The following is a 56,335-nucleotide window of genomic DNA, read 5'->3' on the forward strand; positions in this document are numbered from 1 at the left end:
CCCCGACGCCACCCTCACCCCGGTCACCCCGGCCCGTACCCAACCCACCTACGTCGCCACCAACGACGACGATCACCGGCTGACCGCCCAACGCCCGGCACCAGCCGAAGACACACGAGCCGACGACGACAACGGTGGCGCCACAACTCGATCGGACAGTGAGCCCGGCGACACCACCGCATCAGTAGCAGTGGTTTACCCGGCAACCCATCCTGGCAACGGGTACCGGCCCACCGCGTCGTGCGCTGATCTGGTGCGGGTGCGGGACGGCTATTGCACCGAACCCGGTTGTACCCGTTCGGCATTCGCATGCGATCTCGACCACGTCACCGAGTACGACCACACCAACCCTGGCCGGGGTGGGGCGACGTCGAGTGAGAACCTCAACGCCAAGTGCCGACCCAGTCACCTCCTCAAGACCCACGGCGACTGGGTCGACGTGCAATACCGCGACGAAGACGGCCGCCTGGTCACCGAATACGAGACCCCTGAAGGGGTCACCCTGCCCGGGGATGCCGAAACCCTCGAAGACACCTTCCCCAACCTGCGGCGAATCCGGTTCGAACAGGCCGCTCAAGCCCCACCCACCCCACACATCATCGCCTCCGCCGACAACTCGGAGCGCACCACCAGCCGACTGGACGCCAAACTGGCCCGCCGGCGACAAGAGCGCGCCCGGAACAAGAAGGCCCGCGAAGAGCTCGACCGCCTCGACCCACCACCCTTCTGAAGATCTCATCCCTCGCGGGACGGGCAGCGGAGCTGGATCGGGGCAGTGCAGTCCTCGTGTGCGCTAGGTGGTTTCGACACGCTCGACCAGCAGGGGGCGCTCAATGGACAGGGGACGTAGCGGGTCTAGATCTGGCCGAAGCGCCGGAGCGCCTCTTCACGCTCGGCCTTGTGATCGACCATCGGCTCGGGATAGTCGTCGGCGTCGGTGTCGCCCACCCAGCGTCGGATGTACTCGCCGTCGGGATCGAACTTCTTCGCCTGCGCCTCCGGGTTGAACACCCGGAAGTACGGGGCCGCATCGGTTCCCGTTCCGGCGGCCCACTGCCAGCCGTGGTTGTTCGACGCCATGTCCCCGTCGATCAACTGCTCGAGGAACCACTCCGCTCCCCACCACCACGGCAGGTGCAGATCCTTGACGAGGAAGGACGCGGTGACCATGCGCACCCGGTTGTGCATGTACCCGGTCTCGGCGAGCTGACGCATCCCGGCGTCGACGAGCGGGAAGCCGGTACGCCCGGCCTTCCAGGCGTCGAACCGCTCGTGGGCCTTCTTGTCGGTGTCCAGATCGATGCCGTCGAACTGGCGATTCCAGTTGTGCCACAAGCTGTGTGGCCAGTGATAGAGCACGTCGGCGTAGAAGTCGCGGAATGCGAGCTCGCGGAGATAGGCCTGCGCCCCCGTCGAACTGCGAGACGCGGATCGACCCAGATCCGCGGCGAGAGTACGGGGATGGATGTTGCCGTACTTGAGGTAGGCCGACATCCGGCTGGTGGAGTCGCCCGCGGGATCGTTGCGACCGGAGTCGTAGTCAGCGAGGTCGGCGTCGACGAACTCCGCCCAACGCGCCAACGCGGCGTCCTCCCCCGCCGGTATCGACAGCGTCGTCGGCGCCGGCGGTATCTCGATCCGGCCGGCTTTCGTCAGATCCGACGGGTCGATGATCCTCTTCGCCGGCACCGACGAGTCGGCGGGTGCGCGCCACCCGTGGTCACGCCACCGTTTCGAATACGGGGTGAACACCTTGTACGGCGAACCGTCGTCTTTGGTGACGCGACCGGGCGACACGAGGTACGGCGACCCGGTCGCCTCCAGCTCGATGTCGCCGAGTGCTGCTGCGACGGCCTCGTCGCGTCGCCGGCCGAACGGCGCGAAATCTTCGGAGATGTGGACTCGTTCGGCGTCGACCGCCCGGGCCAGCCTCGGGATCTCGTCCTCAGGCCGTCCCCGAGCGACGAGCAGCTTGCCGTGGAGTTTGTCGTCGATGTCGCGCAGCGAATCGAACAGGAACGCCAGGCGCCGCTCACCCGAGGACTTCTCCAGCCGCGGGTCCACGACAAAACACACGAGGACCGACGAATCGGTCCCCGAGGCGGCCGCGGCGAGCGGCGGGAGGTCGCTCAGGCGAAGATCACGCCTGAGCCAGACCAGAGAGGTGGCGGACGTCAGCCCACTCCGAGCAGGTCGATGACGAACACGAGCGTCCGTCCCGAGAGTCGATGACCCGCACCGGCGGAGCCATAGGCGAGCTCGGGCGGAACGGTCAGTTGACGGCGTCCGCCGACCTTCATGCCCGGGATGCCCTCCTGCCAGCCCGGGATCAACCGGTCCAGCGGGAAGTTGGCCGACTGGCCGCGGTCCCACGACGAATCGAACTCTTCGCCCGTCTCGTAGTCGACCCCGACGTAGTGAACGTCGACGACGCCGCCGCGAGCGGCTTCGGCACCCTCGCCGACGATGAGGTCGGAGATGGTCAGGTCGGCCGGCGGGGGGCCCGCCTGGAACTCGACCGTGGGCTTCTCGGTGCTGGTCACTGGACTCTCCTTTGAGTCGGGTGTTCGGCGGTCAGGCGTGTCCGGCGGGGCGGTCGCTCAGCGATCGCCCATCTGGACGTAGTCGCGTTCGGTGTAGCCGGTGTAGAGCTGACGCGGACGGCCGATCTTGGTGGTCGGGTCCTCGTGCATCTCGCGCCAGTGGGCGATCCACCCGGGCAGGCGTCCCAGCGCGAACAGCACGGTGAACATGCGCGTGGGGAAGCCCATCGCACGGTAGATGACACCGGTGTAGAAATCCACGTTCGGGTACAGCTTGCGCTCGATGAAGTAGTCGTCGTTGAGGGCGACCTCTTCGAGACCTTTCGCGATGTCGAGCAGATCGTCCTGCACGCCAAGCGATTCCAGGATCGTGTCGGCGGTCTTCTTCACGATCGCGGCGCGCGGATCGTAGTTCTTGTAGACGCGGTGACCGAAGCCCATGAGCTTGACGCCGGCTTCCTTGTTCTTCACCCGCTTCATGAAGTCCTTGGTGTCGCCACCGTCGGCGCGGATGTCGTCGAGCATCTCGAGCACGGCCTGGTTGGCGCCGCCGTGCAGCGGACCCCAGAGTGCGTTGATGCCGCCGGAGATCGAGGTGAACAGGTTGGCCTGCGACGACCCGACGAGGCGGACGGTCGAGGTCGAGCAGTTCTGCTCGTGGTCGGCGTGCAGGATGAACAGCATGTCGAGGGCCTTGGCGACCTCGGGGTTGACCTCGTAGGGCTCCGCGGGGAAGCCGAAGGTCATCCGCAGGAAGTTCTCGACCAGGCTCAGCGAGTTGTCGGGGTAGAGGAACGGCTGACCCGCCGACTTCTTGTACGCGTAGGCCGCGATGGTCGGCAGCTTCGCGAGGAGGCGGATGGTCGACAACTCGACCTGCTCGTCGTCCTTGGGGTCGAGCGAGTCCTGGTAGTACGCCGACAGCGCGTTCACCGCACTCGAGAGCACCGGCATCGGGTGCGCGTTGCGGGGGAAGCCGTCGAAGAAGCGCTTGAGATCCTCGTGCAGGAGCGTGTGGCGCTGGATCTTGGTGGTGAAGTCCTCCAGCTGCGACGGAGTCGGGAGCTCGCCGTAGATGAGCAGGTAGCTCACCTCGATGAAGGTCGACTTCTCGGCCAGCTGGTCGATCGGGATCCCGCGGTAGCGCAGGATGCCGGCGTCGCCGTCGATGTAGGTGATGGCCGACTTGGTCGACGCGGTGTTCACGAAGCCACCGTCGAAGGTGGTCAGATCGGTCTCGGCCAGGAATTTGCCGAGTGCGACCGAGTCGGTGCCCTCGGTGGCCTTCAGGATCGGGAGCTCCAGCTGTCCACCGGGGTAGGTGAAGGTCGCTGAGGCCGTGTCGGACGCCTGGTCGGCTGGGACTGTTTCAGCAGACACACGAACCCCTTATTCAGATCAGAGATTTTTACAGTGTCCGGGTAGGACACACAGGTACAACCTAGTCGCTTCTCAGCTCGCCCGCCCACGGAGGGTCGGCGCCGGGCCTCGACACCGTCACCGCAGCCACGTGAGCTGCGAATTCGGCCGCTTCTCGCCACTGTTCGGCGGTCAGCGAACGCACCGCGTCCGGGGAGAGCCGACCGTGCCTGTCCAGGTGGTGGACAAGGCCTCCGAGGACGCTGTCCCCCGCGCCGATGGTGTCGACGACGTCGACGGACGGCGCCGGCGCGGTCACCTCACCGGCCGCGCTGCGAACGGTGATCCCCGACGCCCCGGCAGTGGTGACGACCGCGGCCACGCCGTCGTCCAGCCAGTCCGCCGCGGTGCTGCCCGCGGGCCCCTCGCCCAGCCAGGCCGCGTCCTCGTCGGAGAGCTTGATCAGGTCCACCGACGACATCCAGCCGCGAAAACGGCGCCGGTAGTCGTCGGGGTCGTCGATGACCGCGGGCCGGATGTTCGGGTCCAGCACCACGACTCGACCCTCGGCGCGGCATCGGCGCATCAGGTTCTCGTACACCGTCGCGCCGGGCTGGAGCACCAGCGACAGGGTCCCGAAGGTCACCGCCGCCACGGTCGGCGGCAGCGCGCCGGGATCGGTGACCGCACGGTCGGCGGTGCCCTCCACGTAGAAGGAATAGCGTGCCGATCCGTCGTCGGCGATGGTCGCCAGGGCCAAGGAGGTGGGCTCGTCGCGACGCTGGACCAGCGCGGTTCCCACCCCGGCCGCGCGGAGCGCGTCGACGATCGCATCGCCATAGGTGTCGGTGGAGACGGCGGAGAGCAGCGACACCGCACTTCCCAACCGTCCCAGGGTGATCGCCACGTTGAACGGACCACCGCCGAGGGCGGGCTGCAGGGGCGCCAGGCTTCCGCGGGCCGCCTCGTGCCCACTCCCGCCCTGCTGCACGACATCGACCAGCGCCTCGCCGCAGACGACGATCTCTCTCACGGTCTCTCCTCGCATTCGCGTGGGCTCACCGAGCCCCGGCACGTCCCCGAGTCTGCCATCGCACCGCGGGCACACGTCGGAGTTCGCGGGGTGGGACATCGAGTCGCTCGCGGTAGATTCGATCCATGCACGAGCTGCCGGCGGGCCCCGACGCGGTGGTCCTCGACTTCTCGGCCGAGGTCACCCCATCGGCCGCGGTACTGGCGGCGACCAGGGCGTTGCGCGCTGCGATCGATCACGGCGAGCTCGCCGAGGTGACCGATCTCGTGCCCAGCGCGCACACCCTCCTGGTCCAGGCGAGCCCGGGTGGCGGCCTCGACGAGCTCGGTGTCCGCCGGGCCCTGCGACGCCGTGGAACCGGCACCGTCCACGACACGCAAACAGCCGAGGAGATCGTCGTCCCGGTCGTCTACGACGGCGCCGATCTCGCCGATGTCGCTGCGGCACTGGACATGACGGGCGACGAGGTGGTCGAGGTGCACTGCCGCACCCGATGGCGCGTCCAGTTCATGGGCTTTGCACCGGGTTTCGGATATCTCGTCGCCGACGACGAGGCACCACACCCGTTCGACGCGGTCGGTCGACGCCGGGAGGCGCGCACGAACGTCCCGGAGGGGTCGGTCGCGATCGCGGCCGGGTACAGCGCGGTGTATCCGAAGTCGAGCCCCGGAGGTTGGCAGTTGCTGGGCCGCACCGATGCCCGCCTGTGGGACGCGCATGCCGATCCCCCCGCCCTGTTCACCGCGGGCCGGGTGGTGCGTTTCACCGACGCCGGGGGCGGGCGCCGATGACGTCGCTGACAGTTCTCGCGCCGGGACCTCTGGCGACCGTCCAGGACGCCGGTCGCCCCGGGTACGCGCACCTGGGCGTCCCGCGGTCGGGGGCCGCGGATCGGGCGGCCCGCGCGCTCGCCAATCGCCTTGTGGGCAACGCGGAATCGGCGGCGGTTGTCGAGACGACGCTGGGCGGGTTGCGGATTCGCGTCGACGCCGACGTGTTGGTGTCGGCGACCGGGGCGGACACCGTGGTGCGTCGCAACGGAATCCCGGCGGGGCTCGCCGCGGCCCTCGTGCTGCGTGCCGGTGACGAGCTGGCGCTCGACGCACCCACCTGGGGGTTGCGCAACTACGTCGCCGTGCGAGGCGGGATCGACGTCGAGCCGGTGTTGGGCTCGCGGTCGACCGACACCCTCTCCGGGCTCGGGCCGCCCCCTCTCGACACGGGTGCGCTGCTGCCCGTGGGTGGCACCGCACGCGAGTGGCCGACCGCGTTGACCGCCCCGGCGAACAGCGAGCATCCCCGGGTCGTCGTCCTGGAATGCCATACCGGCCCGCGGGCGGATCATCTCGTCGCGCCGGCCGACCTGTGCGTCGGATCCTGGCTGGTCGGAACGGACAGCAATCGCGTGGGCGTGCGCATCGACCGCGCCGAGGGCTCGGCGCATCCCCTCCTCGCCCATCGCGACGGCGCCGCGGAGCTCCGCTCGGAAGGCATCGCCCACGGGTCGATCCAGGTCCCGCCGAGTGGCCGTCCGGTCATCTTCCTCGCCGATCACCCGGTCACCGGCGGCTACCCGGTGGTCGCGGTCCTCACCGCGGAAGCGGTGGACCTCGCCGCGCAGGTGGTTCCCGGATCGGAGATCCGATTCCGACAGCGCTGATCGGAGATCCGATTCCGACAGCGCTGATCGGAGATCCGATTCCGACAGCGCTGATCGGAGGAATGCGACGTTTCGGATTCGCCGGCCACGGGAAGGCATAGGCGAGCGTCCCGATAGGAGGTACGAGCGTGAGTGATCCGTCTGTGAACGACCTGTCGACCGTGCAGCTCGTCGAACGTCTGCAACAGCAGACGACGACCCTGGTGAAGACCGAGCTGCAACACGCGGTCGCCGAGATGAAGGGCAAGGGCACCCGGATCGGAGTGGGTGCCGGGATCTCCGGTGCGGGCACGTTGCTGGTGTTGTTCGGCCTCGGCACTCTGGTGGCGGCAGCCGTGCTCGGGCTGGCGAACGCGGTACCGGCATGGCTGGCCGCGGTGATCGTCGGCGTGGTCCTGCTGGTCATCGGTGGGGCCGCCGCCGCGATCGGGGCCAAGCGAGCCAAGTCCGCGGTGCCGCCGGCGCCGGAGCGCACCGTCGAGAGCGTCCAGCGCGACGTGGCGACCGTGAAGGAGCATCTGTAGATGAGTGACACACCCGAGAACAACGCCCCGGCCGACAACCCGCCTCCGGTGGAGCAGCAACGTCAGGAGCTGGCCGAGACCGTGGACGCGCTGGCCGCCAAGCTGGACGTCCCGGCGCGGGTGAACGACGCGGCGTCGAAAACCGCGCACACCGCGCAGGAGAAGGCCCAGGAGAATCAGACGGTGCTGATCGGCGCGGCGGTGGCCGCCGTGCTGGCCGTCGGCGGCATCATCATCCTCCGTCGTCGTCGTCGACGCGGCTGACCTCCGGACACGTCCGCCCCCAGTTGATCATCGAATGAGCGAGGAATTCACATGAGTGCCGTTTCGAAGGCGATGTACAAACCGATGTCCCTGGCGACCAGCGTGCTCGGCGGTATCGCCGCGGGTGCGGTGTTCGGCCAGATCTGGAAGCGGATCTCCGATGACGAGTCGGCACCCGATCCCAAGGATCTCGAGCGCACCAACACGGAGGTCCTGGTGGCCGCCGCGTTGCAGGGCCTCGTCTTCGGACTCGTCAAGGCCGCGGTCGACCGAGCCGGCGCCCGCGGCTACCGGGCCGTGACCCACGAGAATCCCGAGTGATCCACGGTTGACACCCGAGTGAGACGAACCTAGTGTTTCGTCTCATGACCGAGGTTGTGGACGCTGCGCCGGAGACCTGTCCCGTACACGCCGACGATGCCGCATCGGCACACGGATACGAGCCTCTCGGTCCGGACTCGCTGACCTGGCAGATCTGGGGCACCTGGACGGGCATGTTCCAGGGCCTGTGGGCCGGATCGATCCAGAACATGCATCCCAAGCTGGGCGCCGCCGTGTGGGACCACTCGGACTTCTTCGGCGAGCGATGGCAGCGCCTGATGCGTTCCCTGTACCCCATCAGCGGTGTCGTCTTCGATTCCGTCGTCCCCGGGGCGCAGACCGGGCTGGAGGTGCGCGACTACCACCGGACCGTGAAGGGCACGATGGAGGACGGGTCCCGCTATCACGCACTGGATCCCGACGTCTTCTACTGGGCCCACGCCACGTTCTGGTACGGCAACGTCCGACTGTGCGAACGTTTCGGCCCCTTCCTCACCGAGGACCAGAAGCGTCAGCTCTTCGAGGAGTCCAAGGCCTGGTACGCCCAGTACGGCGTGTCCATGCGTCCCGTCCCGGACACCTACGAGGACTTCCTGGAGTACTGGGACCACATGTGCCGCAACGTGCTCCGTGATCACGTTTCGGTCCGCACGGTGCTCGACATCACCCAGCTGCCACCCCCACCCTTTCTGAGCTTCATCCCGACGTGGCTGTGGGACCGGTATCTCGTGCCGCAGAACCAGAAGCTGTTCATGTGGCTGACCACCGGGTTCTACGACGAGCCGGTTCGCGAGATCCTCGGCCTCGAGTGGACCGACACGGACGAGCGGCGATTCCGGTTGCTGGGCAAGGGCATCAACCTCGTGATGCACCGGCTCCTACCCAAGCGGGCGCTGCGGCATCCGCGCCCGCGCGACGCGTGGGACCGCGTGACCGGCAGGGTTGCCGCGGACGCACCGATCGTGCACACGCCCACGCGGAACCTGCCCCCGGAGAGCGAGCGCGACAATCCGATGCACTACTGCCCGGTGACCGCCGCACGGCGCGCGTCCTACCCCGGCGTGCTCACAGCGGACTGAGACGCAGGCATCACCTACTGCTGACCCTGACTTCGCCGCATGGCCTGCCGGACCCGCCCGGCCTCCCGGGTGGCGTGCGGGTTCGGACGTCCGGCGCGCGAGCCGGCGAGTTTCGCACCGATGTGCTCACCCACGGTGATCGGCGAGTAGCGGCTGCCGGCCCCCACGCACGATGGCAGCGTCGTGATCATCGCGTCGAGGTTCCCGTCGTGGAAGTAGGCCGCGGATCGACGCCGCTCCACCGTGCCGTCGACGATCGGCGGCTTGACCCGGTGCAGGGTCGACGTCCATCGCTCGTTGGTCCAGCGCGCCATCAGGTCGCCCAGATTGATCAGCAGCGCACCGTCGGCCGGACTCACGTCGTGCCACTCGCCTTCTTGGTCCAGTACCTGCAGGCCCCTGACCTGGTCGGCCCACAGCACCGTCACGATCCCGTAGTCAGTGTGCTCCCCCATGCCGGTCAGCTCGCCGTCCAGTTCGATCTCGCCCGGCGGCAACGCGTAATTGTTCATCCGGAGGACGTCGAGGGAATGGTCGGTGAAACCCTCGAAGAAGTCCGCGGGCAGGTCGAGGGCGTCGGCGAAGATCCTGGTCAGCGTGTGGGCGACGCGTCGGGCTTCGCTGAAGTACGCCGAGACCGCCGCCTGGAAGTGGGCCACGGCCGGCCAGGTGTTGCTCGCGTACTGGTCGGCCGGCAGGTCCAGTTCGGGGTATTGCGTCGCCTCGACGCCGACGTTGTAGGCCTCGAAGAAGTCGTTCATGCGTCCGGCGGATTCGACGCCGAGCGACAGTGACAGGGATTCCGACTTCGGCGGCGCGTACCCGCGATTGATCTCCGGCGGTGTGCGGTAGGTCTTCTTCAGCTCGAGCGGCAGGGCGAAGAAGTCGTCCATGACCGCGGTGAACTCGTCGATGACCGCGGCGGGGATCTCGTGCCCGACGACCTGGATGAAGCCGACCGAACTCGCCGCATCGTCGAACCTCGCGGCCACCACTGCCCGGTCGGCGGGATCGCCGTTGCGCATGTACGGCGAGATGTCGATGAGCGGCACGTCGAATCCGGTGGCGGCGGCGGTCATGGCGTCCATGGTGGCACCGATCGCCGGGCCGCGCTGAGCGGCGAACTCGTCTCTCAGGTGCGCTGACCGGCGCGGTAGTGCACGAACGCCGGGATCATCAGCGCGGCCACCATCGTCGCGATCACGACCGCGATGCCGCCGAAAGCCGTTGCGGCGGCCACTCCGATCGAGGCGGCCGCGGCGCCGTGGGCGACGTCGGCGATCCGTGGGCCGCCGGCCACCACCACGATGAACACACCCTGCAGTCGGCCGCGCACCTCGTCGGTCGCGGCCGCCAGCAGGATCGTCTGCCGGAACGCCGCCGACGCCATGTCGGCCGCGCCACCGATCATCAGCAGCACGACCGCGACGACGAGCATCGGCATGGCCGCCCCGTCGGCGAACGACACAGCGATCCCGGTCCCCGTGATCGCCAACCCCCAGATGATGATGCACACGATCACCGCGAGACCCTGGCGCTGCACGCGGGCGACCCAACCCGAGAAGATGCCGCCGACGACGGCGCCCGCGGAGATCGCCGTGAACAGCAGGGCGAAGGCGATGCCACCGCCCTCGGGTCCGCCGAAGTTCTCGTGGGCCATCTGTGGGAACAGCGCCCGCGGCATGCCGAAGATCATGGCGATGAGGTCGACGAGGAAGGACGCCAGGAGAATCTTGTGCCCGGCCAGGTAACGGAGGCCTTCCAGTACCGAACGCAGGCCCGCCACCTTGGGCGCGGCGTCACTCTCCGGCCGGAGGGACGGCAACATCGCGACGGCGATGAGCGTCGGCAACAGGAACAACGTGTCGACGAAGTACAGCAGCGAATACCCGAGGACCGGGATCAGAGAGCCGCCGACGAGTGGCCCGGCGATGGCGCCGGCCTGCATGACCGTCATGTTCAGCGACAGCGCCGCGGGCAGATCCTTGGCGTCGAGCAGCCGTGGCAGCACGGCCGTCCGGGTGGGCTGGTTCACGGCGAAGAAGGCCTGCTGAACGGCGAAGAGCACCAACACGATCCACACGTTCTGCCCGCCCATCGCGGCCTGCACCCAGAAGAGAGCGCTGCAGACGATGAGGCCGATCGTCGTGATGATCAACAGGGTCCGGCGGTCGACCACGTCGGCCAGCGCCCCACCCCACAGCCCGAAGACGACGAGCGGAACCAGGCCGAAGACGCCGGTCAGCCCGACGTACGCCGAGCTTCCGGTGACCTCGTAGATCTGGGCCGGCACGGCGACGACACTCAGCTGCGCGCCGATCACGGTGACGATGTTCGCCAGCCACAGCCGCCGGAAGTACTGATTGCGCAGCGGCGCGGTGTCGGCGAGAAGGCGGGCCATTTCCACGATGCTATGACCGCCACCCGGCGTCGTGTCACTCAGGCCGACACGTGCCTGTGGAGCGTGGCCACGGCGTGGGCGCCGCCCTCCGCTATGGTCATGTCCGCCCGAGGCGCACTCGCACCTGGGTCGGGGCTTCGAGAAGGGGATGCACATGGGTGTTCGGCGCTGGATGACGGTGGTGACGGTCGCGGTGGCCGTCGTGCTCGGCCTCGGGATCCCGGGGGCGGCACAGGCCAGTCCGCGGTATCCGACCACCGGTGATCGCATCACGGTTCAGGTCGCCTCGGATCAGCAGAGCGCCTACAGCTTCTGGTGGGTCGACGGCCACAACCGGATGTCGCCTCGCGCGGCCCGGGTGGGTGCGAACCTGAGCCATTACGATTCGACGACCCGCTTGTGGTCGACCACAACCACTTTCACCTCGCACCGGAAACGGCAGCAGACGGCCGCGAACATCACGTCGTGGGGCGGTTACGCCCGCTGCACGATCTGGGTGAACGGCGTGCGCGTGTCCCACCATGTGTATCGGGCGCCGGTCTTCGCCCAGGCGCAGTGCGGTATCGCCGGACTCGACCCGAACCGCCTCGACTACCGCTGACCGGCCAGGGGCAACGGCTCTGCGGTCACGGCTGCAGCCGCTCGGCTCGCCAGGTGTGATCGACGTGGGTCAGCCGAACCCGGTTGTGCAGGCGGTTCGCTCGCCCCTGCCAGAATTCGACCTCGACCGGGGCGATGCGGTACCCGCCCCAGTCCGGCGGGACCGGCACCTCCGCACCGCCGTCGAAGCCGCCGTAGTCCTCCGCGAGCGCGGCGGCCTTCTGTTCCAGTTCGGCGCGGCTGCCGATGGGGTGTGACTGCTGCGACGCCGCGGCCGACAACTGCGAACCGCGGGGTCGCAGCTCCCAGTACGCCTGGATCTCCTCGGCGCTGACGTGTTCCACCGGACCGCGGAAGTGCACCTGACGCTCCAGGGCGATCCAGGGAAACGTCACCGAGGCATACGGATTCGCCGCGAGATGCCGGCCCTTGTCCGAGTCGTAACCGGTGAAGAAGACCACACCGTTCGCGTCGACGCCCTTGCACAGGACGGTGCGCGTCGACGGCCGGCCCTCGGCATCGGCCGTTCCGAGGACCATCGCGTTGGGCTCGGCGATGCGGGCGTCGATGGCTTCGCGTAGCCACACATGGAAGAGGTCCAGCCACGGCGGGTCGCCGCGCAGCCAACTCGGGTCGAGGTTCTCGCGGATGCCGTCGGCACCGGCGGCGCGGTCACCCTCGCCGATATTGGGTGGGATGCCGCCGCCGTATCCGACGCGCATGTTCGGCAGGTCGATGGGGTCGCGAGGCTCGTCCAGCACTTTCCTGACGCTACTCCGACCCCGCTCGTTACTCCGGGGTACACGCGGGGCGTCCTACTGATCTACAGTTCGTCGTGGATCGCATCCCCGCGGATCGACGTCCGGACCGTTTCCGTCCGGGCGGATTCACGAGACAGCGGATGCACGACACAGACGTCGAGTGAGGTGGGTTGCCATGGCCAACACTGTTCCCGAGGATTTCGTCGCCGGACTCGAGGGCGTGGTGGCCTTCACGACCGACATCGCCGAACCGGACAAGAACGGCGGCAACCTCCGCTATCGCGGCGTCGACATCGAGGACCTAGTCGAGAACAAGGTGACCTTCGCCGACGTGTGGGCCCTTCTGGTCGACGGCAAGTTCGGCGACGGCCTGCCGCCGGCCGAACCGTTCCCACTGCCGATCCACACCGGTGACGTGCGGGTGGACGTCCAGGCCGCGCTCGCCATGCTCGCGCCGATCTGGGGGTACCAGCCGCTTCTCGACATCGACGACGAGACCGCCCGCGACAACCTCGCCCGCGCGTCGGTGATGGCGCTGTCCTACGTGGCGCAGTCGGCCCGCGGCATCCACCAGCCCGCGGTCCCCCAGCACGTGATCGACGAATGCGACACCGTCACCGCTCGTTTCATGACGCGCTGGAAGGGCGACCCCGATCCCCGGCACATCGCCGCGATCGATGCCTATTGGGTAAGCGCCGCCGAGCACGGGATGAACGCCTCGACATTCACCGCGCGGGTGATCGCCTCCACCGGGGCCGACGTCGCGGCCTCGCTCTCGGGCGCGATCGGCGCCATGTCCGGCCCCCTGCACGGCGGAGCCCCCGCCCGCGTGCTGCCGATGATCGAAGAGGTCGAGAACACCGGGGACGCACGAGGACTCGTGAAGGGAATCCTGGACCGCAAAGAGAAGCTCATGGGCTTCGGGCACCGGGTGTACCGCGCGGAGGATCCGCGCGCCCGCGTACTGCGCCGCACCGCACAGGAATTGGACGTCCCTCGCTTCGAGATCGCCGCGGCACTCGAGCAGGCCGCGCTCACCGAACTCCGGGAACGGCGCCCCGACCGCGCCATCGAGACCAACGTCGAGTTCTGGGCGGCGGTCATCCTCGACTTCGCCGAGGTGCCGACGCACATGATGCCCGCGATGTTCACCTGTGGCCGGACCGCCGGCTGGTGCGCGCACATCCTGGAGCAGAAGCGCCTCGGAAAGCTCGTCCGCCCGGCCGCGATCTACACCGGCCCGAGCCCCCGGCGCCCCGAAGACGTCGAGGGCTGGGGCGACGTCGTGAAGCCGGGCCTGTAGGTCCCTTCCACAGCCGCGGCCACGTTCAGCCTGGTCGGGTCGGTTGTGGACACCCGGTCGTCGGGTCGCGGCCGGCATCGTAAAGTGTTCCCCAAGTCACGTGCTCACAACGACTGTCGGGGGAACGATGAGCGGGGATTTTGTCGTCAATTCAGGTGCGATGGACGGCGTCGCAGGTGCACTCGAGGGCATGGGGTACTTCATCGAGTCCGCGCCGCGGCCGGACATCAGCGCGACCATCAGCTCAGCGATGCCGAACTCACCGCTCGTCGGCGCGGGTGCCGACGCCACCGCGAAGCTGACGCAGGCACAGACAGCCGTATCCGGGCAGTGGGAGACGTTCGCCTCCGCGGTACGTGCGGCTCGCACGATCGCGGTGGACGTCGACGACGAGAACGCGACCAAGTTCCGGACGCTGTCCACGCTCCCAGACAGCGAGGCGCCCCGATGAGTGGGAGCCCGGCTCTCACCAAGGTGATCATGGATTCGTGGCGGCCGTGGGAGCTGGCGGAAGCAAAGTTGACCGGGCTCTCCGACGCCATCCGCGAGAACTCTGAGGCTGCGGAACGAACGGTCGACCAGGTGCCGAACACGTCCTGGGCCGGCGGCGCCAGGTCTGCGGCCAATGCGCGGGCGAGTGACCAGAACGGATGGGCAAAGAAGGTCGCCGGCAAGGTCGACGACCTCCAGACGGCGCTGAACAATGCCGCTTCGGCAATCGACTCGTCGAAGACTGCCGTGAACGGTGCCCTGCTCGGCGCCTCGATGCAGCGCTTCGTGCTCATCAGCGAGTCCGACCCGGCGTGGCAGATGCGGTACGTCCCGAAGGACGACGACGACCTCACTCCTGGTCAGATAGCCGACAAGGAACGCGAGATGACCAGCTACGTGAAGGGGAAAGCCGACGAGCTGGCCGCCACAGCCTCTGACCACGCCGCGCTGATCCGGACCTCGGTAGGAAATCTCGACACCATCGCACCGCCGGCGCTCACGCTCAGCGCGCAAGACGGGCGCCGTCACGGCCAGCTGGCCGCCGATGGTTGGACCGACGAAGAGGCTGCCGCGGTCGGACGCAACTTGCGAGCCGCGGGTCTGAGCGACGAACAGATCGCCCGGCTGATGAACGGCGAGAAGCTGGACGACGTCCCGCGTGGTGTCCAGGAGTACCTGCACACGTTCTACGGCTCTGTGGGCTCCGAAGGGCTCTTCGACTTGAAGTCCAAGTTCGACGGCATGCACACACCCGTCGGAGACTCGTGGTCCAAGGCGCTCGGCCAAGGTCTCCTCACCCTGTCGAACGAGAACGTCGGCGCGAATACCGGGTATCAGTACCTGCCCGGCTGGGTGCAGGACTGGGCGAGCAACCACAACTCCAATGACGGAGCGCGAATCCGGAGCTTCGATGTCCCACTCGCCGGTCTCCTCTCCCACTCCGGAACCGTTCCGCCGGGAGAAAGATTTGGCACCGAACTCATACGTAAAGCTGCGGGCGGTGCCGGCCGGAGCGCCGACGACAGCGGCTTGTTAGCGCCCGAGACCAACTACGGCGGGCCCCACGACGACCACTCGGCACTCAAACAAAACTACGAGGATACGATCCGAACCTTCTTGGAAGTAGGCACCAGGAATCATGAGGCGTCGGCCGCCATCCTCACCGGCGAGTATTCCAGCGGTGAGAAGCTCGCCGACTACGACAGAGACACCATGGTCGGATATGTCCTCAAGCACGACTGGGACGACGGGGGCGATGTCGCGGGTGGTCTCATCGATTGGATCAGGGACAGTGGCGGAAGTGGTGACCCGACCAGAGTCGCCCTAGCGGACCGCGCGTTCAGCGGACTATTCGATTTCACCACGTCTACCGCCGACTCCAACAACTTCTCGACGTTGATGAACGCCAACACCGCTGGAGATGCAATCGGAAAAATCAATCCACATCTGGCGGGCGCCCTCCGAGAGGCATCCCTGCCGTATCTGAACATCCTTGCGGGCGGCGAGTCGACAGTGCATGGCCACCCAGGATTCGATCCCGAGGTTGCGCCCGACGAGATGCAGCGCCGCGCAGCACGCCTCTTCACCCTTATCGCGAGCGATAACACCTACGGAGCGCCGACTGACGAGAATCCCGACGGCACAGGGGCGGGCGCAGACCTGTATCGCGACATTCTCGATCAGACAATTCGAAACGGCACCGCCGCAGGCGACCTGGCGTCCACAGAACCGCACCAAGCGCGATCATTGGCTGAGCTAAGCGCGAATCTCCGCGCCTTAGGGCAGTCCGGACTGTATGGAGCCGAGTACGATCTCCAGCTTGACGAGGACGTCAGAACGGAGGCCGAGAATGCTGCGGACACAAAAGTCCGAAACATAGTTACGTCTGCATCCGCTGGATTGACCGGTGTCCCTCATCCGGCTGTGATTGCTGTAGGAGCCGCGGGCACGGCGGCATCACCTTGGCTGCTGCCCGCGGAATCTGCAGGCGACATAGAATTCCGCCCTCCTACCGGTGTCGGGTCAGGTGGCACGGCAGCCGAAGACGAGATTCGCCTCGTTTACGGTGCCCTTCGGGGGATCGACGCAGCACCAGACGTCGGTGCACCCGCCGAATGGTACAGCGGGGACGGGCGACTCAAGCCGCTTGCAGACATCCTCTCAGAGCACAAGGGAGACCAAGGCGAACTCCTGAGTGCGATGGAAGGGGCCTTAGACAACCCACAGTTGGTGGAATCGCTGCGTGCCGGTACCAGCACCGGCAACCAACAAGGGCGATTGAACTTCGATCCCACCGACCCCGACAATTATGACGACATGATCCTGAACGGTTCAGAGTAGATGAGAATCAGACGCGGCACTTCTGCCGTACTGGTCATGATGGCGTTTGCTGGGACCGGTTGTGCAACCTCGGATGCCCCGCTTGAACAATCAGTCACATTCAGCTCACAGTCGGCATCATCCACCGTCGCTCCGCAGGATTACCGCTACCCCTCCGAGACCGCAGGGCCATACAACGTCGTCTGGTCGGCCTCAGAGGGAATCGATCTTCACAGCAGGCCGGCCGAGCTCGCTCGTGCGTACGTCGAATCCTGCCAATTGTCGGTATTCGGGAGACAGGCCACTTATCCTGGCGCGGTTGCAGCCGCCCCAGAGCCTAGCGTTGTGAACAGGGTCGGTTGCCTTTTCGCACCGAAGCGGCCCGAGGGCTGGTTCCCGGCGCTCTCCGGCACGATGTACGCCCACATCGCGGAGATTCGAGCGTCAGAACGTGAGCTATCCGCCCGGGGTTGCTCCCTGCGCAGCGGTCGAGCCGAGGTGCGTACGGGAGAACCAGAAAGCGCCTATCTGAGTGCATACGAGTTCAGCTTCACAGCCAAACTCCCCCCGAATGCGGTGGATCCGCGATCGAATATCCCGCGAACGGCGGCACCGGGAACTGGAACACGGGCGCCGCAATTCGATGTTTTCTATCCATGGAAGTTCGACGCGGTGCCATGGGGCATCCGCCCCCCTCCGCAACCGCCCTTCAACGAGCGGCCCTGTTCTCGATGGGCAGCCGGGATGCTCGATCGGATCCCGGCGTACTCCGGTCAGAGCCCGTTCGCACCTGACGGGTCCTCGGCGGAGTTGGTGCCGAAACTGTCCGGCGAACAAGGGTTCCCGACTCTGCCTCAATCACCCGCGTGGCCCGAGCCCTGACCAGACAGCAGCCAGAACAGTTTCCAGCCCTCTAAGTTTCGGCGTGGCTCTCCCTGAGGTAGCGATAGCTGCAGTGCCGTACGACGGTGTAGATCCCACCACTGGGTTGTGCAATCCTCCGCGCGTCTGAAATGCGGAGGACTTCTCAGCGCACGCCCAGGCGCGGAATCATATGGCGCCGAACAGATCCGTTCGGAACCTCATCGTCGTCGCCATCACCTCCGGCGGCAGCCAGGCGATCTTCCGGAAGCTCAACTCGTCCGGCGGGACACGTTGACGCAGTTCGTCGCGCATTCTCGAACCGGATCGTCGAACGCCAGTCCTCATGCCCCGGCACCTGACTGCTGCGAAGCCCGCGAATATGCGATTTCGTCCGAATCAGCGCTGCTTGAACCGGCGAAACCTGCTGAATCAGCGCGCACGTGCGGCGTCCAGCCGAGGTGCAATAGTCGTCGCTTCTCGCAGGTTGCAGGGACCGAACCCGAGGTGGCCGGGGCCACTCCCTAGAATTGCCGTCATGAGCGAAGCCGCCACCGCATCCATCACCCTGCCCGCCGACCTGCTGCCGTCGGACGGCCGCTTCGGTTGCGGGCCGTCGAAGGTTCGCCCCGAGCAGTTGCAGTCCCTCGTCGACACCGGCGCGTCGGTGTTCGGCACCAGCCACCGTCAGGCGCCGGTGAAGAACGTCGTCGGCTCGATCCGCGAGGGGCTGTCGGACCTGTTCTCGCTGCCCGAGGGCTACGAGGTCGTGATCTCCAACGGCGGCACCACGGCATTCTGGGACGCCGCGGCGTTCGGCCTGATCAAGCAGCGTTCACTGCACCTCACCTATGGCGAATTCTCGTCGAAGTTCGCGACGGTCTCGAAGAAGGCACCCTTCCTCGAGTCGCCCGCGGTCATCTCGACCGACCCCGGCACCGCGCCCGACCCGGCCGCGCTGACCGTCGACGACTTCGGCGGCGTCGACCTCATCGGCTGGGCCCACAACGAGACCTCGACGGGCGTCGCAGTGCCCGTCGTCCGACCCGCCGGCTCGGATGACGCGCTCATCGCCATCGACGCCACCTCGGGTGCGGGCGGTCTGCCCGTGAACGTCGCCGACGCCGATGTCTACTACTTCGCGCCGCAGAAGTGCTTCGCCTCCGACGGTGGGCTCTGGGTCGCCCTGATGAGCCCGCGTGCGCTCGCCCGGGTCGCCGAGATCGCCGAGACCGATCGCTGGTGCCCGGAGTTCCTCTCGCTGCCGACCGCGGTCGACAACAGCAGCAAGAACCAGACGTACAACACCCCGGCTGTCGGATCGCTGCTGCTGTTCGCCAACCAGATCGAGTGGATGAACAACAACGGCGGCCTGGACTGGTGCGTCTCGCGCACCGCCGATTCCAGCTCGCGCCTCTACCAGTGGGCGGAGGCCAGCCAGTTCGCGACCCCGTTCGTGACCGAGGCAGCCAACCGCAGCCAGGTCGTCGGCACCATCGACTTCAACGACGATGTGGATGCCGCCGCCGTCGCCAAGATCCTTCGCGCACACGGGGTCGTCGACACCGAGCCCTACCGCAAGCTGGGCCGGAACCAGCTGCGCATCGGCATGTTCCCGGCCATCGAGCCCGAGGACGTCAGCAAGCTCACCGAGTGCATCGACTACATCGTCGAGCGCCTCTGACCGCCTCGTCGACCATCCACCGCCGGCGCGCCGCACAGATCGTTGCGGCGCGCCGGTTGTGCTTCGCCGAACCGGTAGCCTGGTTCCCACAGACCACATCCGACGCATCGACCGCTGGCGTCGCTTGAGCCCCACGCGTGCTGAACTGCGGTTTTGCCGCGTGTCCCACAGTGAATCGGCAGATCGGTGAGTTAATGTGACCCCAATGCGTGCACCCACCGGAGGAGGAGCAGATGCGTGAGCTCCGCGTCGTCGGAGTGGAAACCGACGGCTCCCATGTCATCTGTCAAGACCCGCAATCGGGAGAGAAATTCCGGATCGCCTCCGATGAACGCCTCCGCGCCGCTGCCCGCGGTGACATCTCACGACTGGGACAGATCGAGATCGAGATGGAGAGTGCATTGCGGCCACGCGAGATCCAGGCACGAATCCGAGCGGGTGCAACCGTCGCCGAGGTGGCGGCCGCAGCAGGGGTGGGTGTCGACAAGATCGAACGCTTCGCCCACCCGGTCCTTCTCGAACGCAGCCGCGCCACCGAACTCGCCGGCGCCGCGCATCCCATCCGCCACGACGGCCCCGCCGTCGCCACTCTCGTCGAGTCCGTCGCCGAGGGACTCGTCGCCTACGGGCAGAATCCCAACGACGCCGACTGGGACGCGTGGAAGGGCGACGACGGCTACTGGGTGGTGCAGGTGGCCTGGAGCGTCGGGCGCACCGACAACCTCGCGCACTGGCGCTATCAGCCGGGTTCGCACGGTGGCAGCGTCGACCCGCTGGACGATCTCGCCGACGAGCTCACCCACCCCGAGACCATCGCGCCCCGTCGCCGGCTGACCCCGGTCGCCACCCCCGAAGTCGCCGTCGAGACGACCCCGGACGGACGCGAAGAGGTCACCATCGACGCGAACTCGATCATCGGCGCGCAGCGCGCCCGCCACGACCGGCGGCCCGCTGTCGAGGACGACGGCGCCGTACCGTTCGACTTCGGGTTCGACGACGACCAGCCCGCCGGTGCGAGCGAGACCGCAGGCACCCCGGACGAGCCCACGTCCGCACCTGCTGTCGACGCGGAGTCCGAGGACGAGGACGCGCCGGCCGCCGGCGCCTCCGGCCCTGAGCGTCCGCGCCGGAAGAAGACGCGCAAACCTGCTGTCCCGGCGTGGGAGGATGTCCTGCTCGGCGTGCGCAGCAACGGGAACAGCTGAGTGGGCTCGGCGCGCGCGGCCACCGTCTGGTTCATCGACTCCGACGATCCGGCCTCGATCCTCCGCACCGGTCCGGCCAACGACTCCCAGCACGCCCACCAGCTGGCCACCGCCGTCTTCGGCGACAGCGTGCTCGTCCCTCTCGTGGACACCGATCTCGCGACCGCGGCCGCGGCCCACGACACCCATGTCTACGCGGGCTTCTACGGCCCACTGGCCGTCGTGTCCTGCTCGTTGTTCGAGACGACCACACCGTCGACACTGACGCGCGCGCTCGCACGGATTCGTCCCAGCGCGACGACCACCCTGCTCTACTCCGAGCCCGACACCTCGCTCGGTGCGTTCGCTCGATGGGAGTCGGGGACGCTGCGTCGTTCCTTCGCGGCCGACCCGGTGACCATCCATGAGGACCACGGCCTGCCGTTCACGTTCGAGAAGCCGTTCTGGGGCGGCGAACACCCGCTGAGCCATGCCGAGGGCGTGCCCACCGCGCCGATGTCGCTGCCCTTCCACCCCGCACACCTCGCCGAGGAGTCGAACCGGGCGTGGCTCGGGTTCCGCTACACGCACCCGCTCGCGGAGTCCGATCTCGACCCGGCGCAGATCACCGTCACGTCCTTCGCCCTGCACCCGGCCGAATACGAGCCGACCGCGGCCGACTACGAGAACTACCGAGCGGCAACGGCTTCGCGCACGCAGGAGCGGACGGCCCCGCCGGAACAGCACGCCCGCAAGCGCGGTCGCATCCGCGAGTACTTCGGGTTCTGAGGGTCAGGGCCGGCCCAGCGCGAGCAACGCGATCGACGACGCGACGCCGGCCAGGAAGCCGAGCAGCAGTCCCCACACGACCCAGCGCCACACGGGTCGCGCCCGGAACTCCCACAGGGTCCAGCCGAGTCCGCCCGCGACGACCAGGACCGCGGCGATGCCCAGGAAGCGGAGTATCCCGCCGATGAGCTGATAGACCCCGACCAGGACGAACGCGGCGAACAACGCGCAGAAGACGGCGACGATGATCCCCAGGGCCCACGGCGTCGGCTCGCCGCTCTCCGACTCGACGGTCACTCCCCCATCGTGCCCGATCGGGCACGTTCGTAGAACGCAACGGCCGCCGCGGTCGCCACGTTCAGCGAGTCGGTGCCCCGGCTCATCGGAATCCGGGCCTTCACGTCAGTCGCCGCCATCGCCGACGCCGTCAGGCCGGGTCCCTCGGCCCCGACGAGAAAACCGACCTTATCGGCGGTGACCGCTTCGGCGAGAGTCACGGCGTCGGGGTCGGGAGTCATCGAGACCAACTGGAAATCGCGGTTGCGCAACAGGTCCAGACCGCGCGGCCAGTCGTCGAACCGCGCGAACGGCACGAGCAGCGCATGGCCCATCGACACCCGCACGCACCGGCGGTACAGCGGGTCCGCACAGCCCTGCCCGAAAAGCACTGCGTCGACACCCAATCCGGCGGCGTTGCGGAAGATCGAACCGATGTTCTCGTGGTCGTTGACGCCCTCGAGGATCGCAACGGTCCGGGCACTGTCGAGGATGTCGGGCACCGTGAGCGTGGCCGGCCGGCGTGACACCGCGAGCACCCCGCGGTTGAGGTGGAAGCCGACGACCTCGGCCATCACCTCGGCGGTGGCACGGAAGAACGGCACGCCGGTCAGCGACGGGTCCCGAAGATCGGCATCGAGTTCGGCGAGCCGCTTCGCCACGCCCAGGAATGCATGGGTCTCGAAGCGCGAGGCGATCATCCGCTGCGCGACGAGGACGCCTTCGGCGATGACGAGACCACGGCCGGGACGCCCCCCGGGCAGAACCGGCAGGTCCGGTCGGCGGTCGACGGAGTTCAGATCGCGGAAGTCGTCGACGCGCGGGTCCGCCGGGTCGTCGATGTCGATCACGTTCACTGCGAGCCCGGGCACCGCAACAGTGTGCCACCCGGACGAAACCGGCAGCGCACGGGTGTGAAACTGTGGAAGACGTGACCAGCGATTCGACTCCGATGTCACGTCTGTCCCTCGACCGCGCCACCGACGCGGACTGGGCCGACATCATCACCACCGATGCCCGTGCGTTCGCCATGCGCAACCCGTTGCCCGACGACGAGGTCGCCGATCTGCGCGGCAAGGTCGCCGACGACGACGTCGTGCTGGTGCGCGACACCGGTCTGGACGCCCAGCCTCTCGTCGGGGTGGCGATGTTCTACCGAATGTCGATGTCGCTGCCCGGCGGCGGCGTGTCGGACGCGGCCGGACTGTCGTGGGTGTCGGTGGCCTCGACCCACCGGCGCCGCGGAATCCTGCGCCGCATGCTCACCGAACTCGTCGAGCAATGGGAGTCGGAGAAGTACACCTTCGGGATCCTCACCGCGAGCGAGGGAACCATCTACGAGCGGTTCGGCTTCGGCCCGGCGTGTTTCGCGAACTCGGTGTCGCTGACCCCCGGCGCGGCGATGCGGGCCGCGCAGCCCGAAGACGCCACCGTCCGGTACGCCGACGCCGACGCGGTGGCCGCGGCGGTCCCCGACCTCCACGCCCGGTGGACGCTCACCACTCCGGGCGCCCTCACCCGCACCCCAGCCTGGTGGAATCCCATCCTGGCCGACCGGGCCTCGGAGCGGCCGCTGTCGGCGAGCGGGCTGCACTATCTGCTGCACGCCGACGGCTACGCGAGCTATCGCATCTACAAAGACGAGACCGGCGCGGTGCGCGGCGAGGTCAACGAGGTCTTCGCGGTCACCGACGACGCGCACACCGACCTGTGGCGCGTCCTGATCAACCTCGACCTCATCCCGTCGATCACCGCGACGATCCCGGTCGACGACCCACTGGCGCAGAAGCTCGTCGATCCGCGGTCGGTGTCGGTGACCGGCACCGCCGACACGATGTGGCTGCGCATCCTCGACGTCCCGGCCGCGCTCGGCGCCCGCCACTACGCGGCCGACCTCGACGCCGTGATCGACGTGACCGACGAGTTCCGCGGGCACGGAGGCGTTTTCGACATCTCGGTGCGCGAGGGCGGGGCGATCGTCGCGCCGGCGAAGTCCGGTGCGACACCCACGGTCCGGATGGACATCTCGGTGCTCTCCAGCATCTACCTGGGCGGGATCCGACCCTCGGCCTTCGCGGCGGCGGGACGCCTGCACGTCGACTCCCCGGCGACGCTGCGCGCCCTGGACCACGCGTTCATGACCGACCGCGCACCGTTCTCCGGCACGTTCTTCTGAGCTTTCGAGACGTCCCTCCGCAAGCTCCGGGACCCTTCAGAGAGCGGGGAGACCGGTCAGCGGGCCTCGCGGCTGTGGTGGACGACCACAGGAGCGTTCATCTTCTGCTCCCAGTGGGTTTGTGGTTCTTTCGGATCAGGGGGCGGTAGGCCCTGCTTCTTTCGGACCAGGACCAGCGGTTCGCGGTAGTTTCCGGACCAGGGAGCAGGGGTCAGATCGCGCGTGAGCGCGGGACGTCGGTGTCGGCCTGTCCGAGGATCTTGTTGACGATCTGCACGGCCTCGCGCAGGATCTCCCGCTCGTCGGCGGAGAGCTCCGCGAGGCGATCGCTCAGCCACGCCTTGCGGGCGGCGAGCTCGTCGATCACGACGTCGACGCCCTCGGGCGACAACGTCACGATCGCCTGCCGGCCGTCGGTCGGGTGCGGTTCGCGCTTGATCATCCCCAGATCCGACAGTGAGGCGATCACCCGGGTCATCGACGGCGGGCGGACCCGCTCGGCGGCCGCGAGTGCGCCGGGGGTCATCGGTCCTTCGTGATGGAGGGTGTTCAGGGCGGACAGTTGAGTGAGCGAAACCAGTTTGTTCTCACGCCGACCCCGGAGTCGACGCGCGAGGCGCACCACGGCGAGAGACAGATCGCCGGACAGACTTCCGTCACCATATGGTGAATGCATTCACAAAGGGTAGGGCAGGAAAACGACCCCTGGTCCCGACCGCAACCAAATTGCATCGGGTGGACGACACCGAATCGGGCAAACCCGGACGAACGTCGCGGGCGTCCGTCAGCCGATGAGGTCGGAGATGGGTCCGCGGGCGAAGTAGGCCACGAACACCGCGGCGACGAACCAGAGCAACGGGTGCACCGTACGCGCCTTGCCCGCAGCGGTCGCCATCACGACCCAGCTGATGAAGCCGATGCCGATGCCGTTGGCGATCGAGTAGGTGAAGGGCATCGTGACCACGGTCAGGAACGCCGGCAGCGCGAAGTCGAGCCGCTTGAAATCGACGGTGGTGAGCTGGCCGATCATCATCGCACCGACGACCACCAGTGCCGGGGCGACCGCCTCGAGCGGGATCACCTCGTAGAGCGGTGTCAGGAACATCGCCGCCAGGAACAGCACGCCGGTCACGACGTTGGCCAAGCCGGTGCGCGCACCTTCGGCGATACCGGATGCGGACTCGACGAACACGGTGTTCGACGACGCCGAGGCGGCGCCACCCGCGATGGCACCGGTGCCCTCGACCACCAGCGCGCGGCCGATCCCGGGCAGGTTGCCCTTCTCGTCGGCCAGTCCGGCCTCCTTGCCGAGGCCGGTCATCGTGCCCATGGCGTCGAAGAAGTTGGAGAGCACCAGCGCGAACACCAGCACCGATGCCGCCAGGACACCGATCCGCGTGAACGCGCCGAACAGGTCGACGTCGCCGACGAGGCTGAGATCGGGCAGACCGCCGAGGGCGCTCGGGATGTCGGGCACGCTCAGACCCCAGCCCGAGGGGTTGTCGACGCTCGACCCGTAGTCGAAGATCTGTTCCAGCACGATCGACAGCACCGTCGTGATGGCGATACCGATCAGCAGACCGCCGGGTACCCGGCGGACCACCAGGACGCCCATCAGCAGGACCCCGACGGCGAAGATCAGGGTCGGGATCGTCGAGATCGAGTTGTCGCTGCCCAGCTGTACCGGCACGGTGGTCCCGGCGGCGTCGGGGATGCGCTTGACGAACCCGGCGTCGACGAAACCGATGAAGGCGATGAACAGACCGATGCCGGCCGCGATCGCGGCTTTCAGTTCGGCCGGCACCGCATTGAACACCGCGGTGCGGAACCCGGTCACAGCCAGCAACACGATGATGATGCCGTCGACGACCACCAGACCCATCGCCTCGGGCCACGTCACCTGCGGCGCGATGGACACCGCCAGCAGACTGTTGATGCCGAGCCCCGCCGCGATCGCGAACGGATAGTTGGCGACGAGGCCGAACAGGATCGACATCACGCCCGCGACGAGCGCGGTGACCGCGGCGACCTGCGCCAGCGGCAGGACGTTGCCCAGGACGTCGGCGTTCTTCTCGCCGCCCGGGATACCGCCGATGATGATCGGGTTGAGCACCACGATGTAGGCCATCGTGAAGAACGTGACGAGACCGCCGCGGAACTCGCGGTTGAGCGTCGAACCGCGTTCGGAGATCTTGAAGAACCGGTCGAGCGGGCCGTGGGCAACGGCGGAGTCCGGCCCCGGCGTGGTCGCGGGGAAGTCGGGTTCGGTGGGCAGGCCCGGTGTCGGCGTGTCAGCACCCGGGGTGTCGGAGGACCTCAGATCGCGAGACTCACTCGGCTCATCGTGTGGCACGTTCCGAAAGCTACCCTGTTGTCCATGTCCGCGACACCTGAGATCCCCGAACTACCGCGCGCCCTGCGCGCCCCGGAGCCGGTGATCGTGGTCGGGATGGTCGCGTGGGTGGTCGCCACCGTGCTCGTGGCCGTCACCGATCTCGGTGGTGACCGCGCACTGCAGATCTGTCTCGTCGGCTTGGCCGTCGGTCTGCTGGGGACGACGATCGTCCTCGTGCAACGGGCCGGCGTCCGACGCGGTGATCGCGGGGCGCAGGAGGGCCTCGACTAGTCCGGGTCCGGTTCCGCACGGGCCGGTTCGGCGGGTGAGGCGAACTCGTCGACGCCGGGTTCCTGCTCCAGCACACGTCCGCGGCCGACCAGCATGATGACGAAGTAGACGCCACCCGCCGCGATCAGTCCCAGCACGATGAGCGTGGGCACCCGCGCGTCGTCGGGCGTGACCAGCACGAACAGCGCCACCCCCACCCAGATCAGGGCGGCGATCGCGACGGGCACTTCGAGCCGGCCGAGGCTGAAACCGCCGGTCTTGCGCTCCAGTCGCTTTCGGACGACGAGGTAGAGCACCACGATGCCCCCGTAGATGAGGGCGGGCAGGATCGTCGAGGCGATGATCAGCTCGATCAGCGCAGCGCCCGGCAGGGCCAGCATCAGGACCACCCCGACGGCGAGGATGAGCAGCGTCGCGGGAACCGGGGTCTGGGTGCGGGGGTTGACCCTCGCCATGAGCCGGTGTGCCGGGAAACGTCGGTCGCGGGCCATGGCGAACACCTGGCGGGCGCAGGCCGCCATCACCACCATGCCGGCGCCGAACATCGCGAACGTGATGCAGGCCAGCAGGACTCGCTCGGCGACCGGACCGAGTTGCTCCCGGATGATCGCGGCGACCGGCGAACCGTCGGCGCTCACCGCCGGGACGTCCTCGATCGCGGTCGTCAGCACGATGAGGAAGATCAAGCCCACCACCGCGGCGGCGACCACCGAGCCGACGATGGCCCTCGGCACACTGCGGAACGGGTCTTCGGCCTCCTCGGCGAGGTTCGCCGCGGAATCGAATCCGACCAGCGTCGTGAGCCCCATGACCATCGCTGCCATCACGCCGCCGCCGACGGCCCAGTAGTCCGGCGCGCCGGCCGCGACTCCCGCGGAACCCAGGTTTCCGAGGTGCCCGCTACCGGTGACCACCATCACCGCCGCGAGGGCGACCACCAGGATCGCCACGATCGCCAGCTCGACCGCGACCGCACCCGAGGTGAACAGTCCCAGCAGCCGGGTCGAGGCGATGACCAGTACGGCCTGGATGACGAGCACGACGAGCGTGATCACCCGGGCGACCGTCTCGTCCTCGGCCATCCCCGCCAACGGCATCAGTGCCTGGCTGGCGAGCGCGTTGTCCATGGCGACCACCGCGATGGCCAGATACCAGAAACTCAGCCAGCCGAAGAGCCAGCCGACCTTCGGGTTCGCCAGTCTCGACGCCCACTGATACGACGACCCGCTGAGCGCGATCCGGGCGGCGAACTGAGCGACCACCAGCGCGATCAGCGTCTGTCCGACGGCCGCGACGATCCACAGCCAGATACCCACCGGCCCGGCGGTGGTGAGCACGTTGTCGTAGGTGGCGAAGATCCCCACCGCGACGGAGATGAACGCGAAGGAGATCGCGAACACCGCGAACCCACCGAGTGTCCGGCGCAGCTCCGGACGATAACCGCCGGTGCGGAATTCGTCGTCGGGAGAGCCACTGCCGGCACCCGACGGGGTGACCACGTCCTCCGCCATGGCGGACCCTTTCGTCGGGGTGACTACACGAGTAGGTCGTCCAGTCGCTGCGCGATGATCCCGACCGCGTATCCGAGGCGTTCGAACGCCTTGTTGGTGGTCTGACCGTGGTAGTAGCGGTAATAGATCTGCTGGGCGATGACCCCGGCCCGGAAGAGGCCGAACACCTCATACCAGCGCCACCGCTCGGGAGTCATGTCGAATCCCATCCGCTCGCAATACTTCTCGACGAACTCGGCGCGGCTGATCATGCCCGGCAGATGTGTCGGGACGCGCCGCATCAGTTGCATGGCCTCCGGGTCGTCGGCCTGAATCCAGTACGCCATCGACCCCGCGACGTCCATGAGCGGATCGCCCAGGGTCGCCATCTCCCAGTCCAGGATGCCGATGACCCGGGTGGGGTCGGCATGGTCGAGGACGACGTTGTCGAGCTTGAAGTCGTTGTGGATCACGCAGTTCGCGACATCGTCGGGCTGGTTCTCGGCCAGCCACGTCATGGTCGACTCGAAGTCGGGAACGTCGTCGGTGTGTGCGTTGCGGAAACGTGCGCTCCATCCGTCGACCTGGCGGCGTACGTAACCGCGTCCCTTGCCGAGATCGGCCAGTCCGGTGTCGCTCGGATCGACCGAATGAACCTCGACCAGGGTGTCGATGAAGTTCAGGCAGAGCCGGCGCGCCTGTTCGGCATCGAGCGGCACATCGGCGGGCCACTCGGTGCGCGGGATGATCCCGTCGATGCGGCCCATCACGTAGAAGTCCGCACCGAGGACCGACTCGTCGTCGCAGAACGCGATCATCGGCGCGATGTAGTGGATCGCGGTCGCGAGCTCGGATTGGATCCGGTACTCGCGGCCCATGTCGTGCGCGCCGCGTGCCTTGGTTCCCCGCGGTGCCCGACGCAGGATCAGATCCCGGGTGGGATAGCGCAGGAGGTACGTGAGATTCGATGCGCCACCGCCGAACTGGCGGACCTGGGGCACCGCGTCGAGACCGGCCGGATCCGAGGCGTTCGCCTCGAGCCACTTCGCCATCGCCTCGACGTCGAATGCATCTTCGGTGCGGACCTCGCCGGCACCGGCCACCTCGTTGGTCATCCTCGTCCCCCGATCAGCGGTACTTGCCGAACTCGATGCGCGCAACCACGTTGCGATGCACCTCGTCCGGGCCGTCAGCCAGGCGCAGCGAGCGCGCACCCACCCACGCCTGCGCCAGCGGGAAGTCGTCGGTCATGCCGGCGCCGCCGTGCAACTGGATGGCGAGGTCGATCACCTCGAGCGCCATGTTGGGCACCTCGACCTTGATCTCGCTGACGGCCGACACGGCTTCGCGGGACAGGCCCTGGTCGAGCAGCCACGCCGCGTGATGGACGAGCAGCCGCGACCGGTTGATCGCGATCCGGGCGTCGGCGATGCGTTCGCTGTTGCCGCCGAGACGGGCGAGCTGCTTGCCGAATGCCTCCCGCGAGAGTGCGCGCCGCACACCGAGTTCCAGCGACTTCTCGGCGAGCCCGATCGCCCGCATGCAGTGGTGCACCCGGCCCGGGCCGAGTCGGCCCTGCGCGATCTCGAACGCCCGGCCGGGTCCGAGCAGGATGTTCGATGCCGGGACGCGGACGTTGTCGAAGCTGACCTCGCCGTGACCGAACGGCTCGTCGAAGTAGCCCATGGTGGTCAGCATCCGGTCGACGGTGACACCGGGGGCGTCGATCGGGATGAGCACCATCGTGTGGCGGGACTTCCGGTCGGCTTCGGCATCGGTGACGCCCATGAAGATGAGGACCTTGCAGTCGGGATGGCCGACGCCGGTGGAGAACCACTTGGTCCCGTTGATGACGACGTCGTCGCCGTCGAGCACGGCGGTCGCGGCCATGTTGGTGGCGTCCGACGACGCGACGGCCGGTTCGGTCATGCAGAAGGCGCTGCGGATCTCCGCGGTCAGCAACGGCTCGAGCCACTGCTTGCGCTGCTCCTCGGTGCCGTACCGGAGCAGCACCTCCATGTTGCCGGTGTCGGGTGCGTTGCAGTTGAAGATGACCGGCGCGAGCCCCGACGACCCCATCGCCTCCGCGATCGGTGCGTAGTCGGCGTTGGACAGCCCCGCGCCGCCGTCGGTGCCGAAATCCGCGGCATAACGACCGGCATGCTCAGCGGGCAGGAAGAGGTTCCACAACCCCTGCGACCGGGCCTTCTGCTGCAGGTCGGCGATGATCGGCGACGGCGTCCACGGGTCACCGTCCCCCTCGCGGCGGGCCTTGATGTCCCGATGGATCTCGGGCTCGACCGGCTCGATCTCGGTGGTCACGAAGTTGCGCACGCGTTCGGTGAGTTCGGCCGACCGCGCTGACGGGGAGAAATCCATACCCGACCGTATCGCGGCGCACCGATTACTCGTCATCGTTCGGGTCAAACCGGCGCGGCATCGGGCACCGTCACTTCCGGGACAGGGTCAACCGCTCTGGTCCGGCAGTGGTGCTCACCAGTTTCGCGAAGCAGTTGTCCGGACCGAATCCCTGGGCGCGACACCAGTTGTTGGCCTCACCCGGCCCCGGGAAGGTCGCCGCCGTCACCCACCAGCCACGGTACGAGAACACCGGCCACTCGTCGCTCCACAGGAGCCGAACATCGTTGAATTGCAACCGGAGTGCCAGGAACTCGTCGAAGATGGCCTTGTGGTCCAGGTCCGCCCCTCGGCGACCAGACCCGGCCGTGTGGAGCTCAGCTGCGCCACCCGCCGGTTGTTCAGGTTCGCCACGATGAAGGCCCGATCGGCGTCGGCCTGCAGACGCAGGGCGCTGACGCTGCCCGCCGTCACGTCGACTCCGGCCGCGAACGACGCCCCGGTGGCGGTCGACGACGCGGCCGTTCCCGACTGCGGAGTCGCGAGCTTCGGCGCGGGCACCGCAACCGGTGCCCGCTGGAAGTCGACGTTGCCCGACGCGACGGCCCGTACAGGACGTCGCCGCCCGGACACTTCGCGGCGAGGCTGGGGATACCCGGGTTGGGGGTATCCGGGCTGCTGCGGGTACTGCGGCGTCGGACCTGTCTGCGTCGCGGCGTAGAGGTCCGGCGCCGGGGACTTGTTCAGTGACACCCCCGGGACCACCTTTGGGCGAGCAGGTTGGATCGTCGTCGGCGACTCGTCCCCGTCGGGTGATCCGGGCATGGTCGCGTCATCGTCGGGTGGCCCCGATTCGACGTCCGTCCAGTGAATCCCAGTCCGACGCCGTTCGACTGTCCCCGAGGGGAATTTCGGCGTCAGCACACAGCCGGCCGAGCAACTCGCGCTCGCGAAAGCGTTCCGAACGTCTCCGTCGAGGTCGATTCACGAAGAGACACCCACCTTTTTCGCCGGATGTCGAAACGGGTGTGACTGCAGTTCACTGCTGTCAATGATCCACGCACAGTCAACGCGATTCGGCGCACAGTCGACGGAAACTGCTGCACAGTCGACCATTTCGTGATTTCCGGCCTGTGGAGAAACCTCGAAATCGAACGCATGTTCCGGTACCTTGAAGTCATGCCAGAGCTCGCCACTCTCCTCGACCAGCTCATCGAGACCACCCCGCCCGCCGATGACCCCACGGGCAGAGCGACATTCGACGCCCTCGACACGCTGCGTTTGATCCGCAACACCGTGGATCATCAGATCGTCACCCACACAGCGCAACTCGACGAACTCAGCGTCGCACAGAAAGCCGGCAGCACGACGAGAAAGCTGCTGATCGAGTCAGGCCATTCGCCGGCCGCCGCCCACCGCACCATGCGAAGTGTCGATGCCCTGCGCGCGCTTCCCGCGCTCGCCCGCCACGCCGCCGACGGACGACTCTCCGCCGAGACCGTCGACGCCATCATCCGGGGAATGACCCACATCGAAAAGCGTTGCTCTGTGACTCTGTCCGACGAGGACAAGATGGCGCAGGAGATCGAACTCCTCGGCCAAGCACTCTCCGGAGCGACGCCCACACAACTGCTCAAGCATGCCGGAGCCATCGGCAACACACTGATTGAAGCCACCGACGCCGGCCTTCCCGCCGCCGACGACTCGTCACTGAACACGGTCATCACCCATGTCACCGACGACGGGCGACTCGAGGTGCGCGTCGACCTCACGCAAGTCGTCGGCGAGAAGTTCCTGGGCATGATCGACGAACGCTCCTGCCCACAACCCGAACCCGACGGCGCCGACGACCGACGCACCGCCGAACAACGCCGCGCGGACGCCTTCGAACTCATCCTCGACCAAGCCGCGCTGGGTGCCACGTTGGACAGTGTTGGCAGCCCGCGAACCCAACTCATGCTGACCATCCCCGCCACCGGGGACCCAGCGTTCCTGACATGGACCGGATCCGTCAGCCAGGCGGTCGCGAAACAGGTTTCCTGCGACCGAGCCTTGACCGAGATCATCCTCGATGGCGAAGGTGTACCCCTGCAGATGGGCCACACCCACCGCCTGTTCCCGGCGCACCTACGCAAAGCGGTGATCGTCCGAGACGCATGCTGCATCAAATGCGGTGCACCACCATCACATACGCAAGTTCACCACGTTGCGCATTGGGCCGATGGCGGTACGACCGACCTCGACAACGGATGCCTCCTCTGCCAACGCTGCCACACCCAGGTCCATCACCACGGCTGGGACGTCGTCATGGGCTCCGACCGGCACCCCTGGCTCGTCCCACCCGCCACCATCGACCCACACCGCCGACCGCTGCCCGCCTACAACCGACGCACCATGCGACTCGACGACGCCGCCTGAACCGGCCACGACTGACGCCCGACCACACTCTTCCGCGCAGCACCTTCCGCACCCGGGCCCGCCTCGGGACCGCAGCAGTCCTTTGACAACTCCACAGTGACAGCACACGCTCAGCAGTAGGTCGCTCGCGTCACCTACTGCTGAGCGCCGGCGAGCCGTCGACACCACGCCGCGATTCGTACCGAAGCAATATCCACGTGCACAGCGCAACCCAGATGGCGCCGAACAACCACCCCGACACCACGTCGGTGGTCCAGTGCACCCCGAGTTGTATCCGCGTGAGGCCCACGATGATCGACAGCACAGGTGCGATCGCCAGGATCCACCGATGTGATCGCACCCAGGCGAAGCAGCGATACGCCGAGACGGCGAACAACCCGAACACGACCATCGTCATCATCGCGTGGCCCGACGGATAGGAGAAGGTGTCGATGTTCAGTAGACGGTCTTCGACGGGTGGCCGGTCCCGCGCGAACGAGTACTTGAGTGCCTGCATGACACCGTATCCGGATAGCACTCCGGCGCCGACGAAGACCGCGTCGACTCGGTGCCGGGTCACGGCGAGTGTCACCACGACCGCACATGTCAGCACCGACATCGTCACCGTGTTGCCGAGCAACGTCACCACTTCGGCGATCGAGATCCATGGCTCCGAACGGTTCTCGACGACCCAGTTCAGAATGTTCTCGTCGAGAGTCGTCGGAGGGATGAACATTCCGCCACCCTATCCAGGCGTCGCCCAAGTCGCCCTCAAGTACGTCACAAGCGTCGCCGCCGACACTGGTCATCGACACAGCCCGCTCCCGCACCGATGAGGACCCCGCCGATGACCACCCAGCCCGCCCATACCGCTCACCCGATCCAGCTCGTGCTCCCCGGGCAGGCCGCCGCGCCCGAGGGGCCGATCGACCCGTTCATGATGTACGTCCTGCACCATGGTTTCCGGCGCGACCTCGCCGACTTCGCCGCCGCCGTGCCGGCCACACCCATCGACGACGCCGGGACGTGGCGAGCACTCGCCCGGCGATGGACGATGTTCGGGCACGCGCTGCACCACCATCACACCGGTGAGGACCTCGAGTTGTGGCCGCTGCTGCTCGAGCGATGCGACAGCACCGAGCGGGCGGTACTCGACGCCATGGAGGCCGAGCACGACGAGATCGATCCGCTGCTCGAGGAGTGCGGGGCCGGGTTCGCGCGGATGGCCGAACACGCCGACGACGCCACCCGCGCCGCTCTCGTGGACGCGTTGCTGCGCACCGAGAAGGTTCTCGGCAGGCACCTCGCGCACGAGGAGGCCGACGCGATCGCGATCGTGCAGCGTCGGTTGACGCTGGAGGACTGGGACGCCTTCGAGGAGAAGATGGGCAAGCGCGCCGGCCTGGCAGAAACCCTGCGCACGTCCCCGCTGATGGCGAAGGGGCTGGTGGGCGCCGACCGCGACGCGGTGTACGCCCGCATCCCCACGGCCCTGCGCCTGATGATCAGACTCGGCGGGCCGAGGTTCCGACGGCTCGACGACCGCGCGTTCTACTACAACCCGCGCTGAACACCGACACCCGGCGAACTCACCGCGCCAGCGACCGACCGATCACCAAACGCTGGATCTGATTGGTGCCCTCGAAGATCTGGGTGATCTTGGCCTCGCGCATGTACCGCTCGACCGGGAAGTCGCGCGTGTACCCGTACCCGCCGAACACCTGGACCGCGTCGGTGGTCACCTTCATCGCGGCGTCGGTGGCGACGAGTTTGGCGGTCGCGGCCGCCCGGGTGTAGTCGATTCCGGCATCCCGGCGCCGAGCCGCGTCGAGGTAGGTCGCGCGGGCCGAATCGACCGCGGCGGCCATGTCGGCCAGCACGAACGACAAGCCCTGGTGGTCGATGATCTTGCGGCCGAACGCCGCTCGTTCCTGCGCGTAGTCGACGGCTGCGTCGAGCGCCGCCTGCGCCAGACCGGTGGCGACCGCCGCGATGCCCAGGCGCCCCGAATCCAGAGCGGAGAAGGCGATCTGGAGTCCCTGCCCCTCCGCCCCGAGCCGACGGCCCTCGTCGATGAACGCGTCGTCGTAGGTGGCGCCGGTCGTCGGGACCGCGTGCAGACCCATCTTGTCCTCGGGCTTGCCGAAGGTGAGCCCGTCGGTGTCCCGGGCGACGAAGAAGCAGGACACCCCCTTGGAACCCTCACCGGTGCGGGCGAAGACGTTGTACACATCGGCGATGCCGCCGTGCGTGATCCACGCCTTCGCCCCGGTCATCGAGTAACCGCCGTCAGCGGGCACGGCGCGGCACGCGAGCGCCGCGGCGTCCGAGCCGGCCTGGGGTTCGCTGAGGCTGTAGGCGCCGATCAGCTTGCCGTTCAACAGATCCGGCAACCATTGCTGCTTCTGCTCGTCGGTACCGAAGTTGAACAGAGGGTGGCAGGCCAGGCCGTGCACGCTGACCGCGACGGCGACCGCGGCCCAGCGCGCGCCGAGTTCCTCGAGCACCTGGAGGTAGACCTCGTACGGCTGGCCGCCGCCGTCCCATTCCGTCGGGTACGGCAGGCCGAGCAGCCCCGCCTCGCCCAGTTCGGCGAACAGGCCGTCGGGATACCGACGGTCCTTCTCGTGCTGGTCGACGATGGGCGCCATGCGCTTGTCGGCGATGTCGCGGACCAGCGCGATCAGGTCGCGCGCCTCGTCGTTGGGGAGCAGGCGATCGACCGGCATCTCAGACCTCCAGGTAACAAAACTAGTACTCAAGTCCTCCACACAGTACTATTCGGAGCAGCGCCACGTACAGTCGGCGATGTCGCACGGCCACCCATCGCCGGTTGAGCAAGAGGAGCGAGCATGCCGACCCAGGGTTTCGCGACCCGACGCCGGGCCGCGCTGTTCGACGCGCTGCTCGAACTGATCCTGCGCGAGGGATTCGCGCACCTGTCGATCGGTTCCATCGCGGCCGAGCTCCGCTGCTCGAAGTCGACGCTGTACACGCTCGCAGCCAGCAAGGAACAACTGGTCACCGCGACCGTGACCCACTTCTTCCGCACCGCGACCGAGCAGGTGGAGGCCCGGGTCGCAGCGTCGTCGAGTCCGCGCGAACGGGTCGTCGCCTACCTCGTCGCGGTCGGCGAGGCACTCGCACCGGCATCCGAGGCGTTCATGCGCGACCTCGACGCGTTCGAACCCGCTCGCGCGCTGTACGAGCGCAACACCGCGGCGGCGTCCTCACGGGTCCAGGCGCTGATCGCAGACGGGGTCGCGGCGGGCGAGTTCCGCAATGTCGACGCCGCGTTCGCCGCCGACCTGGCGTCGTCGATGATGAGCCGGATCCAGCGCCGCGAGGTGTGGGCGGCCACCGGGCTCGACGACGCCGTCGCCTACCGCCAGCTCGCGTCGATACTCACCGCCGGGATCGACGCCGGCGCCGCTCGAGGTGCGTGACACCCGCCGCGTCGACCCACCACTCGACCCGGACCTCGCGGTCGGGGTCGTTGCCGTTGTCGCGCACCGTGACCCACAGTTCGTCGTGCAGCCGGACCTCCGCGTGCGGCACCTCGACACCGCGCAGGACCCCGAAACGCACCACGTCGGGGTGAGCCCAACTCACCGCATCACCGGGCGCGGACACCGTCGCCGAACACTCCTCGCTCGCGAGCGGCAGGTCCAGCAACATGCCGAGGAGGTCGGCGTCGGTCGCGGTCACCGTCGGGCCGGCGAGCACGCACTCGTCGTCGGCGAGCACCTGGAGAAGCCACGGGCGGTCGACGACCACCGCACGGTCGGCGGCCTCACCGGACAGCGTGCGCACCAGCTCCGGCACCTCGACCTCATCAGGGTCGACGACACGGCGCCGGCATGCGGCGACGACGGCCGCATGCACCGAGACCGCCGCACCCGCGCTGATCGCCCGGGTCCGGTCGCCGAGCCGGGTCAGCAGCAGCGTCGCGTCGTCGGCGGAGTCGGGTTCCAGCCGGGCGAGGGCGCCACCGAGTTCGTCCGCATACGGGTGATCGAGGGGGTCGATGATGTTCGCGAGGACGTCATCCGACGGCGATCGGTACTCCCCCAACAGCAGCCCGTCGACCTCGGCGTGGCGTCGTAACCACCAGGCGGTGTAACCGGCGCGGTCGGCCAGCAGGGGTCTGATCCGTTCGTCGGTGGCCATCATGGTCAGCGCCGCCGGCCAGCTCCGCTCATCGATCAGATCGAGATCCCGTACCGCGCTCAGATTTTCCGGGGCGTCGGGGAGGGTTTCCCACCAATCCTCCTCGTCGGGCAGGTCGTGGTCGGGCGCGATGGGCAGATCGTCCTCGACGGTGACGAAGCCCCATCCGACGCCGATCCGGCGCAACGGCTCGGCCCCGCACTCGGCGACCATCTCGGCGTCGGCGACACCGAACGGATGATCGTCGACCAGGACCCCCAGCAGCGGACTGCCGGGCAGCAGGAGTTCATCGGCCGGACGCAGCTCGCCCTCGGCGTCGGGCAGCGCGAGCGCCGACAGCCACGACGGCACCGACGCATCCGGATCGGCACGCAGCACGGCGCACACCTCGGCGGCGAGTCCGTCATCGGCGGCCTCGACGTCCACATCCTCGACGAGGCTGCGCAGGGCCGGGTCCCCGACCGCTTCGGCCACGGTCAGATCCGCGACACCGAGTCGCGTCAGCAGTTCGTGGCGGGCCTCGGGATGCACGGTGGGAATCCACCGCATGGGCGTCGAGATCCGGTCGCTGACGAACAGGCCGCGCACCCCGATCGCGGTCCGGCCGTCCGACCGCGGAATGGGCAGGGCACCGAGTTCTTCGACCTCGCGCCCGGTCGACACCAGCGGTGCCAGGGCGTCGTACAGGTCGTACCACCACGCCGGGTCGCGTTCGATGCCGACGAGCCGTTCGGCCAGGTCCGCGAGTCCCAGCTCCGACACACCCAGCCGACCCAGTGCCGGGAGATGCTGAGTCAGTGAGAGATCCGGGTGGAGCAGGTCGCCGAACAGGTCACCCAGAATGTCTGCGAGCCGATCGGTCAGCCCCACGAGCATCACCGCACGCGGAGGCACCAGGTCGGTGCCGGCCGCGGCCGGAAGCCATGCGGCGTCACGGAGTTCGCGCCGGACCGCCTCGATCAGGCGCGCATCGTCGGGATTACGTGCCAGATGCAGCTCCGGTATCAGGCGAACTCTGCGCGCCGGTTCGACGAGGCGCACCAGATCGACGTAACCCGCTGCCGCATCACCGATCTCGGCACGCGGGTGGAGGTGGCGCCGGTCCGGCGTGAGCGCGAGGTCGGTGATGCACCGGCACGGCAGGCTGAGTTCGATGTCGGTGGGAGTGGGTGCACGCAGGACGTCACCGGAAGGCCCGGGGTCACCGTCGGCATCGACGAGCCAGCGCGTGCCGCCACGGACGACCTCGAGCCACCGCCGTGACGACGGCAGGTCGGTCGACCCGAGGTCACCGATCGTGGACACCGTGGTCAGCACCGACCGCGCGGCGTCGTCGTCGACGTCCGGACCGGTCGATCGCTCCGCCCACACCTCGACGTCGCCGACGGTGATCCGTGGCAGAGCGGTCAATTCGACGACGAGGTCCGGCGCCTGCGCGAGCATCGTCTCGAGGAGCGGACCGGGATCCTCGCGGAGGTGCAGCACCACCTCGGTGTCGAAACCCGGTGACGGTTCCCGGTTCGACGGCCACACCACGCGGAGGACCGGTACGTCCGCGGCCGCACCGACGGTGATGCCTGCTTCGCGGACCGCGTCCAGCGTTGCGGCCCGGTCGAAGACCACCGATCCGGTGCGGGAACGTATCTCGACACGATCGGCGACCGTCGCGGTCGCGGTGAAACCGACGCCGAACCGTCCGATCGGCCGGTCCCCCGGCTCATTCGACACCTTCGCCGAAACCCGTAGCGCGGCAAGCGAACGCACGCCCTCCCCGGTCAGCGGGGCGCCGGTGTTCGCGACGTGCAACTCGGCACCGTCCACCCAGACGGCGAGATGCCCCGCGATGCCGGCCGCCGACGCGGCGTCGGCGGCGTTCGCGGCCAGTTCGGTCAACAGCCGATCGCGGTATCCGACGGTCACCAGATCCGACTCGGCCGCCGCATCCTCGGCAAGCCGGGTGGGCGATGAGGCCCATGCGTCCAGGATCGACGACCGGAGCGCCGCGGTGCCGAACGGGTCGTCGCTCACGGTCGGGTGCGCCGGATCAGGTTCGCGCCGGTTCCGCGTCCCGGGAGATGGCGACGACCTCGATCGCGCCGTCGTCGTAGGCGTCATAGGCCGGCGAGCCATCGCCCTTGGGGCCCTGCACGTCCGAATGCGCTCCGCAGCCGTACTCGGCCGAGACCACGCGTCCGTCGGCGGCGAATTCGTTGGTGCACGCGCCGAACCCGGCCCGCAGCGCACCGGCGAGAGGAACATAGAACCCGCATGTGCAACAGGAGTACGGCGCGGCCTGGGCCATCTCCGAGCCGGGACCGAAGTCGCCGTCGTACCAGCGCTGCGCGGCGTCGGCGCGTCCCTCCCGGCTCAGCAGGCGCTTGCGGCCGAGCCCCAGCTCGCCCGCGACCTGACCGATGTCGTCGGGTTCGACCGAGTCGGACTCGAAGCGGAACTCGTCGCCGGTGTCGATCTGATTCGGCACCAGACGCGGGTCGTCGGGTTCGGCGGCGAGTAGATCACCCGGCGCGAGATCACCGGAGGCGACACGCTCCGCCCACGGCACCCATGGCGGTGCGAGCAACGAACCGTCGCCGGGAAGCAACACGACCTCGCTGAGCGTGATCTCGTCACTGCCGGGTGAACCCGCCAGCACGACGCACCACTGCCATCCGCGGTAGCCCGCGAGCTCGGCGTCGAAGTAGTGCGCGGCAGCCCAGTCGCCCTCGGCCACACTGCGCCGATGCGCACCTGGCCGCTGCCCTTCGTCGAGCAGCGCGGCACGCGCGATGTCGACGGCTGCCAGGAGCCGTCCACCGTCACCGTGCCGTTCGTCGTCACCAACCTGAGTCACCGCTCCAGTGTGCAATATCGCCGACGTGTGCCACACAACCGACCCGCTTCAAGCGACCACGGCTGGAGATGAGGAACAATCGTCAGCGTGATCCCACGGAGTTCCCGACACGACGAGGGGCGCGGGGCCCCCAGGGGTCCCGCGAACCAGCATCCCCATCAGCCGCCACCAGACGGGGCGGCACGACGCGCCGCGCAACACCCCGGTTCGACCAATTATCCGGCCGACGAGACACGACAGATGCGCACCCGCCGGCCGGCACCCGGGTGGGGAGAGCCGGCGGCCGGGCCGGGCCCCGGCCGCAACGCCTACCTCCCGCCGCCCACCCACAATCCGCATCTCCCGCCGCTCGATGATCGCGGCCGGCCGTCGGAGGACCAGACCCGGGCGATGCCGACCGAACACGGGCCCCAGAACGGTGGCGGCCGGACGCCGAAGAAGCTGACCGTGATGCGGGTCGCGGCGATGCGGAGCCGCGAGCTGACCGGCAAGGGACTCGGCAAGATCCATCAGGCGGCCACTGCCGACGGCGCCGACCAGTCGGGCCTCACCGCGCTGACGCTGCCGGTGGTCGCGAACTTCGCCGCCGACGCCGCGATGGCCGTCGCGCTCGCCAACACGCTGTTCTTCGCCGCCGCCACGGGCGAGTCGAAGACCAACGTCGCCCTGTATCTGGCGCTGACGATCGCGCCCTTCGCGCTGATCGCGCCCCTGATCGGCCCTCTGCTCGACCGGTTGCAACGTGGTCGCCGGATCGCGATGGCCACGACCTTCGGCCTGCGCGTCGTCCTGGCCCTGCTCATCATGGCCAACGTCCAGTGGAACGAGGTGACGCAGCAGCTGGAGTACGACCCGTGGGTCCTCTATCCCTGCGCGCTCGGTCTGCTGGTGCTGTCGAAATCCTTCGGCGTCCTCAAGTCGGCCGTCACGCCGCGTGTGGTGCCGCCGACCATCGACCTGCCGCGGGTCAACTCCCGGTTGACGACCTTCGGTCTGATCGGGGGCACGATCGTGGGTGGCGCGGTCGCCGCCGCCATCGAGTTCCTGCTCGGCCAGGTGCTCCCGTTGCATCTGCCGGGTGCCATGGTGTGGCTGGCCGTGGTTGCCGGCGCCGGCGCCTATCTGTGCATGCGCATCCCATCGTGGGTCGAGTCCACCGAAGGCGAGATCCCGACGACCCTGACCTACCACGGCGAACCCGCGCGGTCGGCGCCCGGCGACCCCGATCAGCCGACGAGCGCCCGGGACGGCGCCAAGATGATCGCGGCCAAGATGCGCCAGCCGCTCGGACGCAAGGTCGTCGCAGGGCTGTGGGGCAACGGCACGATCCGCATCCTCACGGGGTTCCTGACACTGTTCGTGGCGTTCTACGCCAAGGCCCAGCAGGGCGACGCGTCGGACTGGACCCAGCTCCTGCTCCTCGGCGCGGTCGGTGCCGCCGCCGGCGTCGGCAACATGATCGGCAACGGCGTCGGCACCCGCCTCGAGCTGAAGAACCCGCCGAACATCGTCGTCGGCGCGACCGCCGCCTGCTTCGTCGTCGCAGTCCTGGCCGCCATCTTCGGCAACATCGCCGCGGCCGCGGTCGCCGCCCTGGTCGCCTCCGGGACGAGCGCGATCGGCAAGGTGTGCCTCGACTCGTCGATCCAGGACGACCTGCCCGACGAGTCCCGCGCTTCGGCGTTCGGCCGGTCGGAGACCGTACTGCAGTTGTCGTGGGTCTTCGGCGCCTCGCTCGGGGTCCTGTTGCCGCCGACCCTGTGGATCGGCTTCACCGTCGTGTCCGTGCTGCTCGGCCTCGGCTTGCTGCAGACCGTGATGACCACCCGCGGCAAGTCGCTGGTCCCCGGTCTGGGCGGCCGTCGCCCCGACCACGCCGCGCCGACCGTCGCCTTCCGTGCCGCAGGTGCGCGATCGGACATCCGGACCGGCCCGGCCGACGCCGACACCAAGCCGCACACCCAGCGGCCCTCGACCGCCCGCATGCCCACCCGGACACCGTCGACCGCCCCCTTCGAGAATCGGGGTGAGCGCCCGTACAGCCCCGGCGACCATCCGCCGCACAACCAGACAGGACAACGCCGTCAGTGATCAGCAGTGGTGAGAAGAAGGCTCTGTCGATCATCGCGATCGTCGTCGTGCTGTTCGTGGCGGTGGTGGGCACGTCGGTGTTCCTGCTGACCCGCAACGCGAGTTCCGACGACCAGCCCTACCTGCACGTCGCGGTCGGCGACGAACTGCACACGGTCGATCCGCGCTGGTGGTGCGATCTGATGCTGACCGCATGCGATCCCGAGATCACCGCGCCGCGCGAGACCCCGTCGGTCCCGGTGCCGGTGGGGTCGACGGTCATGCTGACCGTCTCGAGTGAGATCGCCCAGGGCCCGTGGAACCTCGCCGCCGTCTACCAGACGCCGCGTGGGCTCGTCGAAGACGAGCAACCGCAGGGCTCGGACAGCACGTACACGCTGACGCTGAGGTCGGTGCCGGATCGGGTGCTGATCGGATTCACCGTCATCTCCGCGTCCGCGCGGCTCTCACCCGCCGACGAGGTCCTGCCCCGCGGCGAACTCGCGGTGCAGACCGCGCCGGACGCCTAGGCGGTCAGGAGTCGAGCTCCCGCGCGACGGCACGCACGACCTCGGAGATCCGCTGCGCGGTCTTGCGGTCGGGATAGCGGCCCTTGCGCAGATCCGGCTGGACCTTGCCTTCCAGAAGGGTGATGAGGTCGGCGACCATGCCGTGCAGCTCGTCGGGCGTGTGCCGCTTGACGTCCTTGCGGGCGGCCTCGCGCACGTTCTTGGAGACGCTGGGGGCGGGCTCGAGCACCTTCACGCTCAACGCCTGCGGTCCGCGACGACCGGCGGCCATGCCGAACTCGACGCGCTGCCCGGGCTTGAGCGCCTCGACTCCGTCGGGCAACGCTGCCGAACGGACGTAGACGTCCTCACCGCTCTCCTGGGAGAGAAAGCCGAAGCCCTTGTCCGCGTCGTACCACTTCACCTTGCCGGTCGGCACTGTGCTCACCCTCATCTGTTCTAGAACTGTCGAAAACGACCTGTCACGACAAAAGACGCCGTCACCCATCTCGGCGGTCCGGACGGCGATGCCGTGCGGGCCCAGACGGATGCAAGGCGCCTGCATCGACCATCGTAACCAACGGCCCACCCCGAGGTCACACCATTACCCGGCGGCCGGGCATCGCGCAGCGTCGGACCGTCCGGCATTGCACTACCGTGGCAGGTATGCAGAAGACGTCGTCCCCGCGATTGCTGCAGGCGGCCGGGATTGTGTTCGGAATCGGAATTCTGGCGATCGTGGCGTTGTTCCTCACTCCGTTGGTCACCGACGGCGACACCGCACCGACCGCCGTCTACCTGCTGACCATGTGCGCACCGCTGGGTTTCGTCCTGGGCCTGGTGTACGCACTCCGTGCTGGACGCCGAGCCAGGTGAGGACCGTGACCACGACCATCGACACCACCCCCGACCTCTCCCCCGTCTCCGACGGGCGGGCGCTGCGTGACGCCTACAGCTGCTTCCCGTCCGGCGTCGTGGCGGTGTGTTGCGAACAGCCCGACGGGGATTCCACCACCCTGATCGGAATGGCGGCGAGTTCGTTCACCACCGTCTCCCTCGACCCGCCGCTCGTCTCGGTCTGCGTCCAGAACACCTCGACGACCTGGCCGCGGATCCGCACCGCACCGGCGATCGGGGTCAGCGTGTTCGCCGGCGACCAGATCGAGCTGTGCAAGCAGCTCGCCGGATCGTCGGAGCATCGCTTCGACGGCATCACGCCGCTGAGCACCGATCGGGGTGCGGTCTTCGTACCCGACGCCGCGGCGCACCTGTCGTGCACGATCCACAACGAGATCCAGGCCGGCGACCACACCGTCGTGCTGCTCGAGATCGAGTCGCTGCGCGCCGATCCCGACGTCGAACCCCTGGTCTTCCACGCCAGCACCTTCCGCGCCCTCGAGGCACGCAAGGACCCCACTCGAAAGTGAGTCTCCCCGCAGCATGACCCCGGCGATCACATGAGCACGGTCGGCCTCGGACTGCCTCTGCCCCGCCCTCCGCGGGAGGCAGCGGCATCCGACGTGCCGTCCGAGGGTTCGCTGCGCGACACGTTCGGCCGTGTGGCGAAGGATCTCCGGGTCTCGGTCACCGACCGCTGCAATCTGCGTTGCTCGTACTGCATGCCGGCCGAGGGGCTCGACTGGATGCCCACCGACCAGGTGCTGTCCACGGACGAACTGATCCGGGTCCTGACGGTCGCAGTCCGCGACCTGGGTATCGAACGCATCCGGTTCACCGGCGGGGAACCGCTGCTGCGCCGCGACCTCGAGGACATCATCGGGGCCGTCGCCGGGCTCCCGCAGGCCCCCGAGATCGCGATGACAACGAACGGCCTCGGACTGCCCCGGCGGGTCGACGGCCTGGTCGACGCCGGACTCGACCGCATCAACGTCTCGCTGGACACCGTCGACCCGGCCCGCTTCGCCGAGATCACACGCCGGGACCGTCTGACCGACGTGCTCGACGGCCTGGCGGCGGCGCGGCGCGCCGGACTGGACCCGGTCAAGGTCAACGCCGTGGTGCCGGACCGCGCGGACCTCGCGGGAGTTCCCGATCTACTCGCCTACTGCCTCGACCACGGTTACGAGCTGCGGATCATCGAGCAGATGCCGCTCGACGCCGACCACGCGTGGCAGCGCGCGCAGATGGTCACGGCCCAGGAGATCCTCGCGACACTGCGGACGCGCTTCACCCTGTTGCCCGACCCCGCGCCGCGCGGCAGCGCCCCGGCCGCCACATGGCTCGTGGACGGCCACCGCGGGCCGCACGGGCCCGCGCGCGTCGGAGTCATCGCCTCGGTCACCCAGCCGTTCTGCGGGGACTGCGACCGCACCCGCCTCACCGCCGACGGGTCACTGCGCAACTGTCTGTTCGCGACGTCGGAGACCGACATCCGGACCGCACTGCGCACCCTGCCCGACGACGAGATCGACGCGGCCCTGGCGCACCTGTGGCGCGCGAGCATGTGGGCGAAGGCACCCGGCCACGAGGTGAACGTGGCGGGCTTCCGGCAACCGGATCGGCCGATGTCGGCGATCGGCGGCTAGGCTCGCGTCCGATGCAGCTCACAGTCCGATTCTTCGCGGCCGCGCGCGCCGCGGCCGGCGCCGAGGAGACGGTTGTCGACATCGACCCGTCGACCACTCTCCGTGTCCTGGAAGAGACCCTCGCCGCCGGAAACCCCTCCCTCGCCACGGTTCTCGAACGCTGCTCGTATCTGCGCGACGAGATCGCGTTCTCCGATCGGACGCGTGCGCTCGGCACCTGCACGACACTCGACGTCCTCCCCCCGTTCGCCGGTGGCTGACGCCACAACTCTCTTGTGACCTTAGTCACATCACGGCCCGGTAACAGGATGGGCACGGGACGGCCACTAACCCGTTGAACTGGGATGACGGCCGAAGTGGGTCGGAAGACCCGGATCCGGGCCGAAAATCGCTTGCGTTCAAGCAGGTGATTCAGTCCAACGAACGACGTACTGTACGAAGCGTCCTCCTCGGAGGTCACGACACAGCAACCAAGACATAACGTCCCACCGGCCGCGCCGAGCCTCGTTCCGCCGGTGGGAACGACAAGCAATCTAGGAACGAGGACGGGGGACCCAACCTCATCCCCTGAGACCGGACACCACACCAGGTGTCCTCGGGGTTAAGTCCCGGAAGTCGCGGCAACCACCTCGACGACCGGGGCCGAGCACCTCTCGCTCGAACCCGACAGCTGACTTCGTAGGCGCGTGGAGAGAGGAAACACATACATGTCCGGACGTCATCGCAAGCAGACGACCAGCACGGCCGCCAAGACCATCACCAAGGTCGCCCTCACCGGCGCAGTCCTCGGCGGCGGAGCAGCCCTCCTGGGCACCGGTACCGCCAATGCGGCCACCGACGCCGAGTGGAACCAGGTCGCGCAGTGCGAATCCGGTGGCAACTGGGCCATCGCGACCGGCAACGGCTACCACGGCGGCCTGCAGTTCTCCCCGAGCACCTGGACCGGCCACGGCGGCGGCGAGTTCGCCCCGACCGCCGATCAGGCCTCGCGCGAGGAGCAGATCGTCGTCGCCGAGCGCGTGCTCGGATCGCAGGGCAAGGGCGCATGGCCCACCTGCGGCACCGGACTCTCGGGCTCGACCCCGCGCAGCGCGCCGACCGACACCCCCCGTGAGATCGCTCCGGTTCTCCCGGGCGGCAACGGCAGCGTCGACCTGGCCAAGACGACGGACGACGTCGCCAAGCAGGTCACCGACGCTCTCACCGAGGCCGGCGTCAGCCCCGAGATCAAGAACCTCTGGCAGGCGGCCAAGGACAGCGGTGTCTCGCTGAACCAGGACCAGATCAAGATGTTCAACGACAACAAGCACCTGCTGCCCAACCCCTGATCGCCGCTCGACGCCTGATCTGGGACCCAGACGAAGGGCCCCGCACGATGAATCATCCGTGCGGGGCCCTTTTCCAATGGTCGGGCGTTGGACCGTCCAGATCCGTATGACGTTGTGCCCGGATTCCGGGCGCACCGTCATACGAGTTTGAAAAGGCGTCAGCTACGCCGAGTTGACCCACTCATCGGTGCCGTCGTCGAAGAACTGGTGTTTCCAGACCGGTAGCCGTGCCTTGACCTCGTCGACGAGGCGCGAGCAGGTCTCGAACGCGGCTCGACGATGGTCGGCGGCAACCGCGACCACGAACGCGATGTCGCCGATCGCGAGGTCGCCGATCCGATGGGACACGGCGACCGCGCGCACCCCGTCGACCGCGGCGACCTGTTCGACGACCTCGGCCAGGACCGTCGTCGCCGTGGGATGTCCCGAGTAGTGCAGGGCGGTGACCGTTCGCCCGCCGTCGTGATCACGGACGGCGCCCACGAACCCGACCACCGCCCCGGCCTTGCCGTCGGCTGCGTCGACGACCATCGCCTCGTGCTCGGCCAGCGCGATCGGTTCGTCGACGACCGCTGTGTGCACCACCCGGGTGCCGGCGTCTCCGGTCATCGGTGGTCGCCTCCGCGGATCTGATCGAGTGCGTGGTGAACGACGCCGGCGAGCACGCCCAGTCCGTCGCGGACCCCGCCGGTCGAACCGGGGAGATTCACCACGAGGGTCGTCCCGGCCACTCCGGCGAGTCCCCGCGAGAGAACCGCGGTCGGCACCGCCGGCAGCCCGGCCGACCGGATCGCCTCGGCAAGCCCCGGGATCTCGAAGTCGAGGAGCGGGCGGGTCTGCTCCGGAGTGCGGTCGCTGGGCGTCACACCTGTTCCGCCCGTGGTGATCACGAGGTCCACCTCGGCGTAGATCGCGGCTCGGACGGCATCGCCGACCGGCGGGCCGTCGGCGACCACGTCGCACTCGTCGACGTCGAAACCCTGCTCGGCCAGCCACGCCTCGATGATCGGGCCGGACCGGTCGGTGTAGACGCCGCTGCTGGCCCGGTTCGACGCGACCACGACGCGCGCGACCCGCGGGCTTCGCCGGTCAGTCATCGGCCGGATCCGACGGGTCGCGATACCAGTCGCCCGACTTTCCGCCGGTCTTGGCGAGCAGGCGGATCCCGTCCATCTGTGCCCGCCGGTCCACGGCCTTGACCATGTCGTGCAGGGTCAGTCCGGCGACGGCCACCGCGGTCAGCGCCTCCATCTCGACGCCCGTCTGACCGGAGGTGGCCACGGTGGCGGTCACCTCGATCGTCTCGGCGCCGATCTCGAAGTCGACCTCCACCGACGACAACGCCAGTTGATGACAGAGCGGGATCAGTTCGTCGGTCCGTTTGGCCGCCATGATCCCGGCGATGCGCGCCGTGGCGAGCACATCTCCCTTGGGCAGCCTCGACTCACTGAGGAGGCCGATCACCTCGGCGGTGGTGTGGAACGTGCCTGCGGCGACCGCGCGACGCTTCGTCGACGGTTTGGCACCGACGTCGACCATGCGGGCCGACCCGGAGGCGTCGAGGTGGCTCAGCCGTGAGCCGCCGGCCCCTCCGGTGGGCATCGGTGTCAGCGGTTGACGACGGTCTTCGACTGCACGAACGGCAGGTCGGCAGCCGGAAGCGGGAACTCGGTGTCACCGAACGGCGAGAGCGCGCCGGAGATGTGCGTCGCGAGTTCGGAGACGGCGTGCTCGGCGGCGTCGCCGTTCTCGTCCTGCGGCCAGCCGTTGTCGACATAGTGCTTCTTGACGACCTTGCCGGTGCCGGCACCCGCTTCGCCGGGGGTGGATGTGTCAGCGCCAGATTTGTTTGCCACGTCGAGCATTGTGCCATGTCGTTCGGATGAACAAGTGCCGTGTCCGGGCAGGACGGCCGCGGGAGGGGCTATCGTCGTCGCAACACAGGTCACGCCACCAGGAGGCGCTCATGGCCGCCCAGCCCGTCCAGGTCGCCGGCTACCCGGTGATCACCCGGTTGGGCAGCGGCGGAATGGGGACGGTGTACCTGGTCGAGAATCCGCAGCTGCGCCGGCGCGAGGCACTCAAGGTGATCTCGATCGCCGAGACCGTCGACGAGGAGTTCGCGCGGCGGTTCAGCCGCGAGGCACAGACCGCCGCGGCCCTCGACCACCCCGCCATCGTGACGATCTACCACTACGGCGTCACCGACGGCGATCCCTGGTTCACGATGACCTACCTCGACGGTCGGGACCTGCGCCGCTCCTCGCTGCGCCCGGACGAGGTCGTGGCGGTCGTCTCCCGCGTCGCCGACGCGCTCGATTACGCGCACGAGCACGGCGTGATCCACCGCGACATCAAGCCCGGCAACATCACGGTCACGCGGCGCGCGATGGACGACGCCCTCGACCGCGTGGTCGTACTCGACTTCGGGATCGCGAAGCTCACCACCGCCACCACGCTGACCGCCCCGTCGTCGTTCGTGGGGACGCTCGTCTACGCCGCGCCGGAGATCCTCGACGGCAAACCGGCGGGCCCCGCGTCGGATCAGTACGCCCTGGCCTGCACGGCCTACGAACTCCTCTCCGGCGCAACCCCGTTCGACGCAGACACGCAGACTCGTCACATCGTCGCCAAGCTCACGACACGTCCGGCGCCGATCAGCACCCACCGACCCGAGCTCGCCGCCCTGGACCCCGTCTTCGATCGTGCGCTCGCGCGGGGACCACTCGACCGGTACCCCACCTGCCGCGCTTTCGCCGCGGACCTGCACGCGGCGCTCGACCGGGCCGGCACCGACGATCGGCGGCGGGCACCCGCCCCGGCGACGCAGGTCATCCCGCCGCGGGCGCCGGCAGGCCCGACCCTGGCGGTAGGCCCCACCCCGACCCCGTCCTCGGCACCCTCGCGGCCGCCGACTCCCCCGCGACGCCGTCGGTGGCCGCTCGCACTGGCCGCGATGGTCGCGGTCGCCGTCCTCGCGGCGGTGGTCGCGATCGGGGTCGTCACCCTCGGCGGCGGCGCCGACCAGACCACCACAGATGCCGGGTCGTCGCCCCTGGCGGCCACGGACGCCCAGGCACAGCTCAGCGCCGGCCTCGGGGCCACCTGTTCGATCCGGGACGGGACCGCCTACTGCTGGGGCGACAATGCCGCCGGCCAACTCGGCGACGGCACGACCGACGCCCGCCAGACACCCACCCGGGTCGCCGATCTCGGCGGTGTCACCGCGATCAGCACCGGCGGTCCCAACAGCTGCGCGATCGCCGGCGGACTCGCCTACTGCTGGGGCAACAACGACTACGGGCAGATCGGCGACGGGACCACCGATGCGCGCCTGACCCCCACCCGGGTGACCGATCTCGCCGATGTCACCGCGATCTCGACCGCCAACTGGGCAACCTGCGCGATCTCCGCGGGCGCGGCGTATTGCTGGGGCACCAACGACTTCGACCAGGTCGGCGACGGCTCGACCGCGAACCAGTACCGGCCGGTTCGTGTCGCCGGGCTCGACGACGTGACCGCGATCAGCGTCGGCGTCAACTTCACCTGCGCCGTAGCCTCCGGCGACGCGTACTGCTGGGGACTCAACGACAACGGTCAGGTCGGCGACGGCACGACAACCAACCGCGGCCGCCCGACCCGGGTCGCCGACCTCGACGGCGCGACGGACGTCTCCGCCGGCGCGGCCACCGCCTGCGCGATCGCCGGGGCGAGCGCATATTGCTGGGGCGACAACAGCTTCGGGCAACTCGGCGACGGCAGCACCTACGGCCACCGCACCGCGACGCCGGTGTCCGGCCTCGACGGGGTCGAGACGATCACCACCGGCACGTCGAACACCACCTGCGCCCTTGCCGGTGGCGTCGCCTACTGCTGGGGCGCCAACGCGTGGGGATCGGTCGGCGACGGCACCCTGACCGACCACCCGTCACCCGTCCGCGTGCGCGAATTGTCCGATGTCAGTGCGATTTCCACCGGCGAGCGGACAACGTGCGCAGTGGCGTCGTCGTACCTGTGGTGCTGGGGTTTCAACGCCACCGGACAGCTCGGCGTCGGCGGTACCGACGACCGTCCGACCCCCACGCAGGTCACGTTCTAGCGTCGGCCCCGTCATCCGGTTGAAGGGTGCCCCCGGACCCACCGGCTTCGGTATTGTCCCTGCATACGTCTGCGAGAGCGGCCATGTGGACGCCGCTCACTCGCCAAGCTCAGGAAGAGGTGCGCCGTGCCGTTGAGTCCCGGCACCCACATCGCCGGTTATCGCGTGGTCTCCCAGCTCGGCGCGGGCGGTATGGGCGAGGTCTACCTCGTCGAGAACCTCCAGCTGGAACGCCGCGAGGCGCTGAAGGTCATCTCCACCGCGGTCAGCGCCCAGCCCGGGTTCAACCAGCGCTTCACCAACGAGGCTCGCACCACCGCCAAGCTCGACCATCGCAGCATCATCACCATCCACCAGTACGGGATCTCCGACGGCTCGCCCTGGTTCTCGATGAGCTATGTCGACGGCAAGGACCTCACCGACGAACGCCTGACGCCCGCGGAGGTGTCGACAGTCGTCACGCAGGTGGCCGACGCTCTCGACTACGCGCACCGCCACCATGTGGTGCACCGGGACATCAAGCCCGCCAACATCCTCGTGACGCGCGATCCAGCGACCAACGCCATCGAGCGCGCCCTGGTACTCGACTTCGGCATCGCCAAACTCGCCGGCTCGGCCAACCTGACCGGCACCCACTCCTTCATCGGGACGGTCGCCTTCTCGGCCCCGGAGACGCTCGAGGGCGCCGACGCCACGGCCCTCTCGGACCAGTACTCCCTGGCCTGCACGGCCTACGCACTGCTCGCGGGACAGCCGCCGTTCGTCGGCCAGTCCGAGCCGTCGGTGATGCTCGGACACATCCAGCGACCGGTTCCCCACATCGGGCAGCTGCGCGGGGACCTCGCCCATCTCGACCCGGTGTTCCAGCGCGCGTTGTCGAAGAACCCCGCGGCCAGGTACCCCGACTGCCGCAGCTTCGCGGCCGCGTTGCAGGCCGCCCTCGATTCTCCTGCCGCGCAAGGCAACACGATGGTCGCCGGCTCGGTGCCCCCACCCACCCTCGTCGGCGGTGGCACGGGTGGCCCGCCGGCCCCGCACCCGTCGGGACCCCAGCACCAGTTCGGCCCACCTCACGGCCAGTACACGCCGCCTCCCCAGGCGACGATGACCGGGCCGTCGGGCCCGCAGCCGCTGATGAACACGCCGTCGGGGCCGCAACCGATGTACTCGTCGGCACCGCACCTCTCGGGCCCGCACGCGCAGCCGGGCCACCCCCGACCGGGTTACCCGGGCATGCCCCCGGTACCGCCGAAGAAGAAGCGGACCGGGCTGATCGTCGCCGGCGTACTCGGTGCGGTGCTGCTGCTCGTGGTCGCGGCCGTCGTCGGGCTGGCCGTCGTCGGCAGCACCGTCGACGACCCGGAGGAGGCCCCCGTCGCCCAGCCGGTGGTGAGCACCAACTTCGGCAGCAGCTGCGCCGTGGTCAACGGCAGCGTGCACTGCTGGGGCGACAACGACTCCGGGCAGCTCGGTGACGGCACGACGACGCCGCACACCCGCCCGGTCGCGGTGACCGGCGTCTCGAACGCCACCGCGGTCGCCACCGGCGGGTACCTCACCGGCGAGAACGCCTACGTCTCGACGGCCTGCGCCATCGCCGCCGGCGACGCATTCTGCTGGGGCAACAACCATTACGGCGAGGTCGGCAACGGCGCCAGCGGTTCGACGGTCGACGCCGCAACCAAGGTCGGCACCATCTCCGACGTCAAGGCGATCTCCACCGGGTGGGGCACCACGTGCGCCGTCGCCGGCACCGACGCCTACTGCTGGGGCAACAACGAATACGGCCAGCTCGGCACCGGCGGCGGCACCGACCCGGTGTCGGCCCCGGTCAAGGTCCCCGGGCTCGGCGTCGTCACCGACATAGCGACCGCCTACGGCACCACCTGCGCGGTGTCAGACGGGTCGGCATTCTGCTGGGGAGCCAACGACAACGGGCAGATCGGTGACGGCAGCACGACGGCGCGATCGGCGCCGGTCAAGGTCGGCTCGCTGACCGACGTCACCGACATCGCCATCGGCGGTTATCACGAGGCGGCCGATGACGACGATCCGAACACCAACACCAGCACCTACTTCCAGACGACCTGCGCGGTGGCCGGCGGCGACGCATGGTGCTGGGGTTCCAACGCCTACGGCCAGATCGGCGACGGCACCGGCGAGACCCGACAGGCACCGGTCCAGGTCAGCAACCTGAGCGGGGTCTCGGCGATCTCCACCGACTGGGGCACCACCTGCGCGGTCTCCGACGACCGGGCCTTCTGCTGGGGCGACGACGACCGCAGCCAGCTCGGTTCCACCGGCGGTTCGGTGAAGATCCCCCGCGAGGTCTCGACGCTGACCGACGTCACGTCGATCTCGACCGGCAACGGGACGTCCTGCGCGATGTCCGCGTCGTCGGTCTACTGCTGGGGATTCAACAACGACGGGCAGATCGGCGACGGCTCCAGCGGCGACGGCGCGAACCGCACGACGCCGACGAAGCTCACCATCTAGGCTGCCGCCGAGGCCTACTCCCGGGACCCGATCAGCGCCTCGGACACGGTTCCGGCCGCCGCCCGCAGTGCCCCGACCGCGCGGGCGCGCAGGTCGTCGTCGAACCGCGCGACCGGCCCGGAGATGCCGACCGCCATGGGCGTGGGGGCACCGGGGACCGCGACGGCCATCCCGCAGACCCCGACCTCGTGTTCCTGTTCGTCCGTGGCGACGCCGTCCGCGCGCACCTGTTCGACGGCGGCGAACACGCCGGACAACGACGTCACACTCCACTCGGTGGCCGCGGTGAGTCCGGCCTGGGTGACGTGTTTGAGGATGCGCGCGTCGTCGAGCTCGGCGAGGACGGCCTTGCCCACCGCGGTGTTGTGCATCGTCACCCGACGACCCACCTCGTTGTTGGTGCGCATGCTGTGCGGCGACGGGACCTGAGCCACGTAGATGACCATGTCGCCGTCGAGGACCGCGAGACTCGCCGTCTCGCTGAGCTCCCTGACCAACGACGCGAGAACGGGCGCGGCCACCGCGCCGAGCTGTCGGTTGGCCACCTCACCGAGGCGAATCAGCCGTGGGCCGAGGGCATACGACCGGTTCGGGAGTTGCCGGACGTACCCGATGCCCACGAGCGTCCGCAGCAGCCGGTGGATGGTCGGAGGCGGTAACGGTGATTCCGCCGACAGATGACTCAGGGAACACTCGCCGCCGGCGCGTCCGATGAGTTCGAGCAACTCGAAGGCCCGCTCGACGGACTGCACACCGCCCGAGTTCCCTGCCATCGTCACCTCCACAGTCCGGCATCACGCTACGTTCCATCATGTGAAACCACAATTGCCCCCAGCTACGCCGTGGGCTGGTGGATAGCACCCGGATTACAGTAAACTCCGCTGTGCGGAATTCTTTTTCCACCAGAACGTGAAGGGGGCGCCTCGTGAGCGTGCAACCCGGTCGCCTCGGTGCGGCCTTCCTCGCCGACGTCGAGGCCGCTCTGGCCCCGGCGGACGCGGTGCTGGCCGACCGGTACCCGGGCGACGACGGCAGCCGGCAGCCGGTCCACACGGTCTATGTCCCCGCCGATCGGTACTCCGCGGATCTGTCCGAGAATTGGGGTCTCGCGGCACTCGATACGGCTGCCTCGCACGGCGGGCTCGCCGCCATCGCGCGGGCGACCGTCGCCGACACCGACTCGGCGGCTTCCGCGCTCGCGGATCTGGTGGAGGGCAAGCTGCGCTCCGAGCCCATCGAGGATCTGCGTATCGACTTCGAGGACGGCTACGGTGCCCGGCCCGACGATGAGGAAGACGCGGCGGTCGATGCTGCCGTCGCCGCGGTCCGTCAAGCCGGGGACACCTCGCCGCCGTTCCTCGGCATCCGATTCAAGTGCTTCGAGGCCGACGTCCGTGCGCGCGGCCTGCGCACTCTCGACCTGTTCGTCGCCGGCCTGGCGGAGACCGGCGATCTTCCGCCGGGTCTGACACTCACGCTGCCCAAGGTCACCTCGACCGACCAGGTCGTCGCGATGGTCAGCGTCGCCCGCGAACTCGAACGGGTCCACGGACTTCCGCAGGGGCGCATCGGTTTCGAGATACAGGTGGAAACGCCGCAGTCGGTGATGAGCGCCGACGGCACCGCGGCCGTGGCGCCGATGATCCATGCCGGCGAAGGCCGGGTGACCGCACTGCACTACGGAACCTACGACTACTCGGCGTCCCTCGGCATCGCCGCGGCCTATCAATCGATGGAGCATCCCGCCGCCGACCACGCAAAGGCCGTCATGCAACTCGCCGCGGCCGGTACGGGCGTGCGGCTGTCGGACGGATCGACGAACATCCTCCCGGTCGGGGACCCCGAAGCCGTCGAGGCCGGGTGGGCGTTGCACGCGCGACTGGTCCGCCGCCACCTCGAACGCGGCTTCTATCAGGGGTGGGATCTGCACCCCGCCCAGCTCGTCACCCGCTTCCTGGCGACCTACGCCTTCTACCGTGACGGATTCGACTCCGCCGCAGTGCGTCTGCGGAACTATGCCCATCGCATCGAGTCGTCGGTCCTCGACGAGCCGGCGACGGCCCGCGCACTCGCCGGCTTCATCCGACGAGGCGAGGTGTGCGGGGCGCTCACCGTCGACGAGGTCGAGACCGCGACGGACCTGCCCATCGCGAAGGTGCGCGAACTCGCACTCCACCACTCACAGAGGACAGCCCGATGAACGCGACGCCGTACTACACCCCCGCCGGCGGACTCCCGCCGCAGACCGACCTCCTGAGCGACCGCGCGGTCGTCACCGAGGCGTACACGGTGATCCCCCGGGGCGTGCTCCGCGACATCGTCACGTCGGTCTTCCCGGAATGGACCGACACCCGCGCCTGGGTGCTGAACCGCCCGGTGCCCGGGGGTGCGCAGACCTTCGCGCAGACCATCGTCGAGGTCGCCCCGGGCGGCGGATCGGATGCGCCGGAACCACAGTCGGCGGTCGAGGGCTTCCTCTTCGTCACCGCCGGCACCCTGACCGTGACGGTCGCGGGTGAGGCCCACACGCTGACCGACGGCGGCTTCGGCTACCTGCCCGCGGGCACCCCCTGGTCGGCGCACAACCACGGCGACGTCCCCGCGTCCTTCCACTGGATCCGCAAGCGCTACGAGCCGATCGCGGGCCACGAGCCCGCCCCGAAGTTCGGCAACGAGCGCGACATCGAGCCCACCCCGATGCCCGACACCGACGGCGCCTGGCGCACAACGAGAATGCTCGACCCACAGGACGTGGCCTATGACATGCACGTCAACATCGTCACGTTCGAACCGGGCGCGTCGATCCCGTTCGCCGAGACCCATGTGATGGAGCACGGCCTGTACGTCCTAGAAGGCAAGGCCGTCTATCGACTCAACGAGGACTGGGTGGAGGTCCAGGAAGGCGACTACATGTCGCTGCGTGCCTTCTGCCCGCAGGCCTGCTACGCCGGGGGTCCGTCGAACTTCCGCTACCTGCTCTACAAGGACGTCAACCGGCAGATCATGCTCTGACCCCGTCGGTCGTCAGATCTCCGACACGGCGATGGCCTGCGCGGGGCATACGTGCGCGGCGTTGCGGACGACATCGACGGCTTCGGCGGTGTCGATGGAGTCCGTCGTGGTCTGCGCGCGACCCTCGGTGAACTCGAAATGAGCCGGGGCCACTGCGACGCAGAGACCCGCACCGATACACCGCAGAGATACTTCCGCCTGCCACTGTCGACGACTCACGACCATCTCCCTCGTCCTGTTCGAGGTATCAGCCGGCCGCGGGTGCCGGCCAGTGCACGCCGACGCTCTTCATACCCTGCATGACGTCCATGTCAGGGTGTTCCCTGAGGACGTCCTTGAACGACGGGCTGCCGACCACCACGGACTTGAACGAGCGCAGGAAGGCATCGACCTCCTCTGCTTCCCGTTGCGGGATACCGAATTCGGCGTAGGCGGGGGTGACGATGTCGTCGAAGAGAGCGTCCCAATACTCTTCGGTGATGCCCATCCCCCGGTGCGCGGTGGCCATATCGGGTCCGTGGTAGGTGTGCGGACCACCCCAGTGCATACCCAGGAATTCGACGAATCCGCTGATCTCCTCCTGGACTTCGGCCTCGGTCTTGTGATTCCAGATGTGGCCGATCGTCGGGTTCAACATCGCCCGCACCACCAGGGTCCGGGCCAAGAACTTCACCGATTCGAGTCCGCCCAGGCGGTCATAGAGGCTTGCTTGCTCTGTCATGTCGGTCTTCCTCACGATTTCTCAGATGGGTTG

57 protein-coding genes, 1 pseudogene and 1 riboswitch are annotated in these 56,335 nt (G+C 68.5%); of the genes and pseudogenes, 30 read left to right on the plus strand and 28 right to left on the minus strand.

Annotated elements, in window-relative coordinates; translation table 11 throughout:
- Positions 1–730: HNH endonuclease signature motif containing protein (locus CA982_RS10285; RefSeq protein WP_208617926.1), on the plus strand; the 730-nt coding region annotated here is incomplete at its 5' end.
- Between the two features lie 125 nt (positions 731–855).
- Here the strand turns inward: CA982_RS10285 and CA982_RS10290 are convergent.
- From CA982_RS10290 to CA982_RS10305, 4 genes are all read right to left on the minus strand, one after another.
- Positions 856–2,160, minus strand: coding sequence for a cryptochrome/photolyase family protein (locus tag CA982_RS10290; protein WP_086535389.1), 1,305 nt, complete (start codon positions 2,158–2,160; stop codon positions 856–858).
- 14 nt (positions 2,161–2,174) lie between these two features.
- Complete coding sequence (locus CA982_RS10295) at positions 2,175–2,543, minus strand: FKBP-type peptidyl-prolyl cis-trans isomerase (RefSeq protein WP_086535246.1); 369 nt, start codon at positions 2,541–2,543, stop codon at positions 2,175–2,177.
- A gap of 57 nt (positions 2,544–2,600) precedes the next feature.
- Positions 2,601–3,923, minus strand: coding sequence for a citrate synthase (locus CA982_RS10300; RefSeq protein ID WP_086535247.1), 1,323 nt, complete (start codon positions 3,921–3,923; stop codon positions 2,601–2,603).
- A 61-nt stretch (positions 3,924–3,984) separates the two neighbouring features.
- A complete protein-coding gene (locus CA982_RS10305) occupies positions 3,985–4,935 on the minus strand; it encodes a carbohydrate kinase family protein (RefSeq protein WP_086535390.1) in 951 nt (316 codons plus the stop codon).
- A 125-nt stretch (positions 4,936–5,060) separates the two neighbouring features.
- Between CA982_RS10305 and CA982_RS10310 the strand changes: the two genes are divergently transcribed.
- The 6 genes from CA982_RS10310 to CA982_RS10335 all read left to right on the plus strand — a co-directional run bounded on the left by CA982_RS10310 (position 5,061) and on the right by CA982_RS10335 (position 8,783).
- Positions 5,061–5,726, plus strand: coding sequence for a 5-oxoprolinase subunit B family protein (locus CA982_RS10310; RefSeq protein WP_086535248.1), 666 nt, complete (start codon positions 5,061–5,063; stop codon positions 5,724–5,726).
- Positions 5,723–6,595, plus strand: a complete 873-nt coding sequence (locus tag CA982_RS10315) for a 5-oxoprolinase subunit C family protein (protein WP_086535249.1) — start codon at positions 5,723–5,725, stop codon at positions 6,593–6,595. The genes CA982_RS10310 and CA982_RS10315 overlap by 4 nt, the downstream gene beginning before the upstream one ends.
- Positions 6,596–6,723: 128 nt before the next feature.
- Positions 6,724–7,119, plus strand: coding sequence for a phage holin family protein (locus tag CA982_RS10320; protein ID WP_035718303.1), 396 nt, complete (start codon positions 6,724–6,726; stop codon positions 7,117–7,119).
- Positions 7,120–7,383, plus strand: coding sequence for a DUF3618 domain-containing protein (locus CA982_RS10325; protein WP_086535250.1), 264 nt, complete (start codon positions 7,120–7,122; stop codon positions 7,381–7,383).
- 51 nt (positions 7,384–7,434) lie between these two features.
- Positions 7,435–7,704, plus strand: coding sequence for a DUF4235 domain-containing protein (locus CA982_RS10330; protein ID WP_086535251.1), 270 nt, complete (start codon positions 7,435–7,437; stop codon positions 7,702–7,704).
- Positions 7,705–7,748: 44 nt separating this feature from the next.
- Positions 7,749–8,783: an oxygenase MpaB family protein gene (locus tag CA982_RS10335; protein ID WP_086535252.1), complete on the plus strand. Its 1,035-nt coding sequence runs from the start codon at positions 7,749–7,751 to the stop codon at positions 8,781–8,783.
- Positions 8,784–8,797: 14 nt separating this feature from the next.
- On the opposite strand, the gene CA982_RS10340 is transcribed toward CA982_RS10335, so the two are convergent.
- Positions 8,798–9,871 carry an isopenicillin N synthase family dioxygenase gene (locus CA982_RS10340; protein WP_086535253.1) on the minus strand — a complete coding sequence of 358 codons (1,074 nt, stop codon included), beginning with the start codon at positions 9,869–9,871 and terminating at the stop codon, positions 8,798–8,800.
- 44 nt (positions 9,872–9,915) lie between these two features.
- Positions 9,916–11,184 carry an MFS transporter gene (locus CA982_RS10345; protein ID WP_086535254.1) on the minus strand — a complete coding sequence of 423 codons (1,269 nt, stop codon included), beginning with the start codon at positions 11,182–11,184 and terminating at the stop codon, positions 9,916–9,918.
- Positions 11,185–11,338: 154 nt separating this feature from the next.
- Between CA982_RS10345 and CA982_RS10350 the strand changes: the two genes are divergently transcribed.
- Complete coding sequence (locus CA982_RS10350; RefSeq protein ID WP_086535255.1) at positions 11,339–11,785, plus strand: hypothetical protein; 447 nt, start codon at positions 11,339–11,341, stop codon at positions 11,783–11,785.
- A 25-nt stretch (positions 11,786–11,810) separates the two neighbouring features.
- On the opposite strand, the gene pdxH is transcribed toward CA982_RS10350, so the two are convergent.
- The gene (pdxH, locus tag CA982_RS10355) at positions 11,811–12,545 is read right to left on the minus strand and encodes a pyridoxamine 5'-phosphate oxidase (protein ID WP_086535256.1); all 735 of its coding nucleotides are present in this window, start codon (positions 12,543–12,545) and stop codon (positions 11,811–11,813) included.
- A gap of 175 nt (positions 12,546–12,720) precedes the next feature.
- Between pdxH and CA982_RS10360 the strand changes: the two genes are divergently transcribed.
- From CA982_RS10360 to CA982_RS10365, 3 genes are all read left to right on the plus strand, one after another.
- Positions 12,721–13,848 (plus strand): citrate synthase 2, encoded by a 1,128-nt coding sequence (locus tag CA982_RS10360; protein ID WP_086535257.1) that lies wholly within the window; start codon positions 12,721–12,723, stop codon positions 13,846–13,848.
- A gap of 127 nt (positions 13,849–13,975) precedes the next feature.
- The gene (locus CA982_RS26880; protein WP_244176209.1) at positions 13,976–14,299 is read left to right on the plus strand and encodes an invasin; all 324 of its coding nucleotides are present in this window, start codon (positions 13,976–13,978) and stop codon (positions 14,297–14,299) included.
- Positions 14,296–16,680, plus strand: coding sequence for a TPR repeat domain-containing protein (locus CA982_RS10365; protein WP_244176210.1), 2,385 nt, complete (start codon positions 14,296–14,298; stop codon positions 16,678–16,680). The genes CA982_RS26880 and CA982_RS10365 overlap by 4 nt, the downstream gene beginning before the upstream one ends.
- Positions 16,681–17,709: 1,029 nt before the next feature.
- On the opposite strand, the gene CA982_RS27070 is transcribed toward CA982_RS10365, so the two are convergent.
- Positions 17,710–17,835, minus strand: a complete 126-nt coding sequence (locus tag CA982_RS27070) for a hypothetical protein (RefSeq protein ID WP_279627964.1) — start codon at positions 17,833–17,835, stop codon at positions 17,710–17,712.
- A gap of 223 nt (positions 17,836–18,058) precedes the next feature.
- Here CA982_RS27070 and serC point away from each other — a divergent pair, with 223 nt between their 5' ends.
- The 3 genes from serC (at position 18,059) to CA982_RS10385 (ending at position 21,177) form a co-directional block, all read left to right on the plus strand.
- A complete protein-coding gene (serC, locus tag CA982_RS10375; protein ID WP_086535259.1) occupies positions 18,059–19,204 on the plus strand; it encodes a phosphoserine transaminase in 1,146 nt (381 codons plus the stop codon).
- Positions 19,205–19,437: 233 nt separating this feature from the next.
- Entirely contained in the window at positions 19,438–20,409 is a 972-nt protein-coding gene (gene sepH / locus CA982_RS10380; RefSeq protein WP_086535260.1) for a septation protein SepH, read from the plus strand.
- The gene (locus CA982_RS10385; RefSeq protein ID WP_086535261.1) at positions 20,410–21,177 is read left to right on the plus strand and encodes a DUF6928 family protein; all 768 of its coding nucleotides are present in this window, start codon (positions 20,410–20,412) and stop codon (positions 21,175–21,177) included. It abuts the gene before it with no gap.
- A gap of 3 nt (positions 21,178–21,180) precedes the next feature.
- On the opposite strand, the gene CA982_RS10390 is transcribed toward CA982_RS10385, so the two are convergent.
- Together CA982_RS10390 and CA982_RS10395 are read right to left on the minus strand one after the other, a co-directional pair.
- Complete coding sequence (locus CA982_RS10390) at positions 21,181–21,474, minus strand: DUF2537 domain-containing protein (RefSeq protein WP_086535262.1); 294 nt, start codon at positions 21,472–21,474, stop codon at positions 21,181–21,183.
- Entirely contained in the window at positions 21,471–22,325 is an 855-nt protein-coding gene (locus CA982_RS10395) for a TrmH family RNA methyltransferase (RefSeq protein WP_086535263.1), read from the minus strand. Before CA982_RS10395 ends, CA982_RS10390 begins: the two co-directional genes overlap by 4 nt.
- Positions 22,326–22,405: 80 nt before the next feature.
- On the opposite strand from CA982_RS10395, the gene CA982_RS10400 reads away from it, so the two are divergent.
- Positions 22,406–23,629: a GNAT family N-acetyltransferase gene (locus tag CA982_RS10400; RefSeq protein WP_086535392.1), complete on the plus strand. Its 1,224-nt coding sequence runs from the start codon at positions 22,406–22,408 to the stop codon at positions 23,627–23,629.
- Between the two features lie 211 nt (positions 23,630–23,840).
- On the opposite strand, the gene CA982_RS10405 is transcribed toward CA982_RS10400, so the two are convergent.
- Both CA982_RS10405 and CA982_RS10410 read right to left on the minus strand, forming a co-directional pair.
- Positions 23,841–24,305: a MarR family winged helix-turn-helix transcriptional regulator gene (locus tag CA982_RS10405; RefSeq protein ID WP_086535264.1), complete on the minus strand. Its 465-nt coding sequence runs from the start codon at positions 24,303–24,305 to the stop codon at positions 23,841–23,843.
- 108 nt (positions 24,306–24,413) lie between these two features.
- Positions 24,414–25,982, minus strand: a complete 1,569-nt coding sequence (locus tag CA982_RS10410) for an NCS2 family permease (protein WP_086535265.1) — start codon at positions 25,980–25,982, stop codon at positions 24,414–24,416.
- A 24-nt stretch (positions 25,983–26,006) separates the two neighbouring features.
- Here CA982_RS10410 and CA982_RS10415 point away from each other — a divergent pair, with 24 nt between their 5' ends.
- The gene (locus tag CA982_RS10415) at positions 26,007–26,255 is read left to right on the plus strand and encodes a DUF2530 domain-containing protein (protein ID WP_086535266.1); all 249 of its coding nucleotides are present in this window, start codon (positions 26,007–26,009) and stop codon (positions 26,253–26,255) included.
- On the opposite strand, the gene CA982_RS10420 is transcribed toward CA982_RS10415, so the two are convergent.
- The 4 genes and pseudogenes from CA982_RS10420 to CA982_RS10435 form a co-directional block, all read right to left on the minus strand.
- Complete coding sequence (locus tag CA982_RS10420; RefSeq protein WP_086535267.1) at positions 26,252–27,766, minus strand: APC family permease; 1,515 nt, start codon at positions 27,764–27,766, stop codon at positions 26,252–26,254. The genes CA982_RS10415 and CA982_RS10420 overlap by 4 nt on opposite strands.
- A gap of 23 nt (positions 27,767–27,789) precedes the next feature.
- Positions 27,790–28,860 (minus strand): phosphotransferase family protein, encoded by a 1,071-nt coding sequence (locus tag CA982_RS10425; RefSeq protein ID WP_086535268.1) that lies wholly within the window; start codon positions 28,858–28,860, stop codon positions 27,790–27,792.
- 13 nt (positions 28,861–28,873) lie between these two features.
- On the minus strand, positions 28,874–30,124 hold the full coding sequence (locus CA982_RS10430) for an acyl-CoA dehydrogenase family protein (RefSeq protein ID WP_086535269.1): 1,251 nt from the start codon (positions 30,122–30,124) through the stop codon (positions 28,874–28,876).
- A 70-nt stretch (positions 30,125–30,194) separates the two neighbouring features.
- Positions 30,195–30,747: pseudogene (locus CA982_RS10435) on the minus strand (outer membrane protein assembly factor BamB family protein); the annotation flags it as partial.
- A 514-nt stretch (positions 30,748–31,261) separates the two neighbouring features.
- Between CA982_RS10435 and CA982_RS10440 the strand changes: the two are divergent.
- On the plus strand, positions 31,262–32,521 hold the full coding sequence (locus CA982_RS10440; protein ID WP_086535270.1) for an HNH endonuclease: 1,260 nt from the start codon (positions 31,262–31,264) through the stop codon (positions 32,519–32,521).
- Between the two features lie 130 nt (positions 32,522–32,651).
- Here the strand turns inward: CA982_RS10440 and CA982_RS10445 are convergent, their stop codons facing one another.
- On the minus strand, positions 32,652–33,236 hold the full coding sequence (locus CA982_RS10445) for a phosphatase PAP2 family protein (protein WP_086535271.1): 585 nt from the start codon (positions 33,234–33,236) through the stop codon (positions 32,652–32,654).
- Positions 33,237–33,347: 111 nt separating this feature from the next.
- Between CA982_RS10445 and CA982_RS10450 the strand changes: the two genes are divergently transcribed.
- The gene (locus tag CA982_RS10450; RefSeq protein WP_086535272.1) at positions 33,348–34,070 is read left to right on the plus strand and encodes a hemerythrin domain-containing protein; all 723 of its coding nucleotides are present in this window, start codon (positions 33,348–33,350) and stop codon (positions 34,068–34,070) included.
- 19 nt (positions 34,071–34,089) lie between these two features.
- Here CA982_RS10450 and CA982_RS10455 read toward each other — a convergent pair whose 3' ends face one another.
- Entirely contained in the window at positions 34,090–35,229 is a 1,140-nt protein-coding gene (locus CA982_RS10455; protein WP_086535273.1) for an acyl-CoA dehydrogenase family protein, read from the minus strand.
- 123 nt (positions 35,230–35,352) lie between these two features.
- Here CA982_RS10455 and CA982_RS10460 point away from each other — a divergent pair, with 123 nt between their 5' ends.
- Positions 35,353–35,946 (plus strand): TetR/AcrR family transcriptional regulator, encoded by a 594-nt coding sequence (locus CA982_RS10460; protein ID WP_086535274.1) that lies wholly within the window; start codon positions 35,353–35,355, stop codon positions 35,944–35,946.
- On the opposite strand, the gene CA982_RS10465 is transcribed toward CA982_RS10460, so the two are convergent.
- A complete protein-coding gene (locus CA982_RS10465; RefSeq protein ID WP_086535275.1) occupies positions 35,906–38,698 on the minus strand; it encodes a sacsin N-terminal ATP-binding-like domain-containing protein in 2,793 nt (930 codons plus the stop codon). The genes CA982_RS10460 and CA982_RS10465 overlap by 41 nt on opposite strands.
- Positions 38,699–38,714: 16 nt before the next feature.
- Positions 38,715–39,521 carry a DUF3027 domain-containing protein gene (locus CA982_RS10470; protein WP_086535276.1) on the minus strand — a complete coding sequence of 269 codons (807 nt, stop codon included), beginning with the start codon at positions 39,519–39,521 and terminating at the stop codon, positions 38,715–38,717.
- 240 nt (positions 39,522–39,761) lie between these two features.
- Between CA982_RS10470 and CA982_RS10475 the strand changes: the two genes are divergently transcribed.
- The gene (locus tag CA982_RS10475; RefSeq protein WP_244176221.1) at positions 39,762–41,612 is read left to right on the plus strand and encodes an MFS transporter; all 1,851 of its coding nucleotides are present in this window, start codon (positions 39,762–39,764) and stop codon (positions 41,610–41,612) included.
- Positions 41,609–42,121 (plus strand): DUF2771 family protein, encoded by a 513-nt coding sequence (locus CA982_RS10480; protein WP_086535278.1) that lies wholly within the window; start codon positions 41,609–41,611, stop codon positions 42,119–42,121. Before CA982_RS10475 ends, CA982_RS10480 begins: the two co-directional genes overlap by 4 nt.
- Positions 42,122–42,125: 4 nt before the next feature.
- Here the strand turns inward: CA982_RS10480 and CA982_RS10485 are convergent, their stop codons facing one another.
- Entirely contained in the window at positions 42,126–42,539 is a 414-nt protein-coding gene (locus tag CA982_RS10485; protein ID WP_004020198.1) for a cold-shock protein, read from the minus strand.
- Positions 42,540–42,766: 227 nt separating this feature from the next.
- On the opposite strand from CA982_RS10485, the gene CA982_RS10490 reads away from it, so the two are divergent.
- The 5 genes from CA982_RS10490 (at position 42,767) to CA982_RS10510 (ending at position 45,974) form a co-directional block, all read left to right on the plus strand.
- Entirely contained in the window at positions 42,767–42,976 is a 210-nt protein-coding gene (locus CA982_RS10490) for a hypothetical protein (protein WP_086535279.1), read from the plus strand.
- A 5-nt stretch (positions 42,977–42,981) separates the two neighbouring features.
- Complete coding sequence (locus CA982_RS10495; RefSeq protein ID WP_086535393.1) at positions 42,982–43,527, plus strand: flavin reductase family protein; 546 nt, start codon at positions 42,982–42,984, stop codon at positions 43,525–43,527.
- Positions 43,528–43,557: 30 nt separating this feature from the next.
- The gene (gene moaA, locus CA982_RS10500) at positions 43,558–44,646 is read left to right on the plus strand and encodes a GTP 3',8-cyclase MoaA (RefSeq protein ID WP_086535280.1); all 1,089 of its coding nucleotides are present in this window, start codon (positions 43,558–43,560) and stop codon (positions 44,644–44,646) included.
- A gap of 11 nt (positions 44,647–44,657) precedes the next feature.
- Positions 44,658–44,906 (plus strand): MoaD/ThiS family protein, encoded by a 249-nt coding sequence (locus tag CA982_RS10505; RefSeq protein ID WP_086535281.1) that lies wholly within the window; start codon positions 44,658–44,660, stop codon positions 44,904–44,906.
- Between the two features lie 257 nt (positions 44,907–45,163).
- A riboswitch (cyclic di-AMP (ydaO/yuaA leader) is annotated at positions 45,164–45,347 on the plus strand.
- A 6-nt stretch (positions 45,348–45,353) separates the two neighbouring features.
- Complete coding sequence (locus tag CA982_RS10510) at positions 45,354–45,974, plus strand: transglycosylase family protein (RefSeq protein ID WP_086535282.1); 621 nt, start codon at positions 45,354–45,356, stop codon at positions 45,972–45,974.
- A gap of 162 nt (positions 45,975–46,136) precedes the next feature.
- Here the strand turns inward: CA982_RS10510 and CA982_RS10515 are convergent, their stop codons facing one another.
- The 4 genes from CA982_RS10515 to CA982_RS10530 are packed head-to-tail and all read right to left on the minus strand — an operon-like array spanning position 46,137 to position 47,839.
- Positions 46,137–46,583, minus strand: a complete 447-nt coding sequence (locus CA982_RS10515) for a molybdenum cofactor biosynthesis protein MoaE (protein ID WP_086535283.1) — start codon at positions 46,581–46,583, stop codon at positions 46,137–46,139.
- The gene (locus tag CA982_RS10520; RefSeq protein ID WP_086535284.1) at positions 46,580–47,071 is read right to left on the minus strand and encodes a MogA/MoaB family molybdenum cofactor biosynthesis protein; all 492 of its coding nucleotides are present in this window, start codon (positions 47,069–47,071) and stop codon (positions 46,580–46,582) included. Before CA982_RS10520 ends, CA982_RS10515 begins: the two co-directional genes overlap by 4 nt.
- Entirely contained in the window at positions 47,064–47,576 is a 513-nt protein-coding gene (gene moaC / locus CA982_RS10525; protein ID WP_086535285.1) for a cyclic pyranopterin monophosphate synthase MoaC, read from the minus strand. The genes CA982_RS10520 and moaC overlap by 8 nt, the downstream gene beginning before the upstream one ends.
- Positions 47,577–47,581: 5 nt before the next feature.
- A complete protein-coding gene (locus tag CA982_RS10530; protein WP_086535286.1) occupies positions 47,582–47,839 on the minus strand; it encodes a hypothetical protein in 258 nt (85 codons plus the stop codon).
- Between the two features lie 101 nt (positions 47,840–47,940).
- Between CA982_RS10530 and CA982_RS10535 the strand changes: the two genes are divergently transcribed.
- The gene (locus tag CA982_RS10535) at positions 47,941–50,073 is read left to right on the plus strand and encodes an RCC1 domain-containing protein (RefSeq protein ID WP_086535287.1); all 2,133 of its coding nucleotides are present in this window, start codon (positions 47,941–47,943) and stop codon (positions 50,071–50,073) included.
- A 126-nt stretch (positions 50,074–50,199) separates the two neighbouring features.
- Positions 50,200–52,569 (plus strand): protein kinase domain-containing protein, encoded by a 2,370-nt coding sequence (locus CA982_RS10540; RefSeq protein ID WP_086535288.1) that lies wholly within the window; start codon positions 50,200–50,202, stop codon positions 52,567–52,569.
- A gap of 14 nt (positions 52,570–52,583) precedes the next feature.
- On the opposite strand, the gene CA982_RS10545 is transcribed toward CA982_RS10540, so the two are convergent.
- Positions 52,584–53,342, minus strand: coding sequence for an IclR family transcriptional regulator (locus tag CA982_RS10545; RefSeq protein ID WP_086535394.1), 759 nt, complete (start codon positions 53,340–53,342; stop codon positions 52,584–52,586).
- Positions 53,343–53,494: 152 nt separating this feature from the next.
- Between CA982_RS10545 and CA982_RS10550 the strand changes: the two genes are divergently transcribed.
- Together CA982_RS10550 and CA982_RS10555 are read left to right on the plus strand one after the other, a co-directional pair.
- A complete protein-coding gene (locus tag CA982_RS10550) occupies positions 53,495–54,769 on the plus strand; it encodes a DUF6986 family protein (protein ID WP_086535289.1) in 1,275 nt (424 codons plus the stop codon).
- Complete coding sequence (locus CA982_RS10555) at positions 54,766–55,581, plus strand: bifunctional allantoicase/(S)-ureidoglycine aminohydrolase (protein ID WP_086535290.1); 816 nt, start codon at positions 54,766–54,768, stop codon at positions 55,579–55,581. The genes CA982_RS10550 and CA982_RS10555 overlap by 4 nt, the downstream gene beginning before the upstream one ends.
- Before the next feature lie 12 nt (positions 55,582–55,593).
- Here CA982_RS10555 and CA982_RS10560 read toward each other — a convergent pair whose 3' ends face one another.
- Both CA982_RS10560 and CA982_RS10565 read right to left on the minus strand, forming a co-directional pair.
- Positions 55,594–55,800, minus strand: a complete 207-nt coding sequence (locus tag CA982_RS10560; RefSeq protein ID WP_158097806.1) for a ferredoxin — start codon at positions 55,798–55,800, stop codon at positions 55,594–55,596.
- Positions 55,801–55,828: 28 nt separating this feature from the next.
- Positions 55,829–56,302 carry a group I truncated hemoglobin gene (locus CA982_RS10565; RefSeq protein ID WP_086535395.1) on the minus strand — a complete coding sequence of 158 codons (474 nt, stop codon included), beginning with the start codon at positions 56,300–56,302 and terminating at the stop codon, positions 55,829–55,831.
- Between the last annotated feature and the right edge of the window lie 33 nt (positions 56,303–56,335).

Origin of the sequence: Gordonia lacunae, from assembly GCF_002149015.1 — a bacterium.
GTDB classification, from domain to species: domain Bacteria; phylum Actinomycetota; class Actinomycetes; order Mycobacteriales; family Mycobacteriaceae; genus Gordonia; species Gordonia lacunae.

What these genes read in the sequence shown, in the direction of transcription:
- CA982_RS10425 (WP_086535268.1), bottom strand. Translation starts at nt 28,860, where the DNA reads ATGACCAACGAGGTGGCCGGTGCCGGCGAGGTCCGCACCGAAGATGCA.
- CA982_RS10430 (WP_086535269.1), bottom strand. Translation starts at nt 30,124, where the DNA reads ATGGATTTCTCCCCGTCAGCGCGGTCGGCCGAACTCACCGAACGCGTG.
- CA982_RS26880 (WP_244176209.1), top strand. Translation starts at nt 13,976, where the DNA reads ATGAGCGGGGATTTTGTCGTCAATTCAGGTGCGATGGACGGCGTCGCA.
- CA982_RS10535 (WP_086535287.1), top strand. Translation starts at nt 47,941, where the DNA reads ATGGCCGCCCAGCCCGTCCAGGTCGCCGGCTACCCGGTGATCACCCGG.
- CA982_RS10530 (WP_086535286.1), bottom strand. Translation starts at nt 47,839, where the DNA reads ATGCTCGACGTGGCAAACAAATCTGGCGCTGACACATCCACCCCCGGC.
- CA982_RS10460 (WP_086535274.1), top strand. Translation starts at nt 35,353, where the DNA reads ATGCCGACCCAGGGTTTCGCGACCCGACGCCGGGCCGCGCTGTTCGAC.
- CA982_RS10405 (WP_086535264.1), bottom strand. Translation starts at nt 24,305, where the DNA reads ATGCATTCACCATATGGTGACGGAAGTCTGTCCGGCGATCTGTCTCTC.
- CA982_RS10450 (WP_086535272.1), top strand. Translation starts at nt 33,348, where the DNA reads ATGACCACCCAGCCCGCCCATACCGCTCACCCGATCCAGCTCGTGCTC.
- CA982_RS10515 (WP_086535283.1), bottom strand. Translation starts at nt 46,583, where the DNA reads ATGACCGGAGACGCCGGCACCCGGGTGGTGCACACAGCGGTCGTCGAC.
- CA982_RS10310 (WP_086535248.1), top strand. Translation starts at nt 5,061, where the DNA reads ATGCACGAGCTGCCGGCGGGCCCCGACGCGGTGGTCCTCGACTTCTCG.
- CA982_RS10440 (WP_086535270.1), top strand. Translation starts at nt 31,262, where the DNA reads ATGTTCCGGTACCTTGAAGTCATGCCAGAGCTCGCCACTCTCCTCGAC.
- CA982_RS10340 (WP_086535253.1), bottom strand. Translation starts at nt 9,871, where the DNA reads ATGGACGCCATGACCGCCGCCGCCACCGGATTCGACGTGCCGCTCATC.
- serC (WP_086535259.1), top strand. Translation starts at nt 18,059, where the DNA reads ATGAGCGAAGCCGCCACCGCATCCATCACCCTGCCCGCCGACCTGCTG.
- CA982_RS10330 (WP_086535251.1), top strand. Translation starts at nt 7,435, where the DNA reads ATGAGTGCCGTTTCGAAGGCGATGTACAAACCGATGTCCCTGGCGACC.
- CA982_RS10555 (WP_086535290.1), top strand. Translation starts at nt 54,766, where the DNA reads ATGAACGCGACGCCGTACTACACCCCCGCCGGCGGACTCCCGCCGCAG.
- CA982_RS10335 (WP_086535252.1), top strand. Translation starts at nt 7,749, where the DNA reads ATGACCGAGGTTGTGGACGCTGCGCCGGAGACCTGTCCCGTACACGCC.
- CA982_RS10415 (WP_086535266.1), top strand. Translation starts at nt 26,007, where the DNA reads ATGTCCGCGACACCTGAGATCCCCGAACTACCGCGCGCCCTGCGCGCC.
- CA982_RS27070 (WP_279627964.1), bottom strand. Translation starts at nt 17,835, where the DNA reads ATGCGCGACGAACTGCGTCAACGTGTCCCGCCGGACGAGTTGAGCTTC.
- CA982_RS10545 (WP_086535394.1), bottom strand. Translation starts at nt 53,342, where the DNA reads ATGGCAGGGAACTCGGGCGGTGTGCAGTCCGTCGAGCGGGCCTTCGAG.
- sepH (WP_086535260.1), top strand. Translation starts at nt 19,438, where the DNA reads ATGCGTGAGCTCCGCGTCGTCGGAGTGGAAACCGACGGCTCCCATGTC.
- CA982_RS10490 (WP_086535279.1), top strand. Translation starts at nt 42,767, where the DNA reads ATGCAGAAGACGTCGTCCCCGCGATTGCTGCAGGCGGCCGGGATTGTG.
- moaA (WP_086535280.1), top strand. Translation starts at nt 43,558, where the DNA reads ATGAGCACGGTCGGCCTCGGACTGCCTCTGCCCCGCCCTCCGCGGGAG.
- CA982_RS10400 (WP_086535392.1), top strand. Translation starts at nt 22,406, where the DNA reads ATGTCACGTCTGTCCCTCGACCGCGCCACCGACGCGGACTGGGCCGAC.
- CA982_RS10520 (WP_086535284.1), bottom strand. Translation starts at nt 47,071, where the DNA reads ATGACTGACCGGCGAAGCCCGCGGGTCGCGCGCGTCGTGGTCGCGTCG.
- CA982_RS10345 (WP_086535254.1), bottom strand. Translation starts at nt 11,184, where the DNA reads ATGGCCCGCCTTCTCGCCGACACCGCGCCGCTGCGCAATCAGTACTTC.
- moaC (WP_086535285.1), bottom strand. Translation starts at nt 47,576, where the DNA reads ATGCCCACCGGAGGGGCCGGCGGCTCACGGCTGAGCCACCTCGACGCC.
- CA982_RS10455 (WP_086535273.1), bottom strand. Translation starts at nt 35,229, where the DNA reads ATGCCGGTCGATCGCCTGCTCCCCAACGACGAGGCGCGCGACCTGATC.
- CA982_RS10365 (WP_244176210.1), top strand. Translation starts at nt 14,296, where the DNA reads ATGAGTGGGAGCCCGGCTCTCACCAAGGTGATCATGGATTCGTGGCGG.
- CA982_RS10325 (WP_086535250.1), top strand. Translation starts at nt 7,120, where the DNA reads ATGAGTGACACACCCGAGAACAACGCCCCGGCCGACAACCCGCCTCCG.
- CA982_RS10475 (WP_244176221.1), top strand. Translation starts at nt 39,762, where the DNA reads ATGCGCACCCGCCGGCCGGCACCCGGGTGGGGAGAGCCGGCGGCCGGG.
- CA982_RS10505 (WP_086535281.1), top strand. Translation starts at nt 44,658, where the DNA reads ATGCAGCTCACAGTCCGATTCTTCGCGGCCGCGCGCGCCGCGGCCGGC.
- CA982_RS10360 (WP_086535257.1), top strand. Translation starts at nt 12,721, where the DNA reads ATGGCCAACACTGTTCCCGAGGATTTCGTCGCCGGACTCGAGGGCGTG.
- CA982_RS10445 (WP_086535271.1), bottom strand. Translation starts at nt 33,236, where the DNA reads ATGTTCATCCCTCCGACGACTCTCGACGAGAACATTCTGAACTGGGTC.
- CA982_RS10315 (WP_086535249.1), top strand. Translation starts at nt 5,723, where the DNA reads ATGACGTCGCTGACAGTTCTCGCGCCGGGACCTCTGGCGACCGTCCAG.
- CA982_RS10565 (WP_086535395.1), bottom strand. Translation starts at nt 56,302, where the DNA reads ATGACAGAGCAAGCAAGCCTCTATGACCGCCTGGGCGGACTCGAATCG.
- CA982_RS10510 (WP_086535282.1), top strand. Translation starts at nt 45,354, where the DNA reads ATGTCCGGACGTCATCGCAAGCAGACGACCAGCACGGCCGCCAAGACC.
- CA982_RS10420 (WP_086535267.1), bottom strand. Translation starts at nt 27,766, where the DNA reads ATGGCGGAGGACGTGGTCACCCCGTCGGGTGCCGGCAGTGGCTCTCCC.
- CA982_RS10350 (WP_086535255.1), top strand. Translation starts at nt 11,339, where the DNA reads ATGGGTGTTCGGCGCTGGATGACGGTGGTGACGGTCGCGGTGGCCGTC.